The following is a 57,300-nucleotide window of genomic DNA, read 5'->3' on the forward strand; positions in this document are numbered from 1 at the left end:
AAGTCGCGGCTGAAGGTCCAGACATCGTGAGTCGCAACGGCATCGGTCATCGACCCCGCGATCACATTGCCGTCCTTGTCCCGCGTGATTGCGGCGATGTCCGCATCGAACCGCATCGTGATGTGCGCAATACGCCCGCTAAGCGACGCGTCCGTAATCACAGCCTTATCGATTCGGACAAGGCGGTTTTCCAGCGTCTCGCCAGCGGCTTCGCGCGCGGCAATCGCCTCTTCGAAAGAGGCAAGGACGTCAGCATCGCACAACCAAGCCAATTCCTCGCGATCTCCGCGCCAGAATGCCTCCAGCACCATACGGTAGGCGCTTTTCGCACCATCCACGAACTGCGGCACGTCAAAGCGACGGTCCGCTGCAATCAGGGCGCGGACACCATTTTCAGCGCCCGGTGTCAGCAGGCCTTCGGCTAACCGTGCAGGTTCCTGACTCTGTTCGCCCGTTTGCCGTGGCTGCAACACCGAAACTTTGGCGCGGTCGTCGGCCTGAAGCGGAGCGGGCTGCTGCTCATGACCCGTGCGCTTGCCCAGCACCGAATAAAGGCGAAGGGCCAGAAAGCCGGCAACGAGAGCGAGAATGACGATGGCGTACACTGTGCTGTTCAACCTGTTAAATATGGAGCGCCAGTTACAGGCATGGGTAACATAGGCATGTTCCGGCGCAGTTTCAAATAGGGATCGGCGGGTTCGAGCAACGGCCTAACGGGCGAGCGTGCGTTTATATCCTTGTCTGCCATCCTGCATCGGACAAAGCCCAGGCCATTGCCCTGCGTTCTGGCCCCTGCTAAGCGCGCCGCTTCACCGGTCACGCCGATGCACAGGGCTTTGGGGCGGGACCAGCAGGGACAATAAGGACGATACTATGGCGGATCAGGCCGACACTTACGACGCACTGTCCAATGGCGCGGATACCACGCCGCAGATCGGGCTCATCACGCAATATGTGAAGGACCTGTCGTTCGAGAATCCGAACGCACCGGCCGTATATCAGTGGCAGACCCAGCCCAATATCGACGTCCAGTTCAACATCGGTGCCGATCAGGTGGCGGATGACGTGCATGAAGTGGCGCTGAAGATCGAAGTGAAGGCGACGACCACTGATGGCACTGCCTTTGCCGTGGAACTGGTCTATGCTGGCCTGTTCGGGATGCGCAACGTGCCTGAAGATCAGATTCAGCCATTCATGCTGGCCGAAGCGCCGCGCCTTCTCTTCCCGTTTGCGCGCCGTATCTTGTCTGACGCGGTGCGTGATGGCGGCTTCCCGCCGCTGCTTCTCGATCCCATCGATTTCCAGGCGCTCTATGTGCAGCAGGCGCAGGCCGCGCAGCTCAATGAACAGCCTGCCGGGAATGCGTAACGCCGGTTTCCGGTACTAAAGCAGGGCCATGGGCCTTTTAAGAGCCACCGGCACGATCGGCGGGCTGACCTTGGTCAGCCGCATCCTCGGCATGATCCGGGACATGCTGGTGGCACGCTATCTGGGTGCGGGGCTGGCCTCCGACGCGTTTCTGATCGCGTGGCGGCTCCCCAACCTGTTCCGCGCGCTTTTTGCTGAGGGCGCGTTCGCCGCCGTCTTCGTGCCGATGTTCAATCGCACGATGGCGGAGGGCGACAAGCTTGAGCCGGGTTCGGGCAAGGCCGCCGCAGTAGCCTTTGCCGGGCAGATATTGTCCGTACTGTTCCCCATCGTGGTCGGCTTCACACTGCTGATGATGATCACCGCCGCGCCTGTCGTGTGGGCGATGACCGGCGGCTTCCCCGATGGTGGGCCGGAGAAATTCGACCTTGCCGTCAACTTGACGCGGATCACCTTTCCCTATCTGGCGCTGATAAGCCTTGTTTCGCTGCTCGGCGGCATCCTTAATTCGCTTGACCGCTTTTGGGTCAATGCCGCCGCGCCGGTGCTGCTGAACGTGTGCATGATCGGCGCGGTGCTGTTCTTTCGTGGCGCAACACCGATAGAGACGGCCTATACGCAGGCAGTTGCGGTCACCCTCTCGGGCCTGGCGCAGTTGCTGTGGCTGATGTGGTCGTGCAGGCGAGCAGGCGTAGTGCTGAAACTCAGTGCACCGAAGCTGTCGCCGCAAGTGAAACGGATGCTGAAGTTGATTGGCCCGGCGGCATTGGGCGCAGGGGCACTCCAGTTCAACTTGCTGATCTCGACTTCGCTCGCCGCGCGGTTCCTGCCGCAGGGTGCCGTCAGTTTCCTCTATTATGCCGACCGGCTGAACCAGTTGCCGCTGGGCTTGATCGGCATAGGGGTGGGCACGGCCATCCTCCCTGCCCTCTCGCGCCAGATCGGATTGGGGAACGAGGCAGCCGCATCGCACACCCAGAACCGGGCATTGGAGCTTTCGCTTTTCCTCGCCTTACCCGCAGCCGTCGCGCTGTGCGTTTCAGCCGTGCCGCTGATCCGGGGGCTGCTCCAACATGGCGCGTTTACCGCTGCCGACACGATCGGCACGGCAAGCGCCCTTGCCGCCTTCGCCGTCGGAGTGCCCGCCTATGTACTCATCAAGGTGCTGACGCCGGGCTTCTATGCGCGGCAGGACACCAAGACGCCGGTCCGGGTTGCCGTGTTCTCGATGCTGTTCAACCTTATCGGCAATCTCGTGCTGATCTGGCCGTTGGGCCATGTCGGGGTCGCGGTCTCAACGGCGATCGCGGCATGGGTGAACGTAATTGTGCTCTATTGGCTACTTCACCGCCGCGACCAGTTGCGGATGGATGCGCGCTTCAAGGACAAGGCCGTCCGCATATTCGCCGCCAGTACACTGATGGGGTTGGCGTTGTGGTTCCTGAACCCGTTCCTCGACGTCCATATGGCGCGCGGCGTGACGGAGCGAGTCATTGCCCTCATCCTGTTGTGCGGGATTGGGGGGCTGGTCTATGGGGTGGCGGCGCTGGTCCTCCGCACCTATGCGCTTTCCGAATTGCGAGCGCTTTTCAGGCGCGCGCCCAAGACGAATTGAGACACACGACATGCGCGTTCTTTCCGGCATCCAGCCCACCGGCAATTTGCACCTTGGCAATTATCTCGGCGCGATCCGTAACTGGGTGAAGATGCAGGACGAAATGGATGCGGACAGCCAGTGCTTCTTCTTCCTCGCCGACATGCATTCGATCACGGTCCATGAAGAGCGCACACAGCGGCTGAAGAACGTGCGTGAGATGGCCGCCGCGCTGATTGCCGCCGGGATCGACCCGGACCGGAGCGTGCTGTTCAATCAGGCCCGCGTGCCCGCCCATGCCGAGCTTGCCTGGTTGCTGAACGGCACTGCCCGCATCGGCTGGCTCAATCGCATGACGCAGTTCAAGGACAAGGCGGGCAAGAATCGCGAAGGCGCTTCGGTGGGCCTGTTCGTCTATCCGGTGCTGCAAGCGGCAGACGTGCTGCTCTATCAGGCGACGCATGTGCCGGTGGGTGAGGACCAGAAGCAGCATCTGGAGCTGACGCGCGATATAGCCGTCAAGTTCAACACCGACTTTGGCGTCGACCTGTTCACCCTGCCCGATCCGATCATCCCCAAGGAAACGGCGCGTATCATGTCGCTCCGCGACGGCACGTCCAAAATGTCGAAGTCCGATCCGTCCGACATGAGCCGGATCAACCTGACCGACGATGACGACACCATCGCCAGCAAAGTCCGCAAGGCGAAGACCGATCCCGATCCGTTGCCCGAAACCATGGCCGATCTGGTGGGCCGCCCGGAAGCCAGCAATCTGGTGGGTATATTCTCCGCGCTGACTGGGGAAAGCGGCGACTCGGTCTGTGCGCGATTTGCAGGACAGGGCTTTGGCGCGTTCAAGCCTGCGCTTGCGAACGTGCTCGTGGAAAGCTTGCGGCCCATTCGGCAGCGCTTCGAGGCACTGAAGAACGATAATACGGCGCTGGATGCCATTTTGTTGAAGGGGGCTGAAAAGGCCTCTGCTGCAGCGCGTCCCACTTTGCTTGGAGCTTATGAGGCCCTCGGCCTGATGCGCTGAAAATCGCATCGTCGTCCTGAACAAATGCTTCGATGACCCGTTTCTGATCTACGTTCAATCGCCGTTCAGTTGCGCTTTGCTATCGGAAAGCCAATATAGGCCGTATAGCGCCTTTAGCGGCCAGAATCAGGATGCATCCCATGTCCAAGTTACGCAAAGTCGGTCTACTAGCAGCCCCGGTACTGGCGCTGGTGGCGCTGTCAGGCTGTACCAATAATTTCAACGCCAATGTCGCGCGTTTCCAGCAATTGCCTGCGCCTCAGGGTCAGAGCTTTGCGGTCGTCGCGGACGATCCCCGTCTCGCTGGCGGGTTGGAGTTCTCGCAATATGCCGGCCTTGTTACCAGCCGCATGGCACAGCTTGGCTTCGTGCCTGCTGCCGATCCAGCGAACGCCAACCTTATCGTCCGGATGCGCTATGACGTGGATAACGGTCGGGAGAAGGTCCAGAGCACCGGGTTCGGCGGTGGCTGGGGCGGCGGTTGGGGTGGTGGCTGGGGCGGCTGGGGCCGTGGCGGTTACGCCGGCTTCTATGGCCCGCGTCGCTTCGGCTACGGCTTTTACGATCCGTTCCTGTTCGGCCCCGGCTATAATGATGTGAGCAGCTACACGGTTTACACCAGCCAGTTGGAACTCAAGATCGAGCAGGCCGGATCGGGCAAGCGCCTGTTTGAAGGCACCGCCTCCGCGCAATCGCTCAGTAACAAGCTGACTTATCTGGTGCCCAACCTCGTTGAAGCCATGTTCACCGATTTTCCGGGGCGCAATGGTGAAAATGTTAAGATCACTGTGGCACCTGAACCGAAGTAACGCGTTATACCCTTAGGTGTTGGCTCCCAAGCGCACCTTCATATGGCCCGGCGGTCCGAAAGGCACCGTCGGGCTTTCTTTTGACGATGCGGTGGTTAGGCAAGCTGCCTTGCTCAGCCTTCCAATTGCCGAAGCAATGCGCGCACATCCGCGTCAATGTCAGGATTTGATTCGCGCAAGGCCTCAATTGTGCGGACAGCGTGGATCACCGTCGAATGATCGCGCCCACCGAAGATGCGGCCGATTTCCGGCAGGGAGCGCGGCGTCATTTTCTTGGCGATATACATCGCGACCTGCCGAGGCCGCGCAATAGCCCGCGCGCGACGCTTGGACCGCATTTCCGACGGATCGATCCGGTAATGGGCGGCACAAGCTTTTTGAATCTCATCCACGGTGATGCGGCGCGCATTGGCGCGCACCGTGTCGGCGAGCATCGCCTGTACGAATTCCATGTCGATCGTACGGCCGGTGAGTTGGCCATAAGCGACCAGCTTGTTGAACGCGCCTTCCAGTTCGCGGATGTTGCTGCGTACCGATCGCGCCAGGAAATCGATCACGGCGTCGGGAACCGGCGGATCGCCCGCCACCAGCCGCTTGGCTTCCAAAATGGCCAGGCGCAGATCGATGTTGGCAGGCTGAATGTCCGCCACCAGCCCGCCCGCTAGACGCGAGAGGATGCGGGGATCGACGGCATCGAGTTGCTGGGGCGCGCGGTCGGCGCTGATGACGATACGAGCGCCATTCTCGACCAGTTCGTTGATGGTGTGGAGGAACTCCTCCTGCGTCGCGCCCTTGCCCGCGATGAACTGGATATCGTCGATCAGGAGCAGACGGGCGGCGCGCAGCCGTGCCTTGAAGGCCATCGTCTCGTTCGCGCGCATGGCGTTCACGAATTCCATCATGAACCGCTCGGCGGACATATAGACGACAGTACCACCCGGCGTGTGGGCCAGATATGCGCCCGCTATGGCATGGAGCAGATGTGTCTTGCCCTGCCCTGTTCCGCCATGGATAAACAACGGTGTAAAGCGCGGCTGTTCGAGCGCGGCCATTGCCTGCGCTGCGGAAAAGGCGAGCTGGTTGCTCTCGCCCGTCACGAAACTGTCGAAGTCATGGCGGGGCTGGAAGCCCGATGCTGTGGCCGGCGCAGGCTGGGTGGGCGTGGCGTCCGCGGGCACGGCAAGCACGCGCAAGGCACCGGCATCGGGTGCACGGACGATCCGGATATCGCGAACCCCGGCCGGGATGCTGCGCCATGCCAGACGCAGGCGATCACCAAATTGCGCGGACACGAAGTTGGCGGAGAACTCGGACGCGACGAGGATATCGAGAGTCTCGGTCATTGGGCAGTAAGCGCCGAGACGGGCAGGCTTGAGCCACTGGTCGAACATGCGGGCACCAATATCGCTCCGGAGGCCGGTACGTAACTGCGCCCAATAAGGCTCCAGATGCGCAGCATCGTTGGAGACGCCGGCACGGCCGGAGTCGTCGGCTGCTGCGTGACCTTTCACAAGGCCCGTTTCCCATTCCGCCTGTCTTGTCATCCCACCCCTTCGAGCCAAAGCCTGCAAGCGGCAATGCGCAAATATCCGTGCGGAAAAGTCGCCCCCGACCTGATCCGCTTACTCTTTTTGTCGCATTGCAATAATTACGGAACCGATTCGTTCCGGAACTCACGAGTAGGACTTAGACAGCGCTGAGAGAGTCGATCAAGTCCACCGCGGTTCAAAAAACTGAAATAAAGACGTTGACTCAGCAAAGCCGCGGCAATTGCCCAAATAAAAAATAAGCCACTGAATTATAGTGATTTTCTTCCGTGTTATCGTCGGCTGAGTTGCACGAATCGTGGTAAGTCCTTGGTTACAGCCAGATGACGATCTCGTGACACCTTTGAAGAATGTAATCTCCGCTGCCGCAAATCAGTCGCGCACAAACAAAAGCCCGCCGGGCGATGCCAGGCGGGCCTTCCACTGCGCGAGGCAGATGTTTTTAGCCGAGCGCGGAAACGCGCTTCGTCAGACGGCTGAACTTGCGCGAAGCTGTGTTCTTGTGCAGCACGCCACGGGCAACGCCACGTGCCAGCTCAGGCTGAACGGTCTGCAGCGCAGTCGCAGCGGCATCCTTGTCGCCAGCGGCCAGAGCGGCTTCGACCTTCTTCACCAGCGTACGGATGCGACCGACGCGGTTACCGTTGACCAATGCCCGAGCCGCGTTGCGGCGAATGCGCTTCTTTGCCTGTGGCGTATTTGCCATGCCTGTCCTCGAACCGAAAATTCATAAAGAAAAGGGCCATGCGGATTCGGCCCGCCGGCCCGTGAAGGAGCGCGCCTTACCGCGGAACGCCGAATGCGTCAACATGCTCGGACGCATTATCGCTGACATTTCGGGCAAAAGAAAGTAGAGCGCCCACCATCCACGCGCCGCGCAACGGTGCCCCCGCATAAGCAAGGCTCGCCTTCGCGCCCGTATACCCGCCATTGCTTGGAAAAATAGCCAAGTTCGCCACTGGGCCGGGCATAATCGCGCAGGGTGGAGCCGCCCGCCGCGATCGCCGAGATCAACACCGCGCGAATCGCCTCGACCAGTCTGCCGAGGCGGGGTGCACTGATCTGACCACTCAACGATCCCGGCGCGATTCGCGCGATGTTGAGCGCCTCGCACACATAGATATTGCCAAGGCCTGCCACGATCCGCTGGTCTAGCAGCGCCGCTTTGATCGGGCTGGTACGGCCCGCCAAGGCGCCGCGCAGATAAGCAACCGTGAATTCCGGCCCCAGCGGCTCCGGCCCCATCCGCGTGAACGGCTCATGCGCTTCCCACGCATCGGTGCGGACGAGATCGAGCGATCCGAATCGGCGCGGATCATTGAGCGCCAGCCTCCGCCCGTTTGCCGTTTCCAGAACCAAATGATCGTGCGTGCCGATGCTGTCGGGATCGACTCGCCAGCGACCGGACATGCCGAGGTGAAAGATCAACGTGTCGCCGCGATCCGTGCCGATCAGTCCATATTTTGCGCGCCGCCATAGCGCCGTGACCGTAGCGCCCGTAAGCCGTTGGCGCAGGTCCACGGGGATAGGCCATCGCAGGTCGGCGCGGCGCGGCTCCACCAGCGTCAGGCGCTCGCCATCCAGCACCTGGGCAAGGCCCGCGACCGTGGTTTCGACTTCTGGTAATTCGGGCATGAAACACCAATGTAGAGGGCAACGGCGCAGTTACCAGCTTCTGCTGGAACCCGCGCCAAACTCTGGTTAGAGCAGCGCCATGAACGACACAGTTTCCTTTGGCTATCGCGATGTCGATGCGACGCAGAAGACCGGCATGGTCAAGGGCGTCTTTTCCAATGTCGCGGGCAAATACGACCTGATGAACGACGCGATGTCCGCTGGCGCGCATCGCCTGTGGAAGGACCAGTTCGTCAAGCGCGTCAAACCGCAGCCTGGCGAAGCGATCCTCGACATGGCGGGCGGCACCGGCGACATCGCCTTTCGGATGCATGCTAAAGGCGCGCATGTCACCGTGTCCGACATCAACCCGGAAATGCTGGGCGTCGGCATGGAGCGCGCCGCGAAGAAAGGCCTGACCGGCCTCTCGTGGTCCGGACAAAATGCCGAGACGCTCGACTTTCCGGACCGGCAGTTCGACGCCTACACGATCGCTTTTGGCATCCGGAACGTCACGCATATCGACAAGGCCTTGGCCGAAGCGCATCGCGTGCTGAAGTTCGGCGGACGCTTTTTCTGTCTCGAATTCTCAACCACCCTTTGGCCGGGCTTTGCCGATGTGTACGACGCCTATTCGCATCATGTAGTGCCCAAGCTCGGCAAGCTGCTGGCCAATGATGAGGAAAGCTATCGCTACCTGATCGAGTCGATCCGCCGCTTTCCCGATATGGCCAGGTTCGAGGACATGATCCGCGCGGCAGGCTTTACCCAGACGAAGGTGGAGCCGATCCTGGGCGGACTCGTCGCCATCCACAGCGGCTGGAAGGCGTAATCGCCCGGTGACGTCGCACGTTACGCACCTCTGGCGTCTCCTCAAATGGGGGCGGACGCTTGCGCGCCATGGTGCCCTCCGCGGCATTGAGCGCGATCCGCTGACGCCTGCCGCCGTCCGCAGGCTGGCGCGCGTGGCGCGGCTTGGTGCCCGCGTGCCGAAACAGCCGCGCTATGCCGACGCATTCCAGGCCATCGGCCCCGCAGCGATCAAGCTGGGGCAAACGCTGGCGACGCGACCCGATCTTGTCGGAGAGGAAGCGGCGCGGGACTTGCTGCGCCTGCAGGACGCCCTGCCCCCCGTCCCCTTCGCGCAGATCCGCCGACAGATCGAGCAGAGCTTCGGCCGTCCGCTGGAGGCGCTTTACAGCCAGTTCGATGAAGCCCCTGTGGGCGCGGCCTCCATCGCACAGGTCCATCGCGCTACTACGATCGAGGGCCGTGACGTAGCGGTGAAGGTGCTGCGTCCCGGCGTCATCGATCAGCTCAATCGCGATATCCAGACCTATGAATGGGCCGCCGCGCATCTGGAGCAGATTGGCGGCGAAGTCGCGCGCCTGCGGCCTCGCCTGATCATCGCGAACTTCAAACGCTGGACCGCGCGCGAACTGGACTTGCGGCGTGAAGCAGCATCCTCGTCCGAACTGGCCGAGGCGATGCAGGCCGAGCCGGGTTACACCATTCCGCAGATCGACTGGGATCGCACGTCCGGGCGTGTCCTGACGATGGAATGGATCGACGGCATCAAGATCGCGCAACGCGACGCCATCGTCGCGGCGGGGCACGACCCGAAGATACTGGCGGCGCGACTGGTGAATGCCTTCCTGCGGCAGGCGATTGCCGAAGGCTTCTTCCACGCCGACATGCATCAGGGCAATTTGTTCGTGCGGAGAAATGGCGATATCGTCGCCATCGACTTCGGCATCATGGGCCGGATCGACCGCCGCGCACGGACGTGGCTGGCGGAAATTCTCTACGGCCTCATCACCGGCAATTACCGACGGGTCGCGGAAATTCATTTTGAGGCGCAATATGTGCCCGCGCATCACGACGTTGCCGAATTTGCGACGGCGCTAAGAGCGGTGGGCGAGCCGATGCGCGGCAAGCCTGCGCGGGAACTCTCGGTCGGCGGGATGCTCGACGGGCTGTTCGCGATCACCCGCGACTTCGACATGCAGACACAGCCGCATCTGCTGCTCCTGCAAAAGACGATGGTGATGGTGGAGGGCGTCGCGACCACTCTCGATCCCGATATCAATATGTGGGAGACAAGCGGCCCCTATGTGAAGGAATGGCTGCGGTCGGAACTTGGCCCTGAAGCCAAGGCCGCCGACACGCTGATCGAGAACTGGCGCACGTTGCAGCGCCTGCCCGATCTCGTCCGCCGGATCGAGGAACGCTACCCCCCGCGCGGGGCAGCGCCACCCCCGCCGCCGCTCCCGGTCGTCAAGCTGATCGGCGTCGGCTCGGGGTGGAAATATGCCCTAGTGGCAGTGGTTGCCGCGGTGGCTGGAGCGGCAGGCGCTGCCCTGCTAATGACGGTGGCATGAGCGGCAAGCGCATCCTCCTGATCGTCAGCGGCGGCATTGCCGCGTACAAGTCGCTGGAACTGGTGCGGCTGTTGCGGCGGGAAGACGTTGCGGTGCGCGCCGTGATGACGGAAAGCGCAAAGGAATTCGTGACGCCGTTGTCGCTCGGGGTTCTCACCGAGGATCATGTCTATGGCAATATGTTCGACCTTAAGGAAGAGAGCGAGATCGGGCATATTCAGTTGAGCCGTGAGGCGGACCTGATCGTGATCTGCCCCGCGACGGCGAACATGATGGCAAAGATGGCGGCGGGCATTGCCGGCGATCTGGCGACCACGATCCTGCTCGCCACCGACAAGCCCGTGCTGGCGGTCCCTGCGATGAATGTGCGGATGTGGCATCATGTCGCGACTCAGCGGAATATTGCGCAACTGCGCGCCGACGGCATCCATGTGATGGAGCCGGACAGTGGCGGCATGGCCTGCGGCGAATGGGGCAAGGGGCGATTGCCCGAACCGGAAATGGTCGCGGCGGAAATACGGCAGATGCTGGCATCACCGCTCGCGATCGACAGCTTGCCCACAGGCGGCGCGTTGCAGGGCAAGCACGTCCTCGTCACCGCCGGTCCGACGCATGAGCCGATCGACCCCGTCCGCTACATCGCCAATCGGTCATCGGGTAAGCAGGGCTTCGCCATTGCCCGCGCCGCCGCTGATGCCGGCGCGCGCGTGACGCTGGTGAGTGGCCCGGTATCCCTGCCGACCCCGCGCGGCGTGACGCGGGTCGATGTGGAGACCGCGCGCGAGATGGCGGCAGCGGTCGAGAGCGCTCTGCCTGCCGATATCGCGTTCATGGTCGCCGCCGTTGCCGACTGGAGAACAGCCGACGAAGCCGCGCAGAAGATCAAGAAGAATGGCGCGGCTCCTGCCTCGCTGTCGCTTATCGAAAATCCGGACATATTGGCGACTTTGGGCAAACATGCGCAGCGGCCGAAGTTGCTGATCGGCTTTGCGGCGGAAACCGAGAATGTCGGCGAACATGCAGCCACGAAACTGGCGCGCAAGGGGGCTGACTGGATCGTCGCCAACGACGTTTCGGGCGACGTGATGGGCGGCGACGCGAACAGTGTGCAGATCGTCACCGCGCAGGGCACCGAAAGCTGGGATCGCCTGCCCAAGGATGCCGTCGCCAACCGTCTGATCGAGAAAGCCGTCCATGTCCTTGCCGCCGATTGATATTGCCTTGAAGCGCCTGTCGCACGGCGCGGACTTGCCGCTGCCTGCCTATGCGACGGAGGGGGCTGCGGGCATGGACATTGTTGCGGCGGAGGAACTCGATCTTGCGCCTGGCGCGCGGCACGCGGTCGCAACCGGCTTCGCGATCGCAATTCCTGATGGTTATGAAGTGCAGGTCCGCCCGCGCTCCGGCTTGGCGCTCAAGCACGGCGTCACAGTGCCCAATACGCCCGGCACGATCGACAGCGACTATCGCGGCGAAGTGAAGGTCATCATGATTAATCATGGCGACACGCCGTTCCCGATCCGCAGGGGCGATCGTGTGGCGCAACTCGTCGTGGCGCCCGTCCAACAGGCGCGGTTCACAGAAGTCGTCGACCTAGACGAAACGGTGCGCGGCGCCGGAGGGTTCGGCTCGACGGGCGTGCTCAGCCGGTGAGCCTGCGGCCATGCTAGCCGACGCGCAGCTTGAGCGATATGCCCGGCATATCGTGCTGAAGGAAATCGGCGGCGCGGGTCAGGCACGGCTGCTCTCGGCGCATGTGGTGCTGGTCGGCGCAGGTGGCATCGGCAGTCCCGCGATCCAATATCTCGCAGCGGCCGGTGTCGGCACGCTTCGGGTGATCGACGACGACACGGTGGCGCTGTCCAACCTCCAGAGGCAAGTGCTGTACGGCACCGACGATATCGGCGCGTCGAAAGCGGAAACCGCCCGCACCGCTGTCGCCCGGCTTAATCCGGACATGCATGTCATCCCGATCCTTCAGCGTCTGGACACAAACAACGCCGGTATCCTGCTCCGTGACGCGGATGTCATCATCGACGGCAGCGACAGTTTCGAAACGCGCCTGGCCGTCGCCGACGCCGCACACCGCCTGCATATCCCGCTGGTCTCTGCCGCCGTGGGGCAATTCGAGGGCCAGCTTGCCGTCTATCGCGGCTGGGAAGCCGACAAGCCCTGCTATCAGTGCCTTGTGGGGGAAGACCCGGCGCGGCCCGACACCAATTGCGCCGAGCAAGGCGTGATAGGTGCGCTGACGGGCATGATGGGCAGTCTTGCCGCATTGGAAGCGATCCGCACGCTCGTGCCGTTTGGGGAGGATAGCGCAGGGAAACTTCTGATCGCCGATCTGCTCTCGCTTCGTTTTCGCACACTCGTGATGCCGAAAGACCCCGCCTGCCCGGCCTGCGCCAGAGCCGTATGCGAAGGCTGAAGATCGTTCTGCTGACTGCCGACCCTGAGCGCCTGCGCGGAGCGCTCGCTGCGGCGGCGGCGCATGTGGCGCTGGGCGGAGATGCCGATATCTTCCTTCAGATGGATGCTGCCGCACTTGTGTCCAGCACCCCTGCCCCGCGCGATGCCGCGCATACCGCAGCGGGAATGCCCACTCTCACGGCATTGATGACGGAAGCACTGGCGCTGGGTGTAAAGCTGACCGCATGCCAGAGCGGACTCACCCTCACCGCCATCGACGCCCGATCGCTCGATCCACGCATTGCCATCAGTGGCACCGTCGCTTTCCTGCAAAGCGTTGGCGACACGGACCGGCTGCTGTTCGTCTAGACAGTCGATGCAAAGCCTCTATAGCGAACCGCAAATGTGCAAGCGTAGCGGGGACTTCCGGGCATGACCGTCACCATCACCCAAGCCGATCTGATCGAAAGCGTCGCCGACGCGCTCCAGTTCATCAGCTACTATCACCCGATGGATTATATCCGGGCGCTGGGCGAAGCCTATGAGGCGGAACAATCCCCGGCGGCCAAGGACGCCATTGCCCAGATCCTGACCAACAGCCGCATGTGCGCCGAAGGCCATCGCCCGATCTGTCAGGACACCGGCATCATCAACATATTCGTCAAATGGGGCATGGACTGCCGCCTCGACGACACCAGCAAATCATTGCAGGAAATCGTCGATGAAGGCGTGCGCCGCGCCTATCTCCACCCGGAGAACAAGCTGCGCGCTTCCGTGCTTGCCGATCCCGCCTTCACGCGCCGCAATACCAAGGACAACACGCCCTCCGTCCTACATGTCGAGATGGTACCGGGATCGAAGGTCAGCATAGACGTCGCGGCAAAGGGCGGCGGCAGCGAGAACAAGTCCAAGTTCAAGATGATGAACCCCAGCGATTCCATCGTCGATTGGGTGCTGGAGATGATCCCGCAAATGGGCGCGGGCTGGTGCCCGCCCGGAATGCTCGGCATCGGCATCGGCGGCACGGCGGAGCATTGCGTGTTGCTCGCCAAGAAGGCGCTGATGGACCCCATCGACATGGGGCAATTGAAGAAGCGCGGGCCGCAGAACGATATCGAAGCCATGCGCATCGAGATCTTCGACAAGGTGAATGCGCTGGGCATCGGCGCGCAGGGACTGGGCGGCCTCTCCACCATCCTCGATGTCAAAATCATGGACGCGCCCTGCCATGCTGCGGGCAAGCCGGTTGCGATGATCCCCAATTGCGCGGCCACCCGCCACGCACACTTCACGCTGGACGGCAGCGGCCCTGCTTATCTCGAACAGCCAAAGCTCAGCGAATGGCCCGACGTCAACTGGACGCCGGACAAGGCCGCGATCCGCGTCGATCTCGACAATCTGACGCCGGAAGTCGTGCAAAGCTGGAAGCATGGCGACCGCCTACTGCTGAATGGCAAAATGCTGACCGGCCGCGACGCCGCACACAAGCGGATCAAGGACATGCTCGACGCGGGTGAACCGCTACCGGTCGAGTTCAAGGACCGCGTCATCTATTATGTCGGCCCCGTAGATCCGGTGGGCGAGGAAGTCGTCGGCCCCGCCGGTCCCACCACCGCTACCCGCATGGATAAGTTCACGCGCATGATGCTGGAACAGGGTCTGCTTTCCATGGTCGGCAAAGCCGAGCGCGGGCCGATGGCGATCGAAGCCATCCGCGATCATAAGAGCGCCTATCTCATGGCAGTTGGCGGCGCGGCTTATCTGGTGGCCAAGGCCATCAAGGGTTCAAAAGTCGTGGGCTTCGCCGATCTCGGCATGGAAGCGATCTACGAGTTCGAAGTGCAGGACATGCCCGTGACGGTCGCAGTGGATAGCCAAGGCCAATCCGTCCACCATCTCGCCCCGCTGGTATGGCGGGAGAAAATCGCGAAGGAAAAGCTGCTCGAAGGCGTATGACCGGCTAGGGCAAGAGCCCTCCGGTGCGTACGATGCGCTTGCCGCATGGTACGTTACATAAGCGATTTTTAACTGTATTAGCGTACGCAGTTCGACATGCAACATGCTGTACTCGCGAGCGACATTCACCAAACGATCAAGAAGGCTGCCAAACTTTCCGGTGACCTCGGAATCCGCACTCTCGACCTGCAGGCAGACATCGCGGAGCTTGCCGAACGAGTTACCGATCAAGCCCGCACTATTGAGTCGTTAGGGGCGGAAGCCGTCCAACTCGCACGGGGCGGAGCGGATGTCTCCAGCGCAGCCAATGATGCGCAGCGGCAGGCGAAGGCGGCTGGCACCGTGATCGATGATTCAAACAAGCAACTTGTCGATGCCACGGCGAACGTCGTTGACATGATCGAGCAGGTCAGCCGTATTCACGACAGTTTGGGCGGGTTCAACGAAGCGCTGTCCACCGTCGCCCATGTCACTGGCGTCATTAGCGGCATTGCGAGCCAGACTAACCTGCTGGCTCTTAACGCCACTATTGAAGCGGCCAGAGCGGGCGATGCGGGCCGCGGCTTTGCCGTCGTCGCCAGCGAGGTGAAGAAACTTGCGCAAGAAACCGCAGCGGCCACGCAAACAATCGAAGTTTCGATCCGTGCTCTGACGAGCGAAGCCGACGGTATGCTCAGCCGCATAGGCCAAGGTGTCGAAACCGCGAAGTCTGCGCACAAAGGCACGCGGGACATCGAAGCTTTGGTCACACGCCTGAGCGCCCTGATGCGGGGACTCTCCGAGAACAGCGTTTCGGTCGCAACGCGTATTGGGTCAATGGTGGATTCGGTACGGGAAATCCATACGGGACTGGATGCACTGGCCGCCACCTCGTCGGACAATGCAGACGGCCTCCAAAGGCTGTCGGCACGACTGAGCAGTGTCAGCGACGACACCAATATCCTGCTTCAGTATCTGGCGGAAAGCGGCGTAGATATTCCGGACGCGCCTTATATCCGGTTCGGACTGAATGCCGCTGAAACCATAGGCGCAGCGATCGAGCAGGACATTGCAGAGGGTCGCCTCTCCCTGTCAGACGCGTTTACCGAGCATTACACGTTAGTGGGACCGGGCGAGCCGCAGCTTTTCTCCCATCCCATTCAGCCATGGATCACCGCCGCCGCTCGACCTTTCCAGGAAAAAGCGCGCAGTCTTCCAGGCTTTTTCGGTATGACCTGCACCGATCGCAACGCCTGGGGCGGTGTGGCGATGCCGGAACGCTCTTTGCCGCAGCGGGCGAACGATGAAGTGTGGAATTCAGAGCATGCACGCGCGGGACAAAAATTTTTCCAGGCTGACACGCGCGAGCAAGTGCTTACGACCGCTCCATTCTGCATCAAAGCCTATCGGCGTCCAATCACCGGCGGCGGCGTCATGCTGTTGAAGCAAGTCATTGCGTCCATTTACATCGGCGGCCGACACTGGGGTATTTTACAGGTGGCTTACGAGGACCAGGGCTAAAACTCTCGACAGCCGGGTATAAAGAACATATAAAGAACGAATGGCATGGCTGGATACGCGACAAAAGTTGGAAATACTCGCTGACGCGGCCAAATATGATGCGTCTTGCGCGTCTTCAGGCACGTCCAAGCGCAACAGCATCAGTGGACCTAAAGGCGGAATAGGATCCACGGAAGGCATGGGGATTTGCCATGCCTACGCGCCCGATGGACGCTGTATTTCGCTGCTGAAGATCCTGCTGACGAATAGCTGCGTCTTTGACTGCCATTATTGCATCAACCGCAAGAGCAGCAACGTGCGCCGCGCGCGCTTTACGGTGGAGGAAGTGGTTGATCTTACCCTCTCCTTCTATCGGCGCAATTATATCGAAGGTCTGTTCCTGTCGTCCGGCATCATCAAATCGCCGGATTACACAATGGAGCGGGTCGTCGCGGTTGCGCGCAGCCTGCGGGAGGATCATCATTTCCGCGGCTATATCCATTTGAAGACGATACCGGATGCCGATCCTGAACTGATCCGGGAGGCCGGCCTTCATGCCGACCGGATATCCATCAATGTCGAGCTTCCGACTCGGGCGGGACTGACACGCCTTGCGCCGGAGAAAGACAGCGATCGGATTGAAGGTGCGATGGGTTCGATGCAGGCGGAGATGGCAGACAATAAGGATGCCCGAAAAAAGTATCGAAGCGCTCCCAAATTTGCGCCGGCAGGGCAATCGACGCAGATGATCGTTGGTGCGGATGATGCCAACGACCAAGCGATCATCACGCGCGCAAGCAATTTATACGGGCGTTTTGGTTTGAGACGCGTCTACTATAGTGCCTTCTCGCCCATTCCTTCGGCAAGCGCCGTGTTGCCGCTCCAGCGTCCTCCACTCATCCGCGAGCATCGGCTGTATCAGTCCGACTGGCTGATGCGTTTTTACGGTTACTCCGCACAGGAAGTGGCGAATGCCGCCGATGCAGAGACGGGCAACCTGCCGCTCGACATCGATCCGAAACTTGCATGGGCACTGAAGAACCGAGCGCAATTTCCGGTCGACGTGAACCGGGCGCCGCGCGAAATGCTGCTGCGGGTTCCGGGTTTAGGTGTAAAAGCCGTCAACGCGATTTTGAGAACGCGCCGCTTTCGAACGTTGCGGTTAGACGATGTTGCACGACTGACGGCATCGATCGTCAAAATTCGACCATTTTTGATTACCTCCGACTGGCGTCCGGTGGTATTGTCGGATCGCGCCGAGCTGCGCCGCTTGATAGCTCCCAAACCAAGGCAGCTTGATCTGTTTGCAGCGTGAGAGAGTAACAAATCAGCGCTCTGCTGCAATTTTTAATTGATTTGCAAGCGCGCGCATGAAACCTTGGGTGGAACGGTAACCGGCAAGGGGCTTTGCGGTGGCATCCATGTTTCCGACTAAATCTGTCGAAAACGATAGGATGGTGGATTACGCCAGGAAAATGAGCAGCCATGTCGCGGCGGCGCTGGTGTTATTCGCCGTTCTGCAAATTGCCGTGGTGGCTAAGACGGGCGGCTCGCTCCTGATGCATTTTGGGATCTTTCTGGCCATCGGCGGTTTCTCGATCGCGGCAAGGGGGCTGGAACGGCGTTGGTCATATCTTGGTAGGCAGAACATCGGAGCAGACCGATTGAAGGCTCAGTTTCAGGCTGATCTATTACCGCTCTGGAGCGCATCGCTGGTCGCACCCTTTTTGTGGATACCGGTCGCCGTAGCGGGTCGCCTCCTTTTCTCCTGAACCTTTTGCCATGATCGATGGTTCTTCCTGCACTTAATCAGGAGAACCCGACCATGGCCGGTGCCGATATCTTTGATGCGCTAAAGCAGGACCACGATCAGCATCGCCTGTTGCTAGACAAGCTTACCGATGCGAAGGGCGAGAACGAGCGCTGTGCCAAGCTGTTCGATCAATTCAGGATCGAAGTGACGGCGCATGCCGCCGCCGAAGAAGAAACGCTGTATGCAACTATGTTGTCGCGTCCCGATCTGCGCGAAGATGCGCAGCATAGCGTGTCGGAACACAAGGAAATCGACGATTATCTCGACGAATTGAACGAACTTGAAGCTGGTTCGGATCAGTGGGAAGCAACGTTTGAGAAGATGAAGAAGCGCTACCTCCACCACATTGATGAGGAAGAGGAAGAGATGTTCCCTGACGCAGCCGAGGAACTGTCCTCCAGCGAAGAAAAGGCGTTGGCCGACCGATTTGCCGAGCGGAAGCCCGCCGAACTGGAACGCGCGCAGGCGGCAGACGAATAGAAGAGCTGCGATGTATCGCGTCAGCCTGTCCGCCGACGATGATTTCGAAGGTTGGCGCGATGCCGCACGGGCGCTCGCAGTCTCACAGATTCCGGCATCGGATATCGTCTGGAGCGTTGGGTCCGGAGGAAGCGACCTGTTCGGGGATCAGCCCGTACCTGCCGCTAATCCGCTGGCGGGCTTCGGCGTACCCAAGCCGTTTATCGATCTTGCCCAATCTGCCATACTGCATAGCGACCCCGAGCGATTTTCGCTGCTTTATGCGGTGCTGCTTCGGGTACGATCGCAGCCCTCCGATATGCAGGATCGCGCCGATCCGCTGCTGCGACGAGTTGAAATGCTGGCCAAGGCGGTACGCCGGGATATCCACAAGATGCGGGCCTTTGTTCGCTTCCGCGAGGTGGAGGACACGGGAAAGACAGAAAAACGTTATGTCGCCTGGTTCGAGCCTGAACATCATATCGTCCGCCGCAACGCAGGCTTCTTCGTGCGGCGCTTCGCCAATATGCACTGGTCGATACTTACGCCTGAACTCAGCATCCATTGGGACGGTGAGCGCCTGCAGGAAAGTCCCGGCGCTGAGCGGGGCGACGCGCCCTCGGAAGACCCCGTAGAGGACATCTGGAAAGGCTATTACGCGGCGATCTTCAACCCCGCGCGGTTGAAGGTGGGGGCGATGCTCTCCGAAATGCCGAAGAAATACTGGCGTAACTTGCCGGAGGCTTCCATGATCCCAAATTTGATCGCTGGCGCGCAGGCTCGTGAAGCGAATATGATTGCGGCCAGTCCGAAGCCATCGGCACCTCCCCCGACGCGCGCCGCAACTCCAGGAGATAATGCCCAAGGCGCATGGGAAGCGCTTCGTGCGGACGCAATGGGCTGTACACGTTGCCACTTGCATCTGCTCGGAACGCAGACCGTGTTTGGTGAAGGGCCAATTGGCGCACGGTTGATGATTATAGGCGAGCAACCCGGCGATCAGGAGGATCTGGCAGGACGGCCATTCGTCGGCCCTGCGGGAAAGGTGTTCGACGCGGCGCTGGAGCAGGCCGGTATAGATCGGGCGCGGGTGTACCTCACCAACGCGGTCAAGCATTTCAAGCACGAGCTACGCGGCAAACGGCGCATCCATCAGACACCGCAAACCGCGGAGATACAAGCCTGCCGCTGGTGGCTTCAGCAGGAGACGGAGATCATCCGCCCCCGGATCACACTTGCTTTAGGCGCGACCGCCGCGCGCGCGATGATCGGCAAGACCGTGACGATCGGCAAGACGAGGGGCGCGCCGATCATATTGGAAAATGGCGGTGAAGGCTGGGTGACGGTGCATCCAAGCTACCTTCTGCGTATTCCCGATGCGGCAAAGGCAGCGGAAGAACGGGAGCGTTTTGTTGAAGACCTCCGCAATGTTCGCGAAAGGCTAGAGGCGGCCTAAACCAGCCCCAACCGGGCCAGTTCCCCCAGCAGCGCGGCCGGCATCGCCTCCGCGCCGGCAGTGCCATTCCCCAGGTCCAATGGCGCGTCCTTCTCCTCCAGATACCGCCAGCCCTGATGCGCGCGCTTCGGGCGCGCCTCCACAGCGATCAGCCGTGGCTCCAGCCTGATCCAATGGCGGCCCTCTGGCGTCGGTTCAAACCCCAGGATCGGGCTGCGGCCCACAATGATGTGACTATGAATCCAGTAGAGCGATCCCCCCGCCATTTCTCCGACGCGCTTGGGCAAGTAGCGCGTCGTCAGGCGTGCCTCGCCCCGCTCTTCGTGCGATTCCAGCCAAGCCCGCAATGTTTCAGGGCTCTCGCTCATGAAGGCGATCTTGGTCATGTGCAGGGGCATAGCGAGGAATGCTAGTGCAGGTTGAAAGCGGTAGCGAGTCCAAGGAACGCGAAGAAGCCAGTGCAATCTGTGGCCATGGTCACGAACACCGCAGACGAAACGGCAGGATCGACGTTGTTGCGCTCAAGCGTAATCGGGATCAACACGCCCGCCAGACCCGCGACAAGATTCGTCGTCAGGATCGCAAGGCCAAAGACGAAGGAAAGATCCGCACGTCCATAGAGCAGGTAAGATCCGATCCCGATTAACGTACCCAGCACAAGCCCATTGGTGGCAGCGATACGAAACTCGCGTGCGATCATGCGGAGCGTATTGGAGCTGGTAAGCTGATTGGTAGCCAACGCGCGCACCACGACTGCGAGTGTCTGCGTACCGGCATTGCCGCCCATGCCGGACACTATGCCCATCAAAGCGGCCAGCAGGGCAAACCGCGCAATCGTCCCCTCAAACAATCCTACCACGGATGCGGCAATCATCGCTGTTCCAAGGTTCACGACGAGCCACACCAACCGCGTCCTGACGGTCAGCAGCACCGGCTGGTTGATGTCGCCCTCACCCGCGCCCGACAGCCGCAGGATATCCTCGCCAGCCTCTTCCTGAACGATATGCAGGATGTCATCGACGGTAATCATGCCGACCAGCCGCCCGCCATGGTCCACGACGGCAGCGGAAATCAGCGCATATTTCTGGAAACGGAGAGCAACTTCTTCCTGATCCATATCGACGGGGATCAACGTCTGCTCGCGCTTCATGAGGTCGGCCATCGGAATATCGCGCGGGCAGGTCAGTATCCAGCTTAGCTGGCAAGTGCCGATCGGCTTGTGCGCTGGATCGACGACGAAGATTTCCCAGAAGTCGCTGGTAATGTCGCCATGATCGCGCAGGTAATCGATAACCTGACCGACTGTCATATGCTCGGGAACGGCCATCAGGTCGCGCTGCATCAGGCGGCCGGCGGACTCTTCGGGGTAGGACAGCGCGCTTTCTATCGCAGCGCGGTCTTCGGGGTCCATGGCCTCCAGCACCGCCTGCTGGTCCGCCTGCTCCATGTCCTCGATGATCGCAACGGCATCGTCGGTGTCGAGTTCGCGCGCGAATTCAGCGACCTGCTCAGGCCGCAAGACGTCGATTAGATCATCGCGGACATAGTCGTTGAGTTCGGAGAGAACCTCGGCCCCGACGAGATCACCCAGCGCAGCCGCCACATCGGCCCGGCGTTCGGACGGCGTGAGTTCCAGAAGGTCGGCAATGTCCGCAGGATGGAGCGGCGAAACCAGTTCGCGTGCTTTGTCGGTGTCTTCGTCTTCAACCGCATCAAGAACCGCCCTGACGAAGCTCGGCTTTAGCCGATCGCCTTCATCATGCAGCGATTCTGCGGCTTCCGGCAGTTCCGCTTCGAGGGGATCGATCGCGTCTTGCTCGCTCATCGCCGCCTCCTTCACTGTCGCCACCTTCGGTCATCGGCCGTCTTTCGCTGATGCACAATATAAATGCAAGGATCGTGGCGTCTGTCGTCACCGGACTTTCATCGGCGCGACAAACCCTTATATGAGCGGCAATTCAAACGGCACGAAAAGGATGCATGATGGCCGACGAAACCTTGACACTCACTCTCGACACCGGCGATGTCGTCATCAAGCTGCGCCCTGATCTCGCGCCTGGCCATGTTGAGCGGATCACGACGCTTGCCAAGGAAGGCTTCTATGATGGCGTGGTGTTCCACCGCGTCATTCCTGGCTTCATGGCGCAGGGCGGCGACCCTACGGGAACTGGAATGGGCGGATCGAAGCTTCCCGACATCAAGGCGGAGTTCAACCGCGAACCGCACGTCCGTGGCGTCTGCTCGATGGCGCGCTCGTCAAATCCGAACAGCGCCAACAGCCAGTTCTTCATTTGCTTCGACGATGCCGGCTTCCTTGACGGCCAATACACCGTATGGGGCGAAGTGACCGAAGGCATGGAGCATGTCGACGCCCTTCCCAAGGGCGAGCCGCCGCGCACGCCCGGCAAAATCGTCAAGGCGACGGTCGCCTGACGTTATTCGGCTGCGACGATACGTTGGAGCCAATTGATGCAGGGGCTTGGACCGGAATGGACCAAGCCCCTATTTCCTGTATGTGCCAGCGGCGCTGCTCGGCGGTCGATCCCGGCACATCATTCACGCGGCGCAGCACGACGGAACGTAATGCGTAGTACGGCTTACCCGTGGCCTTCACCCGCGCGTAAATTTGCACGGGCACCGTCACATATTCCGATCCAGCCGCGCCTTGTGGATCAAGGGGCGCACCGATATTCGCATGTATCTCGCTGAAGCCAGCGAAGTGCCTTGCAAAGGCCTTGGCATCCTCGTCGCCATGAGGCGTGCCATCACGCCATAGATCTTGCGCTTCATCAAAGCGCTTCGACTCCAGCAGTGCATAATAGCCCTGAACGATCTGGGCGGCGCCTTGTGCGCTGTCGGGATCGATCTTTCCTTCAGACTGCGGCTCGGTCGGCACCGGCAGCCCGCCCGGCGTACCTGGTGCGGGCGGGTTCAACGGCTCCATGACCGAAAGTGCCTGCGCCTTCACGGTCTGCTCCATGTTGGACGTGTTAGCACCCTCCGCGACATTCTCCAGCACGTTGCGCTGGTCAGGCGCACAGCCCGAAGCGGCTCCCAGCAACAATAACGCTGCCCAAGCTTCAGGCGATCTCATTATTGCGGACGCTGCCGACCGCGAAAACCGCCCCGCCCTCGATCCTGACGCGGCGTGAAGGTGGGACGCTCAGCACGAGTGACGCCGCGATCAACGCGATTATTGTCGCGAAAGGAAGGGCGCTCGGGGCGGGGGCGGACGGCAGCCTGGCCTTCGACTTGGGCCTGCCCATTTTGCCGCCACGCGCGACGACCCTCAAAACTGCGATCAGCTTGCCCATCGCGGCGGCCGTAGGTGCGGCCGTTGTCACCATCGCGCCTGCGCCAGTCATTCCGCCCCCGATCGAAATCAGGGCGGCGGGCCTGATCGCGTGCGCGATATTGCTGACGTCGCACTTCCCAATAAGACCGCTGGCGATCATCCCAACGATGGCGGCGACCACCACGATCGAACACATAATAGCCAGTGCCGGGATAGTAGTAGTCGTTATACCAGCCGCCGTAGTATCCGGGATTGTAATAGCCGCCGGGATAATAGTCGCCTGCATAGCCAGTGCCGACGGATACGCCGCCATAACCATAACCATCATCATAGGCACAGCCGCCAAGGCTGAGCGCGGACAGGAGACCAACGAAGATCAAACGGGGCGAGCGGGAAGCCATCGGCTTTCTCCTTTTCAGAACATGCTGAAAGGGTAACGCGCCACGGTTGAATTGGTTGTGAACGGAAACGGCTATCCGCTGTTGCGCAACGCCGTCGCAATGGCGTTGATCGACAGTTCGATGCCTTCCTTGATCCGCGCGTCATCCTCCCCAGCACGATGGCGCTTGAGCAATTCGATCTGCAGCAAATTCAACGGTTCGATATAGGGCAAGCGCAAGCGAATGGACGTCTCGAGCGCGGGATTGTACTCCAGCAGCCGCGATTGGCCCGTCAGCGCGAGCAATTCGTCATGCGTCTTGCCCCACCCGTCGGCAATCCGCCCGAAGATGACATCAGCCGCCGCCTGATCCTGCACAAGGGGCAGATAGCGCCGAGCAATACCAAGATCGGATTTCGCAAGCACCATCTCCAGATTGGCCATGGCCGACCGGAAGAACGGCCAGGCCTGCGCCATGTCGGCCAGCAGCGCCTTGTCCTCAAAGGCGTGCAGCGCGTGACCGACGCCGTACCAGCCGGGCAGCATCACCCGCGCCTGTGCCCAACTGAACACCCACGGAATCGCGCGCAAGTCCTCGATCCGCGTGCTCTTGGTACGGCTGGCGGGACGCGACCCGATCTTGAGGCCGGATATTTCCTGGATAGGCGTCAGTTCACGGAAGAATTCCTTGAACCCCTCCGTGCCGTACACAAGGTCGCGGTACGCCGTGAACGAGCCGTGTGAAAGCGTATCCATCGCCGCCGTGAAACGTGCCGCATCGCGTTCCGACAGCGCCTCCGGCTCAAGACTGGCAAGCAGCGTCGCGCTGGTCATCGCTTCCAGATTGACCGCCGCCACATCGCGCGTACCGAATTTGGCAGCAATGATCTCGCCCTGTTCCGTGACGCGGATACGCCCCTGAACGGTGCCGGGCGGCTGCGCTCGGATCGCCGCGAAGGCTGAGCCGCCGCCGCGCCCTACCGCCCCGCCGCGCCCATGGAACAACTGCATCGCCGCGCCTGCCTGCGCGAACACCGGCTGCAATGCCTTGGACGCCTCATGCAGGCTCCAGGTCGATGTCAGGTAGCCGCCATCCTTATTGCTGTCGGAATAGCCGATCATCACTTCCTGATGACCCCGCCGCGTCACGATGCCGCCGATTTCCGGCAAGCCGAAATAGGCGGTCATGATAGACGGCGCGGACTCAAGGTCGGCGATGGTTTCGAACAGCGGCACGGCCATGATCGTGGCCTGCGGAGGTGCGCCATCCACGCCCGCCTGCCAAAGCCCCGCTTCCTTGAGGACGATGTTGACCTCCAGCAAGTCAGACACACTTTCGGCCTTGCTGATGATATAGTGCGTGATGCACTGCGGGCCATAGGTCTTGAGCGCTTCGGCAGCGGCGTGGACGATGGCCAGTTCAGACGCTGTTTCCTCGCTGTAGGCCGCAAATCGCGAACCCAGCGGGCGATTGCTCGCCAACTCCCGCCGAAGCAGCGCAATCCGCGCAAACTCATCGAGCGCCGCATAGTCCGCCTCGACGCCCGCTTGCTTCAGCAGTTCGGCGACGACACGTTCATGCACGTCGCTATTCTGACGCATGTCGAGCGTTGCCAAATGGAAGCCGAACGTCTCCACTGCCCGGATCAGACGGCCGAGCGCGCCGCCCGTTGCAAGCACACCCTCGGCATCGCTGGCAAGTCCTTGCGCGATTACCACCAGATCGCGCCGCAATGCCGCCGGATCGTCATAAGGATCAGCCGACAAGGTCGAGGGACGAGAAGGCGCTTTGCCTGTTAATGCCTCATGCGTCGCGCAAAGCCGTGCATAGACGCCGGTGATCGCCCGTCTATAGGGTTCGTCACGACGGCTGGCCGAAGGATCGCCGCTCCGCTCCGCCAGTTCCAGCACGGCGTCGGGGACATGCGCCAGTTCGGTTGAGAGCGACAGTTCCGCGCCCAGTGAATGAAGCTCGTCAAGATAGTAGGAGAGCGCTGCTTCACAGGCGCGGGACAAGGCGAACCTTAGCTGATCCGCTTGCACATAAGGGTTGCCGTCACGATCGCCGCCGATCCAGCTTCCGACGCGCAGGAAACTCTGCGGACGCGCGCCCAGCACGCGCTCCCATCGCGCGTACAGCGCCGGCAAAACGGGCAGGAATGTGTCCCGAAAATAGGCGAGAACGTTCTCGATCTCGTCCTGCACGTACAGCCGCTCACGACGCAACGGACGTGTCTGCCACAGGAGCGCGATCTGCCGGGCGATCGCTTCCTCGATAACTTCGCCATTGTCCGTTTCGCTTTTGCCGCTGTCCATCAGCAGCATCAGATCCGCAATGCGGTTCTTGTGATCGATCATGCTCTTGCGGCGCACCTCCGTCGGATGTGCGGTAAGCACAGGAACGATCAACGCTTTGTCCAGGAGGGCCAATATGGCATCCTTCGATACGCCATGCCCCTCCAGTGCAGCTATGGCTGAGGCCATGTCGGCCCCCGGTTCGACTGCAATGCCCTGGCGGTCTTCGGCAAGATTGGCCAGCATCGAGAACAGCATGAACCCGCGTACGAACGCGAGCGTGTCGTCCAGATTCAGCGCATCCAGGCCCGTATCGACAAGATCAGCCCCGGCAACACCGCGTGCACGGTCTACGGATGCTGAACGTATGTATTCCGTCTGGCGATAGAGATTCTCTCCGCCATAGGCCCGAATGACGTCGCCAAGCAGGCGCCCCAGAAATCGGATGTCGGGATTTTGTGTGATTGGAGGAGCGCTGGCCATGGCGCATTGCTGCATTGCAACAGAGCTGTGGTCAAGCGGCTTCCGCGTCTAGTTTGCGCCGGTTGATGGATAGACTGAGTTACAGGCTTACGAACCCACTTGCCTGCGTAGCCTCCTATGCGCCATGGCAGCGGTGTGACGGCGGAAATCGAAATCGGCATGGACGGCGCGGGTCAACCGGTTCGCATGGACGTGGAGGAACTGCTCGCAACGCGGCTGCTCGTTCAGGGCAATTCGGGATCGGGGAAGTCGCATCTGCTGCGGCGGTTGCTGGAGGAGAGCGCGCGGCTGGTGCAGCAGGTCGTGATCGACCCGGAGGGCGATTTCGTCACGCTGGCCGACAGTTTCGATCATGTCGCGATCGATGCGGGTGCGTATAATGAGCGGGAAATTGCGGCTCTTGGCGCGCGCATCCGGGAGCATCGCGCGTCGGTGGTGCTGAACCTCGAATCGCTGGAAGTCGATGCGCAGATGAAATGTGCGGCGATCTTTCTGAACGCGTTGTTCGATGCGCCGCGCGATCATTGGTATCCGGCACTGGTCGTGGTGGACGAGGCCCAGATGTTTGCGCCAGCCGCGGCGGGTGACGTTTCGGAAGATGCGCGGCGTGTTTCGCTGGCGGCGATGACGAACCTGATGTGCCGTGGCCGCAAGCGCGGTCTGGCAGGCGTGATCGCGACGCAGCGGCTCGCCAAGCTTGCCAAGAACGTGGCGGCAGAGGCGAGCAACTTCCTTATGGGACGCACCTTCCTCGACATCGACATGGCGCGCGCAGCGGACCTGCTTGGTATGGAGCGGCGGCAGGCTGAACAGATTCGCGATCTGGAGCGCGGGCGTTTTCTGGCGTTGGGACCGGCGATATGTCGGCGGCCGATATCGGTGAAGATCGGCCCGGTGCAGACCAGCACGCGGATGGGCACGCACAGCCTCCTTCCGCTCCCCTCGGCGGCCAGCGGCGGCAATGTGCAGGCGATGCTCTTTGCCGAGATGGAGGCCGACGCGCCCCCTCCCCCGCCGCGCCCCGAACCCAAGCCGGTTGCGGCGGAGGATCTGATCAGAGTGATTTCGGGTCCGGATCTGTCCGTCCCCGCTGGCAGCCGGTCGGATGAGCCGGCGGTCGATAGCAATGTGGTCGATGCGGCGGTGATCGCTGTGCTGGAGGAAATGGTTGCTGATCCCGGCAGCGCGTTTCAATCGACGGCCGTGCTCTATCAGGATTTCACAGTCCGGTGCCGGATGCATCGCCTGACCAAGGTGCCGCTCGACCTTCCGGCCTTCCGCCGCCGCTTTGCGATGGCGCAGGCCGGGATGCTCGATGCGGGCGATCCGCGTTGGGAGCTGCCGCTGGCAGTGGCATCGCGATTGCCGGAGGATATGCTGGCACCGTTTCTGCTGATCGCGCATGCGGCGCTGAAGGGGCAGGCTTGCCCGGACGATGAAGCGCTGGCACGGGCCTATGGCACGAGTTCACAGGGGCGCGTGCGGCGGCTGATCGACTATATGGAAAAGCAGGGCGTGATCGTCGCCCGCACCGACTTTGGTGGCCGCCGGTCGATCGGCGTGCCGGAACTGGGTCTCAGCACCGCCGCTGCCGAGGGCTGATGCCCATAAGAAAAGGGCGGCGTCCGCGTTGGACACCGCCCTTTTCAACTCACCTAGATGTTGCGATCAGGCGCCCTGTGGTGCGGGATCGCCGAAGGGCCCCTTGCGGCGGCGCGTCTTGGGGATAGCCGTGCCGGCGGCTGGAATGCTGGACGGGCGGATCGTCGTGCCGTCGTCGCGGGTGATTTCCCCCTTGTCGAGCAGCGTCTTGATCTCGTCGCCCGAGAGCGTTTCATATTCCAGCATCGCATTGGCCAGCAAGTGAAGCTGATCCTCATGCTCGACCAGCAATTCCTTCGCCCGGTTATAGCCCTGTTCGACCAGTGCGCGAATTTCCTTGTCGATCAGCTTGGCGGTCTCGTCCGACATATGGACGCGCGCGCTCTGTGAATAGCCCAGGAAGGTTTCGCCCTGCTGCTCTTCATATTGCAGCGGGCCGAGCTTTTCCGACATGCCCCATTGCGTGACCATGTCGCGCGCCAGCTTCGTCGCATATTGGATGTCGCTGGATGCGCCGGACGACACCTTGTCATGGCCGAAGATCACTTCCTCGGCGACGCGGCCACCCATGGCGACGGCCATGTTGGCGTGCATCTTGTCGCGATGATAGCTGTAGCTGTCGCGCTCCGGCAGACGCATGACCATGCCCAGTGCGCGCCCGCGCGGGATGATCGTCGCCTTGTGGATCGGGTCGGACGCCGCTTCATGGACCGAGACGATAGCGTGGCCCGCTTCATGATAAGCGGTCATCTTCTTCTCATCGTCGGTCATCACCATGGAGCGGCGTTCCGCGCCCATCATGACCTTGTCCTTGGCCATCTCGAATTCGTCCATCGCGACGAGACGCTTGCCGCGCCGCGCCGCCATCAGCGCCGCTTCGTTGACGAGGTTCGCGAGGTCAGCGCCGGAGAACCCCGGCGTACCGCGTGCGATGGTGCGTGCATTGACGTCGGGCGCCAGCGGCACCTTCTTCATGTGCACGGCGAGAATTTTCTCGCGCCCTTCGATGTCGGGACGAGGCACCACGACCTGACGGTCGAAGCGGCCCGGACGCAGCAGTGCGGGGTCGAGCACGTCGGGACGGTTGGTCGCCGCGACAATGATGATGCCTTCATTGGCCTCGAAGCCGTCCATTTCGACCAGAAGCTGGTTCAGCGTCTGCTCGCGTTCGTCATTCCCGTTGCCGAGGCCTGCACCGCGATGACGGCCGACTGCGTCGATTTCGTCGATGAAGACGATGCACGGCGCGTTCTTCTTGGCCTGCTCGAACATGTCGCGCACGCGGCTTGCGCCGACGCCGACAAACATTTCCACGAAATCGGAGCCGGAAATCGTGAAGAACGGCACACCGGCTTCGCCTGCAATCGCACGCGCCAGCAGCGTCTTGCCCGTACCCGGCGAACCGACCAACAGCGCGCCCTTGGGAATCTTGCCGCCGAGGCGGGCGAATTTGGTCGGGTCTTTCAGAAACTCGACGATCTCTTCCAGCTCTTCGCGCGCTTCATCGATGCCCGCAACATCCTGAAACGTCACGCGGCCATGCTTCTCGGTCAGCAGCTTGGCCTTCGATTTGCCGAAGCCCATCGCACCGCCCGCGCCGCCGCCCTTCTGCATCTGCCGCAGAACGAAGAAGGCAATGCCGAGGATCAGCAGGAACGGCAGCGACTGGTAGATCAGGATCATCCAGAAGCTTGGCTGCTCCTCCTGCTGACCGCTGTATTTCACGCCATAATCGTCGAGAAGACCCGGTAGGCTCGGGTCCGCGACGGGTACGGTGGAGAAGCGCTGGTCATTGGTAAGCGTGCCGGTGATCCGGTCGGGCGCAACGGCCACTTCCTTGACCTGCCCGTCCTGCACCTTCTGTCGGAATTCGGAATAAGCGATGCCTGTGCCTGCCGACGAGGCCGTGCGGCTGTCGAACATCGACACGAACAGCAACAGGGCGACGATGACGCCGGCCCATATCATCGCGCTCTTGATCCAGGGGTTGCCCTGCGGTTCCTTGTCGTCGTTCATGCCATCTCGCTTTCTGGGACCAAGATAGGGCGCGCCGTCCAAATGGCAATATGAGTCGCGGCCGCCCTGACCGGCTCAGAACATTTAGATTAGAAGGTATTGCACTATGGTGAACATCGCGGAAACGAAATGGCTTTGCGCCAGCTTGCGATGCGGGGAGCGACGAACGGACGGCGTTGTCCTATATTGGCAGCTTCAAATTTCGAGGTCGGTGGTTTAGCGGAAACCTCAATCTGGAAAGGGCGTTGCGCATCCCGATGTTGATCCACGTACCCATTGCCATCGGCGTTCAATGCATCTGCTGGCTGATCGGCCATATTCTAGGCGCGCCGACCAGGGCATCTGTGTGGATGGGATGCTTTGCAGGTTCTGCAGTATGCGTGATGCGCGAGATCACCCAGCGCGAATATCAGTGGATCGAAGCGTTCGGCGGCGGCTTGCGGGCCAATATGCCGGGGTACATGGGAATGAAGTTCTGGGAATGGAACGCGCATTCGATCACGGAAACGCTGGTCGCCATCGGTGCGACGATCGCTTTGGCGGCGTTTTGCGCATGGTGGCGGCCTCAGTGACGGCGCGCAGGCGCTCGCGACAACGTCCAGCTCTTGCCGCCTGTGAACAGCCAGTTCCCCAACATCGCTTTTCCACCCGAGTTGAGGTGCACCAATGCAGCGTCGAGCGCATCTCCGCGTGGAGGAGGCGCTTCCGGTTCCGCCTGTTCGAGCATCCTAATGATGAGGCGGCGTTGAATCTCTCTGGGGAACCCGGTCACCTTCAAAATCCATCTGTCGCCATCATGCACAAGATGCTCGGCGCATAGTTCAGCCATCATCCATTGCAGGGCTTCCTCCGCGTCAGCCAGCGCGGCCGCGCTCCGCGTCGCAGCCAGCGGGTCCAGCCAATCGGCATCAGCCAGACGTTTACGCAGGGAAGCACGGTCGAAGCGCTCGTCCACATTGCTGGGATCATGCACGAACGGCATACCCTTGGTTTCCACCAAAGCTTGCAATTCCGCCTTTCGCCAGCCGAGCAAAGGCCGCAGGATAGCGCCGCTCCGCGTCCTTACGCCTGCCAATCCCGACACGCCCGATCCCCGATTGAGGCGCATCAACATCGTTTCAAGCTGATCGTCAGCATGATGCGCAGTCATCAGCCAGTCCAGGCCGCGCTCCGCCCGCCAGTCCTCTAGCAACGCGTATCGTTTCAGGCGCGCGGCCGACTGGATGTTACCGGTGATCGGCTCTGATGGATGCAAGGTTCGATGCGGAACGCCTATGTCCGCACAATAAGCTGCTACCATCGCCGCTTCATCCGCAGATGCGGAACGCAGGCCGTGATCCACGGTTGCCGCCTCGACCTGTCCCGAAAATGCCTGATGCGCCAACCATAGCAGCGCCATGCTGTCGGGTCCGCCCGACACGGCAATTCCATAACGCGACGATGAAGCTGAGCCAGTCAGGCGGTCGGCGGATTGCCGGAAACGAAACGCCTGATCGTCAGCCACCACACATCACGCGGCGCATTTTGCGCGGTCGCGGCCCTTAGTCATCATGCCCCGCAATGTCGCGCTCATCGTCGCTCCGTACATCTGCTCCAACTCGCTATAGACCTTGCATGCGTCTGCGGGCTTCTTGAGCTGGATCAGCGCTTCGCCCAGCCACGCAAGGCTGTCGGCGGCGCGATCGCCCTTGGGCCGCTTCTGATAATTCTCGTAGAACGCCACAGATGCGAGCGCGGGCTTGCCATCGTCGAGATAGGCGCGACCCAGCAGGTTCGCGGTACGGCTGGCGGCCGGCGCAGAGCCATATTTGTCGAGTGCGGATTTCAACTGCGCCTGCGCCTCGGGAAAGAACTTCGCTTCCCAAAGCCGATAGCCATAGGTGTAGGCGTCAAGCGCCTGATCGCCTGTGTCGGGCAACTGCACCTGCGCCACTGCTGCCTTGCGCGCTTCGGATGCTGCGGGCGTCGCCTTGGCGGGCGGAGGCGCTGAAGCTGAGGGCGAAGTTGATGCATTATTCGGCGATCCACCCGCAGTCGGCGTGGTCGCAGGCGGCGCGGCATCGGCCGGCGAGAGCTTCGCGTCCGTCTCCGCCTTGTACTTGGCGAAGGCGTCTTCCAACTGCTTGATTTTGTAGCTGTTTTCCTCGGTCTGCCCCGTCAACGTCGCAAGCTGGCCTTCCAGCGCGTCCACGCGGGCGATGAGATCAGCTACAGGAGTGGATGCGGGCGCGCCGGGAGCTTCTACCGGCACCGGAGCCCTGGTAATGTCCGGCTCGATCGGTGTGCCGCCTGGAAAGATCTTGCGCTGAACGGCTTTCATTTCCTTTTCCAGCTTTTCCACACGCTGCTGGACGGGCGCGCCGGACTGCGCGGCTATCGGCGGCGCGAGCATAAGGATAGCTGCCAGAGCGGAAGCAGAAGCAAGCAAACGACGCATGAATGATCCTCGGGGAATGAACATGCCGCAGAGCATAAGGGGTTTACGGCACGGGTAAAGCTTCCGTTATCGGGGAGCGGCAGGCCCGGTAGCGGGAGTTGGCGCAGCCGTGCCCGAAATTGGGGGAGTTGCCGCTCCAGGTGCCGCACTACCCGGCGCGGGAGCGCGCGCGAGCAACGCCGCTGCGCTGATCGGCACATCGGATATCGTGCGTTCCGGCGGTCCCAGAGGCGGCACCGCCCGCCCGCCGACCGTCACAGCGACCGCGTTTGGCCGTCCCGTCAGGATCATCGGGTTGTTGGCATTGGCAGGAACGGTGAATGTCTCTCCCTTTGCCATCTGCTTCTCGAACAGCCGCTCGCCAGTGCCATCATAGATACGCAGCCATACCTGATCGGTGGCCGTCAGCACGACTGGCCCCTGTGTTGGAGGCGGCGCGGGACGCGCGGCTGGCACACCCTGCCCTGCCGTGGGTTTAGACGTTTGCGGATCGACCTGCGCCGCGATCTGTTCGTCGGTCGGCGGCGTGAACATCTGCGAGCGCCAGACGCCCCAACCCACCGCGATAAGAAGCGCAATGATCGCTGCTGTCCATGCCAGATACCGCGGCGGCACGCGCGCCGGATCGGCAGGCTCGAACATCTCGTACCGAGGCGCATTGGCAACATCGGCGCTGGCCAGTTCCCGGCGCACGCCTGCCGCGATCTGCGTCTCATCCGCGCCGACAGCCCGCGCATAGGCCCGCGAAAATCCTACGGCATAGGGAATACCCGGCAGTGCCGCATAGTCATGGGCTTCGACCAGCGAAAGCTGACGGACAGGCACGCGCGTGCGAGTAGCGACATCCTGAAGCGAAAGCCCCTGCGCCTCCCTCGCGCGGCGCAGGACATCGCCGGGCCGGTCCATGTCGAGCGCGCCTTGTTCGATCTCTTCCATATCTTCCGTTTCGCCCCTCTCGCGGGGGCCGCAAAAGCGACCGTGCAGGTCCGTTCTCTCATTGGCGTGCGGCTTGTGTCAACGCCGGACCTGAAGGAAATGCGCCAAGATTCAAATGGTCATCAATTGAGTTCGACGCCATGCTCCCTGGCCCAAGCATTGAGCGCATCGCGGACATTCGCGGTGCCATTCGTCAGCAGCTTCGCCATCTCCTCACGCAGCGGCGCCAGGTCCAGCGTGCGGATCATCGCCTTCACTGGGCCAATCGAGGCGGGGGTGATCGACAGCCGCCGGATACCGAGGCCCAGCAGCGCCATCGCCTCCAACGTGCGGCCGCCCATTTCGCCGCAGACACCGAGCGGCACCTGATGTTCTTCGCACGCCTTCACGATGCGTGAGAGGAAGCGCAGAATCGCGATGCTCAGCCAGTCGTAGCGCTCGGCAAGCTTGGGATGCGCGCGATCGGCGGCAAACAGGAATTGCGTCAGGTCATTAGTCCCGATCGACAGGAAATCGAGGCGCGGCAGCAGAAGGTCCAGCACCTCCGCCAGTGCAGGCACTTCCAGCATCGCGCCGTAGTGAACGACATTCGGCACGGCCTTGCGCTGGTTCACCAGCCAATCGCGCTGCTTCTCGATCAGCGCGCGGGCCAGGTCGAATTCCCATGGTTCCGAAATCAGCGGGAACATGACGTACAGAGTCTTGCCCGCCGCCGCCTCCAGCAAAGCGCGCGCCTGCGCCTTCATCAGGCCATCGCGATCCAGCGCCAGACGCAGCGCGCGCCAGCCCATTGCAGGGTTCTCCTCGGTCTCGCTATCCTGCCGCATGTAGGGCAGCGCCTTGTCGCCGCCAATGTCGACAGTGCGGAAGATCACCGGACGGTCGCCCGCGGCATCCAGAACATCCTTGTAGAGGCGCTGCTGCCGTTCGCGCTGCGGCATGGTGGCCGAGACGAGGAACTGGAATTCGGTGCGGAACAGACCGATGCCGTCCGCCCCGGTGACTTCCAGCGCGGACGCGTCGTCACGAAGGCCCGCGTTGACCATCAGTTCGATCCGCGTCTCATCCTTCGTCACCGAAGGCAAGTCACGTGCGGCGGCGAACGCGGCACGGCGCTTTTGCGTGAGGTTGAGCTTGTTTTCGAACGCTTCGTCCATGTCCGGACTGGGCCGCACGAACACACGGTTCTCGATGACATCCATCAGGATCAGGTCGCCCTCGTTCACCTGATGACGGATGTCCCGGACACGCCCCAGAACGGGAACTCCCATTGCGCGCGCGACGATGATGACGTGCGCGGTCAGCGATCCTTCCTCCAGGATCACCCCCTTCAACCGGCGGCGGTCATATTCCAGCAACTCGGCTGGCCCAAGATTGCGGGCGATCAATATCGCGTCCTGCCGCAAGCCCATCTGCGCCGCGGTGCCAAGCTGCCCTGACACGATCCGCAGCAGACGGTTCGCCAGATCCTCCAGATCGTGCATCCGGTCCTGCAACAGCGGGTCCTGGATTTGTCGCATCCGCATCCGGGTGCGTTGCTGCACGCGCTCGATGGCGGCTTCGGCGGTCAGCCCGCTGTCGATCGCTTCGTTGATGCGCCGCGCCCAGCCTTCGTCATAGGCGAACATCTTGTAGGTTTCGAGCACCTCCTGATGCTCGCCATCGACGCCGAACTCCGACGCGCCGGTCATCCGCTCAATCTGCTCGCGCATTTTGGCGAATGCTGAATAGACTCGCTGCCGCTCCGCCTCGACATCGTCCGCGACCGTATGTTCGATCGTGATGCGTGGCTGGTGGAACACCGCGTGTCCCCGCGCCATGCCCATGACAAGTTGAAGGCCCGACAGCATGTTCGACCCCGTGCCCGCAACACGATCATCGGTCCGCGTGTCGTCCACCAGTTCGGCATTAGCGATCAATTCGGAGAGCACCATAGCCACCGTCTGCAAAGCCTCGATCTCGACTTCTTCATAGCGGCGCGGATCGACATGCTGCACGCACAATACGCCGACCGCCCTTTCCCGTCGGACGATCGGAACGCCTGCGAAGCTATGGAACAATTCCTCACCGGTTTCGGGCAAGTACGTGTAATCCGGGTGCGCGGCGGCTTCATCGAGGTTCAGCGTCTCGACCTTGCCGGCTATTGTGCCGACAAGCCCCTGCCCCATGGCCAGTTTCGCTACGTGTACAGCTTCCTGATTGAGGCCGCGCGTCGCGTAGAGTTCAAGCAACCCTTCGCGCAACAGATAGATCGAGCAGACTTCACTCGACAATTCCTCGCCAATAATTTCCACGACCTTGTTCAGCTTCTGCTGCGCGGCAGAACGGGACGCCATAAGCTCGTGCAGGCGGCTTAATATCTTTCGAGCGGCAGTGGCGGGCGAGGAGACCATATTCAGTGGCTAACAGAAACGATCGACCGCTTCCAACAACGATATTATCCAAAAGAGCATTGTTGCTGATTTTTATGAACCCGATGGCGGATCGCGCCACACTCTTCGTTGTGGTAGGGCATTACAGGTCAATTCCTTTCAAGGAGACGGCGGCAGATGCATAGTTTGACAATCGAAGCGGCAGAGAAACGGGATCTTCTGGACCGCGGCTATTCACGCAGGCAGATCGGGCAAGTGGCGGCGCTTCTTGGTGCTGCCGCCTCCGTGACGTCCTTCCGCCCCGCCTTTGCGCAGAGTCAGGCAGCGCGCGCCGTTGCGGGTGCGGTCCAGATCGGTGCAAACGAATGCTGGACGGGGCCGTTTCCCGTCGCTGCCGAGGCCGCCGCGAAGATCGTGGCGCAGGGCAATCGCTACGATCCGGGCGATCTGCGTGGCGAGTTCATCAAGACAGTGGCGCAAGTAGAGGGCGTTCCTGCGGAGCATGTCCTGCCCTGGCCCGGTTCGGGCGATCCGCTCGTCCGCTCTGTCATCGCATTCTGTTCGCCCGAAAAAGGGCTGGTTACGCCCAATCCCACATTCGAAGCGGCATGGCGCGCCGCGGCATGGCTAAAGGCGCCTCTCGCCAGAGTGCCGATGGCACCGGGTAAGGGCGCCGATGTCAAAGCGATGCTGGCCGCCAATCCCAATGCTGGCCTGTACTACATCGTGTCGCCGAACAACCCAACCGGCGTTGTCACGCCGCTTGCCGACCTGGAGTGGCTGGCCAAGAACAAGCCTGCGGATTCAGTGCTGCTGATCGACGAAGCTTATCTGCACTTCTCCGAAGCGCCGAGCGCTCTTGCCTTTGCCAAGACGCGCAACGACGTGATCGTGATGCGCACCTTCTCAAAGCTGTTCGGCATGGCAGGCATCCGGCTGGGCCTGACGTTTGCCGATCCGGAGCTTCATAAGCGGATGATGCGCTACGACGGTTATCAGGTGACGGGCACCCTCCCCGTGACGGCGCTCGCCTGCGGTACGGCCGCCTACACTGCAACAGACGCCATCAAGGCGCGCCGCGCCGAGATGATCGCGGTTCGCGAGGACACCTTTGCGCATCTGAAGAAGCGCAACATCGCTTATCATGCGGGCAGCGAAGCCAATATGTTCATGCTCGACTGGAAGACGAAGCCCGCCAAGGAGATGCAGGCCGCTCTGCTCGCGCAGAACGTGCAGATCGGCCGCTCCTGGGAAATCTGGCCTACGGTATCGCGCGTGACGGTCGGTTCTGCTGAGGAGATGTCGAAGTTCAAGGTGGCGCTGGACAAGGTGCTTATGGCCTGATCTCAACCCTGCCGCTGGTGGGGAGGTAGAAGAAGGGGTGCGCCGCTTGCGAGGAGCGGCGCACCCCTTTGTCATATGCGAAGGTTTCGGCGATCGGCTTCAGCCGACAGAGGATTAGCCCCTTGCGTCCAGCGCCGCTCCCGCTTGCGCCACGAGCGCCGCGATAATGTCCACAACCGGCTCTTCCTGCGTGACCATGCCGACCGACTGGCCCGCCATCAGGCTGCCACCCTCAACATCTCCATCGATCACGGCACGGCGTAGTGCGCCTGCCCAGTAATGCTCGATCTGGAGTTGCGCTTCCATCATATCGACGGAGCCACCATCCAGTAGGTTGGCGATTTCGCGCTGCTTGACCGTGAAGTTCTCGGTGCCGGGATTCTTGAGTGCGCGGACGGGGATCACCGGCAGGCGCGGGTCGATCTGCACGCTGGCCACGGCGTCGCGGGCCGAGGCGCGCAGGAATGCCTTCTTGAACGCAGGATGCGCAATGCTCTCATGGGCGCAAACGAAGCGCGTGCCGAGTTGCACGCCCGCCGCGCCCATTTCCAAATAGGCGGCGATCGCCTCGCCCCGGCCTATGCCGCCCGCCACGAACACCGGAAGCTGAGACGCCATTTCGGGCAGTATCTCCTGCGCCAGCACACTGGTCGAGACCGGGCCGATATGGCCGCCCGCCTCCATACCTTCCACCACCAGCGCATCCACGCCGGAGCGCGCCAGTTTCTTCGCCAGCGCCAGTGCGGGCGCGAAGCAGATCAGCTTGGCGCCTTTTGCCTTGATCGCTTCGATGCTGCCCTTGGGCGGCAATCCGCCGGCCAGCACGACATGCGTCACATCATGTTTCGCGCACACTTCGATCAAGTCGAACAACTGCGGGTGCATGGTGATGAGGTTCACACCGAACGGCTTGGAGGTCAGCGCCCTGGTCGCGGCGATTTCCGTGTCGAGCAATTCGGGCGTCATCGCGCCGCACGCGATCACGCCGAAGCCACCCGCATTGGAAATGGCGGACACGAGATTGCGCTCGCTCACCCAACTCATCGCGCCACACAAGATAGCGACCTCGCAGCCCAGAAATTCGGTGCCGCGCGCCATCAGGGCGGCGAGTTTGGGGTGATTAGACGCCATTATCTTTTATCCGTTCGTGTCGAGTAGGGATCGAGCCTGTCGAGAGCCCGTATCGAGACATTCGCGCGGGTCAACCTCTCGATACGCCGTCTGGACAAGCTCGACAGCTATTCCAGCCGAACGGAGAAGAGATTGTGTTGGCGCAGATGCTTCAGGCAGCAGGCGCGTCCGCATCCAGGCCATAGGCCGTGTGCAGCACGCGCACCGCCAATTCGGTCTCGTCCTCGTCGATCAGCACACTGACCTTGATCTCGCTCGTCGAAATTGCCTCGATATTGATGCCGCGATCGGCGAGCGTTCGGAACATCGTTGCCGCGACACCGGCGTGGCTGCGCATACCGACTCCGACGACGCTGATCTTCGCCACTTCGACATCGGTGATGATGCGGCGGAACCCGATCTTTTCCTTCAAGGATTCCAGAAGGTCCACGCTGCGCACTAAGTCGGCGCGCGGCACCGTGAAGGTCACGTCGGTTTCGTCCGTGTCCTTGCTGTCATTCTGGATAATCATGTCGACATTGATGCTCGCCTCTGCAAGCGGGCCGAAGATGTTCGCCACCGCGCCGGGCTTGTCGGGCACGCGCGTCACGATGATCTTCGCTTCGTTCTTGTCGTGCGCGATGCCGGTGATGAGCTGACGTTCCATATCCGATTCCTCTATTTCTTCTTCGCTGACGATCAGCGTACCGGGCAAATCGTCCTGTGTCGGGTCGTCGAAGGAGGAAAGCACCTGAACGCGCACATTTTCCTTCATCGCAAGGCCGACCGAGCGGGTCTGCAACACTTTCGCGCCGACCGAGGCGAGTTCGAGCATTTCCTCGTACGTTACCATGTTGAGCTTGCGGGCGCGGGCGACGATACGCGGGTCGGTGGTGTAGACGCCGTCTACGTCAGTGTAGATATCGCAGCGATCGGCCTTGATCGCCGCCGCGACCGCGACCGCCGAAGTGTCCGATCCGCCACGGCCCAAAGTAGAGACGCGGCCATCGGCCATCTGACCCTGGAAGCCGGGAATCACGGCAACCTGCCCCGCAGCCATCCCGGCGAGCAGCGGGCCGGTTTCCATGCTTTCCACGCGCGCCTTCGCATGCGCCTCGATCGTGCGGATCGGCAATTGCCAGCCGAGCCAGCTGCGTGCGTCGACGCCCATGGCCTTGAGCGTCATCGCCAACAGGCCGCTCGTCACTTGCTCACCCGCGGCGACCACGACATCATATTCGGCCGGATCGTAAAGCGCGCTGGCTTCGCGGCAAAAACCGACGAGCCGGTCCGTCTCGCCCGCCATCGCCGAGACGACGACCGCAACTTCATTGCCCTGTTCGACGACATGCTTCACGCGCGCCGCCACGTTGCGAATTCGCTCCATCCCCGCCATCGAGGTGCCGCCGAATTTCATCACGATGCGCGCCATAAATACTGTCAGCCTTGCCGGTGAGTAAGATTATGTCGGAACAGGTCCGATAGAGGGTGCAAAAGCGTGGCTCCCTTAGTAAGTTGGAACGATAATGGCAAGCAACCCAGCACCACCCGTCACCACCATCGATCCCGCAGAGGCCGCCCGCTTCGGCGCAATGGCCGCCGACTGGTGGAACCCCAAGGGCAGCAGCGCGATGCTGCACAAGCTGAATCCGGCGCGGTTGGCGTATATCCGCCGCGCCGTGGACGCGCATTGGCAGGGCGACGCGCGATTGATGCGGCCGCTAACGGGCAAGCGCGCGCTTGACGTCGGCTGCGGCGCGGGATTGCTGTGCGAGCCGCTGGCGCGCCTTGGCGCTAACGTCACCGGCATCGACGCCGCGCCGGAGAACATCGCCGCCGCGCAGGCCCACGCCGCCGCGCAAGGGCTAGCGATCGACTATCGCACCGTAGGTGTGGAGGCACTGGACGAGCGTGGCTTCGATCTCGTCACCAGCATGGAAGTGATCGAGCATGTCACCGACCCTGCCCGCTTCCTGCGCGGCTTGGCCGATGCGATGGCGCCCGATGGCCTGCTGGTGCTGTCCACACCTAATCGCACGGCGTTGTCGCGGCTGGCGATGATAACGCTGGGTGAGGGGTTGGGGCAGATCCCGCGCGGCACGCATGACTGGAACAAATTCCTGACGCCGGAAGAGATCGAGCCGTTGTTGAACGCGGCGGGTCTGCGCGTCACGGGCTGGAGCGGGTTAACGCTGAACCCGACGCGGGGTTTTGTGTTGTCGGAAAAGACAACGCTCAACTATTTGCTGACGGCGGAGAAAATCGCCTCAGCATGAGCTAAGGTCGTTGCTGACTTATATTCGGAAGGTCACGAAAGTCACGCCACGTCACTCCTATGTGGCTCGCCCACGAGGCGGCGCGGGTCGCGATTATCCACGACCGGGGAGGCGTATGTAAGGACATCCGGCACTTATAGCGGGTGGCTATGGGTGTAGGACAGCATCGGGCATGCACCCGATATCATGGCCGCTGGGGTGATCCTTCAGCCCATTTTTAAGACGTTAGTATGAAGGTCTGGGTTAACTTTTCACTGTTACGGAACCGTAATGGTCAAGAGTATTCCTCCCTGGCTGCGGGTCATTCCGCTTTGCATCGTCTTGCTTTACACAGGAATCGTCCTGTCGGTGTGCGATGTCGACCTTGCCAGTTTGGCCACTTTGCTCGCCACCTATGGCCGGAGCATGATCTCGGTCTGGCTGGCAACGGGGTTGATTGCGTTGCTTGGAACTATGGTGTGGCGGCATAGCAACGCGTTGCCTGGGTCATCGTGGAGCATAGGCCATCAGTTCCTGCACACGCGTTGGCGTGACGACCGGCTGATGTCGGTGTGCCTGCCGTTCCTGTGCTTCGTGCCCCTGATTACAGCCTATAACGTCTTCAAGATGCTGCATCTTCCTTCAGTGGGCTTCTGGGCGGGGCCGCACATCGGAGAATTGGAACGTGCGATGCTCGGCGGATATGATGGCTGGCAACTCACCTATGCGGTGCTGCCTAGTCCCTGGGCGACGCAGATTATCGATCTCCTTTATCACGGCTGGTTCGCGCCGATGGTTGCAGGCGTGGCGATCTGCTCCTTTGCGCATCAGCATTCGCGCCTTGCGTGGCGCTATCTGACCAGTTTCGTGCTGTTGTGGAGCGTTCAGGGCACGCTGGTGGCCTATATGCTGCCCGCAGCGGGACCAGCGTTGCGCAGCATCATTCTACCGACAGCTTCCCGGTTCGATGCGCTTACCAGCCTGATGGATCATCAGGACCATTTCCTTAAAGCGCATGGTGCTCCCGGTCTTTACGCAGTGCATTACCAGCATGCTTTAGCGGCTTTGTTCGGGCAGCAGAACATCGTGATCGGTGGCGGCATTTCCGCGATGCCCTCCATGCACAATGCCATGGCGGTCCTGTTTGCCTGCGCAGCGTGGAAACTGGGGCGGCGAGCGGGCATCGCCACCACGATCTATGCGCTCATTATCTGGATCGGCTCGGTGCATCTGGGCTGGCATTACGCACTGGATGGCGGCGTAGCGTGCATAATGACGCTGGCTACTTGGATGATCGTGGGGCGGATTCCGAGCTTCTTTGAGCGGCGCGCTACCATGGCTCGCGCCAAAAGCATCCAGGCCGGACCGGTGGCTCTTAACCCGGCCTGAGGGGCCACTACTGCTCGGTCCCCTCGCTCCGCTTCTTCTCCAGCGGTGCAACAGTCAGGCCGGCTTTCAGTCCCAGCCAGTCATGGAACGGCAAGCCGTATACACGATCGAAAAATTCGGGTTGCAGGCGCCAGGGGACACTGGATTCGCTGTTCCAGAGCATGACGATGCCGGTTCCGGTCGCGGGATCGAACATCATCGTGGAGCGATAGCCGGACACTGCGCCGCTATGGCCGATCAGCTTGTGCCCCTTATAGGTGAAGCTGCGCATGCCGAGGCCATAGCCGGGGTTCTTCAGCTCGCGGCCGAAGGGCGTGTTGCCATAGGGGCGCTGCGTGCCGACGCGGGGGGTCTGCACACCAAGCAGCACCTTGGCCGGGAGGACGTCGCGCTCCAGCCCCATCTGCCCTTCCATCCAGAGCGCGAGATCGACAATCGTAGAGTTGACGCCCGCCGCAGCGGGCACGCGGTAGTAGTTTTCGAGCACCGGGATCGTATGGCTACCGCGATGCGGGCGCGCCCAGTTCTTCGCCTCGACCAGTCCGTTCATGCCGACGCTTGCGCCGGTCATGCCGAGGGGCAGGAACAGCCGCGTGCGCGCGACTTCACCATAGGGCTTGCCCATCGCAGCGCCGATGACTTCGCTGATCGTGTCGTAGGCGACGTTCTGATAGCTGTGGCAGGTGCCAGGCGGGCAGACATTTCCGACCGTCGCGAAGCTCTGCCGGATCAGCTTGGGATCCTGACCCGCCTCTAGCCGGTCGTCATAGGCGTTTTTGGGCAAGCCGCTGCGCTGCGCAAGCAATTGCTCCAGCGTCAGCCGGGTTTCCGCGCCATTGGGCAAGCGCAGGCTGGTGTGGAACTTCGCCACCGGATCGGAGAGCGAGAAGACGCGATCCGCCGCCAGCCGTGCGCTCAACGTGCCCGCGACACTCTTTGAAAGCGAGGCCCAGCGGAAGGTCGTGCGTTCGTTGACGGTCTCGCCCGTCTCGCTCGATGCAAGGCCATAGCCCTGCACGAAGGACAGCCGCCCATCCTCGACCACGGCGGCGGCGAGGCCGACCATCGACTTGTCGGCCATCATCGCGCGGATACGCGCGTCGAGCGCGAGATAATCGACCTTGCCGTGCCAATCGCGAGGCGCAATGGGCAATTTCATCGGCGCGGCCCTGGCGGCGATGGGCCACTTGATGTGCGGAGCCAATGGCCCTTTCCAGGGCACCGAGGCCAGCCCGACGACGCCACCAGCGGCCAACACGGCCGCCATCACTTTCACACGCCAGCTAAAATAGAGACGCCGCTTGGGGCGCTTACGCTTTATCTTATACGATGTAATTGGCCGTCGTCCTTGCCTTGACGTCGTCCGCCGTAACCCCCGGCGCGGTCTCGATCAGCTTGAAAGGGCTATCATGGTCCGCCCGCTGGAACACGGCGATGTCCGTGATGACCATATCGACGACATTCTTGCCGGTCAGCGGCAGCGTGCAGGACGGGATGAACTTCGGGCCGCCATCCTTGGAATTATGGTCCATCACGACAATGATCTTCTTGACGCCCGCGACGAGGTCCATCGCGCCGCCCATGCCCTTGATCATCTTGCCGGGGATCATCCAGTTGGCGATGTCGCCATTTTCCGCGACTTCCATCGCGCCAAGGACGGTGAGGTCGATATGCCCGCCGCGGATCATCGCGAAGCTCTGCTCACTGCCGAAATAGGCGGATTGCGGCAATTCGCTGATCGTCTGCTTGCCTGCATTGATGAGGTCGGGATCTTCCTCCCCTTCGAACGGGAACGGGCCGATGCCCAGCATCCCGTTCTCCGATTGCAGCGTCACTTCGACGCCCGCAGGGATGTGGTTTGCGACCAGCGTCGGGATGCCGATGCCCAGATTGACATAGAAGCCATCCTGCAATTCGCGGGCGGCGCGGGCGGCCATTTCGTCGCGGGTCCAGCTCATGCTGCGGCCTCCTTCTGGCGGACGGTTCGGAATTCGATTCTCTTGTCATACGGCGCGCCGACGAACAGGCGCTTCACGTAGACGCCCGGCAGATGGATCGCATCCGGGTCGAGGCTGCCGACCGGAACGATCTCCTCGACTTCCGCGACGCAGACCTTTGCGGCGGTGGCCATCGGCTGATTGAAATTGCGGGCCGTCTTGCGGAAGATGAGGTTGCCGCTCTCGTCCGCCTTCCATCCCTTGATGATGGCGAGATCGGCGAAGATGCCGCGTTCCAGGATATAGTCCTGCCCGTCGAAATTCTTCACTTCCTTGCCCTCGGCGACCTGCGTGCCGACGCCGGTCTTGGTGTAGAAGCCGGGAATGCCCGCGCCGCCCGCGCGGCAGCGTTCGGCCAAAGTGCCCTGGGGGCAGAATTCGACTTCCAGTTCGCCTGCCAGATATTGCCGTTCAAACTCCTTGTTCTCGCCGACGTAGCTGGAGATCATCTTCTTCACCTGCCGCGTGCGCAACAGCTTGCCGAGACCTTCGCCGTCAATGCCGGCATTGTTGGAGGCGATGGTCAAATCCTTGACGCCATTGTCGCGGATCGCATCGATCAGCCGCTCCGGAATACCGCACAGCCCAAAGCCGCCCGCGCAAATATGCATGCCATCGAACAGCAAGCCTTCCAGAGCAGATGCAGCGTCGGGATACAGCTTTTTCATTCGATAGGCTCCTTGATCAAAGCACGCGAAGATAGAAGATGTGCACGCCCATAGGCAGGCAAAGCGCCTTGGTCAATTTGGAGATGCCCTGCGCTCCCCTCGTGCCGAAACCGCACCGCATGAAAAAAGCCGCGTCGTTGCCGACACGGCTTTTTCTGCGCCTCGAAAGGCGGCTAGGTCATCGGGCTATCAGACCTTGTCGCCCAATGCGCCCTTGACCGAACCCTTCAGGTTCTGGCCTTCGCCCTTGGTTTCTTGGGCCTTGCCCTCGGCAACCTGTGCAGGATCGTTGCGTGCGTTGCCCACGGCCTGCTTGATGTTGCCGGCGGCTTCGTTGGCGATGCCCTTGGCCTTGTCCTTGAGTTCACCCATGAGAATTCTCCTTCTGCGTGTGCAGGGTTGCTGACCCGCTGCAAATAGAATGCCGGAGAGTCGTCTCGGTTCCGAAACGCACAGGGAAACGCGCCGAACGGAGGCAGGGCTCAGCCCGCCGCCTTTACCTTTGCGCGATAGGCGTGGAGCAGCGGCTCGGTATAGCCATTGGGTTGCGCCAGACCTTCGAACACCAGAGCGCGCGCCGCCTGATAGGCCAGGCTGGTGTCCACGTTGCCCGCCATCGGGCGATAGAGCGGATCGCCTGCATTTTGCGCGTCGACCTTGGCCGCCATCCGTTCCAGCGCGGCATCGGCCTGCTCTTTCGTACAAACGCCATGGAGCAGCCAGTTCGCCATATGCTGCGAGGAGATGCGCAGCGTGGCGCGATCCTCCATCAGGCCGATGTCGTGAATGTCGGGCACCTTGGAACAGCCGACGCCCTGATCGATCCAGCGCACAACGTATCCCAGGATGCCCTGCGCATTGTTATCGAGTTCGTCGCGCACATCCTGCTCCGACCAGTTCTGGCCCGCTGCGACGGGAATCCTCAGCAACGCGTCGAGGCTGGCGATCGGCTCGGCCTTGCGCTCGTCCTGCCGCGCGAACACGTCGACGTCATGATAATGGGTGGCGTGGAGCGTCGCGGCAGTGGGGGAAGGCACCCATGCCGTGTTCGCACCGGTCTTGGGGTGGCCGATCTTCTGATCCAGCATGTCAGCCATCCGATCCGGTGCGGCCCACATGCCCTTGCCGATCTGCGCGCGGCCCGAAAGGCCACAGGCGAGGCCGATCTGCACGTTGCGGTCCTCATAGGACTTGATCCAGCTCGACGTCTTCATGTCGCCTTTACGGATCATCGGCCCGGCCTGCATCGAGGTGTGCATTTCATCGCCCGTGCGATCGAGGAAGCCGGTGTTGATGAAGACGATCCGGTCCTTCACCGCGTGGATGCACGCGGCAAGATTAGCAGACGTCCGCCGCTCTTCGTCCATGACTCCAACCTTGATAGTGTAGCGATCGAGGCCCAACATATCCTCGATCGCGTCAAACAGGTCGTTGGTGAAGGCGGCTTCCTCCGGCCCGTGCATCTTGGGCTTAACGATATATATGCTGCCCGCGCGGCTGTTCACGAATGCGCCGCCGCGCTTGAGGTCATGCATTGCAATCAGGCTGGTCATGATGCCGTCGAGAATGCCTTCCGGCGCTTCGCCGCCATCGGCGAGGCGGACGGCTGGCGTCGTCATCAGATGGCCGACATTGCGCACGAACAGCAGGCTGCGGCCCGGCAGGGTCAGGGTCGAGCCATCAGGCGCAGTGTAGCTGCGGTCCGCATTGAGGCGGCGCGTCATCATCGCCCCGCCCTTCTCGAACGTATCCTCCAGATCGCCCTTCATCAGGCCGAGCCAATTGGCATAGGCGGCGACCTTGTCCTGCGCATCCACCGCCGCGATCGAGTCCTCAAGATCGCAGATCGTCGAAAGGGCCGATTCCAGGATGACGTCGGCCAGCCCCGCCGGGTCGGTCTTGCCGATCGGATGGGCACGGTCGATCACCAGTTCGATGTGAAGGCCATGGTTTCGCAGCAGGATATTGTCGCCCGCGTGGCCGACCAGTTGCGCCGGATCGCGCAAGGTGGGTTCGCCGCCCTGCCAATCGGTCCAGCTTCCGCTCGCGAGCGGCACCGCCTTGTCGAGGAACGCCTTGGCGAAGGCGATGACCTGCGCACCGCGCGCCGCGTCATAGCCCTTGCCCTGCGCCTTGCCGGGCAGTGCGTCGGTACCATACAGCGCATCATACAGGCTGCCCCAGCGCGCATTAGCGGCGTTCAGCAGGAAGCGGGCGTTGAGGATCGGGACGACGAGTTGCGGTCCGGCGAGGGTCGCGAGTTCATCATCCACGTTGGTGGAGGTGATCGCGAATGGCGCAGGTTCGGGCACCAGATAGCCGATATCCCGCAGGAACGCCTGATATTCGGCCTGATCCAGCGGCTTGCCCGCGCGCTCCTTATGCCAGGCATCGATCCGGGCTTGCAGATCATCGCGCTTGGCAAGAAGCGCCGCATTTTTTGGCGCGAACCGGGCGAAGATCTCCGACACGCCCTGCCAGAATGCCTCCGGCGCGATGCCGGTGCCAGGCAGCGCATGTGTTTCGGCAAACTGCGCCAGTTCTTCCGCGACGCCGATGCTGGCCTTCTGAACGATGCCCATGATACACTCCTATAGCTGTGTTGTGGCGGCTATAGACCGGCGCGATTATGCGGGGTAGACGCTAAAGATCAGTAACAGCTTTTCCTGTGATGCAATAATCATGATGGACCCGGACTACGACCTCTTCATGGAAATCGTGTCGGCAGGAAGCCTGTCGGGCGCGGGTCGAAGCCTCAATACGTCGCCCGCCATGGTCTCCAAGCGGCTCGTGCGGCTGGAGGAGCGGCTGGGCGCACGCCTGATCCATCGCTCCACGCGGAAGATGGCGCTAACCGGGTCGGGCGAACGACTGCACCATGATCTGCTGGCGATCAACGCCGCGTTGCAGGAGGCGGAGAGCCGCGTTCAGGGCGAGAAGGAAGTGCCGAGCGGGTTGCTCCGCGTGTCTGCGCCCACATCCTTCGGCCGCCTGCATCTGGCTCCGCATATCGGCGCGTTCATGGAGGCGAACCCGCGCGTGGAACTGGCGCTCGATCTGTCGGACAGTTTCGTCGACCTGTTCTCCGGCAGTCTCGACGTGGCGATCCGTATCGCCGCCGACATCCCGCGCAGCCTCGTCGCGCACCGGCTGGCGCAGAGCGAACGCGTGCTGTGTGCCGCGTCGGGGTATATTGCTGCGAACGGAGAGCCGGCCTCGGTCGCCGACCTTGCTGACCACCGCCTCCTCGCCGCCGAAGGCCAGTTACCGTGGCGGCTGACCGGCCCGGATGGTCCGGTGAGTTGGGACGGCATCGCCCACGTCCGCACCAATTCAAGCGAAGTCGTCCGCGAACTGGCGATCAGCGGTGTCGGCATCGCACTGCGCTCGCTGTGGGACGTGAACCACGAACTGGCATCAGGCGCACTGCGCCGCGTACTCCCCGCCGTCACCGGCTCGACGGATATTGCGATCTACGCCGTTCATCCGCCGATGCCGAGAGTGCCTATGGCGATGGCAGCGTTCATTGAGTTCTTGCAGCGGCTTTATGGGCCGGCGCCGCCATGGGAATTGGGTGGCGGATAAGATGCACTGACTGCTCACGAGCATTGGCAGAGTTTCGTCATGCACGCTTGATCGACGGAAAGAGTTTACCTCATGTCGGATCGATATCGCGGCACGCTCTACGTCGGCGTGACGTCACATCTTGCCGCGCGCGTTCATCAGCATTGTTCAGGCGAAGGGTCCGACTTCTGCAAGCGTCATGGATTGAATCATTTTGTCGGGACCGGGCGTGCAGGCGATCTCGCAACCGGCATCGAACATCAATCGCCGCCACCCTCGACCTTGCCTCTCCCCCCAACTCGCGGCAAAGACACGCGGACGATAGGGGATGAGGTTTTGAACGCACTGGCGACTCGCCGATGGCTATGGGAGTGGGCGTTCACCTTCGCGATGCTGCTGGGGGCGGCGTTGCTGGTGCATGTGACCTTCGCCAAGGTGCGCAATATCCCGGAGATCTTCTTCGTCGATCAGGACTTTCCGGCGTTGCTGGGGGCTTTGGCAGCGCTGGCACTGCTTGCGCCTCTGGTCAGCGGCACCCGCATTATCACAATGGCCAAGCCGGATTGGAAGCGCATCGGTCTTCTCATCCTCTTAGTAGTGCTCGTCGCATGGGCGGGGCGATATCTGGTGTTCGAGAATTACAGCCTCTCGCGTGACGAGGAGATGGCCGAGTTCGCCGCTGCCTATATGCGCGACGGGCGGCTGGCGTGGCCGATCCCCTATGAATGGATCGATTATCGGCGGGCGATCGTGCCGGAGTTCTTCTCTCCCTTCGGCGCAACGCGGTTCTGGGCGGCCAATTACCTGCCCGTGAACAGCGCAATCCGGGCGGCGTTCGCCTGGATCGGTGACGCGAACCTTGCGCACCCTGTCCTGCTGGCCGTGGGCCTCGCCGCGCTGTGGCACAATGCGCGCAAGCTGTTCCCCGGCCGGCCCGACGCTGTGTGGGTAGCGATGCTGATGGCGCTGACTTCGGCGCAGCTTACCGTGACCGCGATGACGCCTTACGCGATGACCGGGCATTTCGCGCTGAATATGCTGTGGCTGGCCTTCATCCTGCGCGGCGACTGGAAGGGCTACCTCGGCGCTGCGGTGATATTGCTCATCACGGGTGGCATGCATCAATGGCATTTCGCACTCATCTTCAGCATCGGGTTTCTGATCTGGTTCGCGCTCCGGAGGAATTGGCTGGCGCTCGCCTTTCATTGCCTCGCCTTCGTCCTGCTCATCGTCATCTGGGCGAAGCTGTGGCCGGCATTCCTGCATGACCTCTACGGTCCGCCAAGCGATATACGCCCCTCCGCCGGCGTTGCCGACAAGGTCTCCAGCCTGGTGGGTCGGGTCCTGCGAAACTGGTATCCGTTTGCCTATAGCGTCCGGTTCATCGTGTGGAACAACCTGCTGCTGGTGCCATTGGCGATTGCGGGCGTGCTTGCGCTTGGGTGGCGCGGATTGCTGAAGAGCGAGACACCCGTCCTGCCGCTCGCCATTGGCTGCGTTGCGGGGGCGGCGTTGATGACGGCGCAGGTCTATGGCTGGGGCTTCCGCTATATGCACGGCTATATCGGGAGCTTCTGTCTGCTCGCCGGCTATGGATGGATCGCGCTGAACAAGGATCGCGCGGCCTCGTTGCGCCCGGTGTTGGTGGCTTGCCTTATTGCGGTCTGCACCACCGGCTTCCTTGCGTGGCGTGCGCATGAGTGGGTCGCGCCCTATGCGCGGAGCGATCGCGCTATTCGTGGTGCCGATGCCGATGTGGTGCTGGTCGATGGGAGAGGCGGCATCTATGCCTCCGACCTCGTACGTAGTGACCATGGCAGAATGACGCGCCCGGTCGTGCTGGCGCTGGCCGCACTCGACATCGAGAAACTGGATCACCTCTGCTCGCGATACAGCGTCGCGATTTTCGACCGGTCCGCCTTTGGAGAGATAGGCATCGGTCGAGCGAAATGGGAGAAGGGCAGTGGCGACGCGCTTCGTGCCTATCTCCGGCAGCGGCGGTGCGGACGCGTAATTCGCCCGACCTATGACTAACCTAACGCAACCAAAACAAACTTATGTTGCGGTTGCGAAATAGCAAGTCGCGGAGATGATGATCTTGCCCTACCTGTGGGGCAGGTCATACTGGCATGTCATGCGAATGCAGGGCAGGCCATGGCCGATGTGACTGCAACAACTACGGAACCTGTATGAAACGCATTCGCAAGGCTGTTTTTCCCGTCGCTGGTCTCGGCACGCGCTTCCTGCCTGCCACCAAATCCGTTCCCAAGGAACTGCTCGCGGTCGTCGACCGCCCTCTCATCCAATATGCCGTCGATGAGGCGATAGAGGCCGGCATCGAGCAGATGATCTTCGTCACCGGCCGCGGCAAGAACGCGATCGAGGACCATTTCGACATGGCGTTCGAACTGGAATCGACGCAGCGTGAGCGCGGCAAAGATATGTCCGCGCTTGACGGGACGCGGCTGGCCCCCGGCAACGCGGTGTTCATTCGCCAGCAGGAGCCGCTCGGCCTTGGCCATGCGATCTGGTGCGCGCGCGATATCGTCGGTGACGAGCCGTTCGCGATCCTGCTTCCCGACGAATTCATGCACGGCAAACCCGGCTGCCTCAAGCAGATGGTCGATGCCTATGAACAAGTCGGCGGCAACCTTATCTGCGGCCTTGAAGTGCCGATGGAGCAGACGCCGAGCTATGGCGTGCTCGATCCTTCGGGCATGAACGGCGACCTGACGGTGGTGAAGGGACTGGTCGAGAAGCCTGCCGCCGGGACTGCGCCGTCGAACCTCATCATCGCCGGCCGTTACATATTGCAGCCCGAAGTCATGAAGATCCTGGAGACGCAGGGCAAGGGCGCGGGCGGCGAGATCCAGTTGACCGATGCGATGGCGACGCTGATCGACAGCCAGCCTTTCCACGGCGTCACCTTCAAGGGCAGCCGCTTCGATTGCGGATCGAAGGCCGGGTTCATCGAGGCGAATTTCGCGCTGGCGCTGGAGCGCGAGGACATCGGCGCGCACATCCGCGCCTTCGCGACGGACTTGCTCAGCCGCTGATTCGCGCCGTCTGACGAACAGGACCAGCCCGGAGCCACTTGCCGCTCCGGGCTGGTCGTGCTTTGGGCGCAAGGGTGATCCCCGTTTACATCATCGTCGCCATCGCGTGCTTCGGGCTGTTCCTGCATCCCTATGTCACGTTTCCGCTGTCATTGCGGTTGATGCGCGCGCGGCCTGTCCGAAAGGATGCCACCGCGCGGACGCCCAGCGCGACCATGCTGTTCTCCGCCTATAACGAAGAGCGCACGCTTCCGGCCAAGCTCCACAATATCGAGGAGATCAGGGCGTTGCATTCCGATATCGCGGTGCTTGCCTATTCCGATATGAGCACGGACGGGACGCGGGAGATGCTTCTGTCCCGCCCCGACCTGCTGACGCTGGTGCCATCTACCGAACGAACGGGCAAGGCGACGGGAATGCGGCGGATGGTGGCGCAGGCAGATAGCGATATCTGTATCTTCACCGACGCAAACGTTATCCTCGATCCCGCATCCGTCGCGCGCCTGCTCGAGTATTTCCGCGATCCCGCGATCGGCGGAGTGTCCGGCACCTTGCGCTACATCAATGAAGCGGACGGCGTGACGGCCAGCGTCGGCGGGCTGTACTGGCGGCTGGAGGAGAAGATCAAGGCGCTCGAATCGCGTTGCGGATCGATGATGGGCGCGGACGGGTCGATCTTCGCGACTCGCCGAGCGCTATATCCGGACGTGCCGCCGCACCTGCTCGATGACATGACCGCCTCGATAAGCGTGCTGTTTCATGGGCAACGCCTCATCAGCGCGCCGGACGTTCTCGCTTTCGAGAAGACGACGACCGATGCACGCGACGAGTTCCGGCGCAAACGCCGCATCGCCTGCCGCGCATTCAATACCCACCGCCATCTCTGGCCGCAGATCGTGCGGCATTTCCCGGCGATCGACATCTACAAATATGTCTCGCACAAGCTGCTGCGCTGGTTCGGCGCGCCAGTCCTGCTGATCGCGCTTATCAGCACGACGCTGGCATTCCTCGCTGCCGGTCTGCCGTGGATTGCCGGAGCATTGTGGATCGCGGGCGTGCTGGCGCTGCTCATCGGACGAGTGGCCCGCGTGCCTCTCCTCTCGCCGGTCACGGAAATCCTTCTCTCCATCGGCGCGACGTTCCTCGGCGTGATCGACGCGATGCGGGGCAGGACTTATCAGACATGGGCACCGGCGAAGTCCCGCGACTGAGGTCCATGAAAATACTCGAGTCTGTCGGCGTTCGCGGCTAGAGGCGCGGCACCTGTTCGGAGAATGACGTGATTACCTTTCGACGCGCGTCCAAGGCTGCCATCAAATGGGCTTCGCTCGCCACGCTGAAACTGCGCGCGGCGATGGGCGCAAAGGCGCGCTACAACTGCACGGCTTGTGGACAGAACGTCGTCGGCTTCTTCCGCTATGGCGACAATGCGCGGTGGGGATGCCCGGCATGCGGTGCTTCGCCGCGTCAGCGCCTTGTGGCGTATCTGCTCGACAGCGGCGTGCTGAAAGTTCCCGCAGGCGGTCGCGTTCTTCATATCGCCCCGAATGAAGCCGGTCTGGTGAAGCGCTTCTCCGCGCAAACGACGGACTATGTACCCGCCGATCTTTATCCTGAAGTATATGCACTAAAAGGTGTCGTCAGGCTCGACCTGATGCAGTTCGACGCTCCGGAGAATTACGACATAATTTACGCCAGTCACGTCATGGAGCATGTCGACGACGACGCGCAGGTGCTTGCCAACATGTTCGCCGCGCTGAAACCGGGTGGCGAGGCTTGGCTGATCGTCCCGCTGTGGGACCGGCCTACCGAAGATGGACATGGCGGCATGTCGCAGCGCGAGCGCGAGCGGCGCTTTGGCCAATGGGATCATATTCGGCAATATGGTCCCGACTTCGCAGACCGGATCAGGAACGCCGGGTTCGCCCTCGACCTGATTGCGGCCAGCGGCATAGATGCCAGTTTAAGGGAGCGGCACGCGCTGGACGATGTGGTTTTCCGTGCACGCAAGCTGTGATTCAGATTCGCAGACCCTGCCGCGGCACCTGTAATTTACCCCCTGGTGATTCGCCCTTAATTGCCGACTTGACCTCTACTCCTGCGCCGTTGGCACATGGCGGAATCTGGTCCATTTTGGCACCGATCTACACCAGCGACTTTGCCGCACTGCAACATGGGGTTGTTCAGGCCGCATAAATTTAGTAATTCTCATGTAGAAGTCGCGCCCGGCCGATTGGCCATAGTGAAAGTCTGAGGTCGAGCGATGAATGCCCCATATCGGATGGAGCAGTCCGGATCCATCATAGCGGTGAAACCTGCGGAGAAGCGCCTGCGCAGGATCAGCCTCTATGCGGAACTGATCGCGCTGGACAGCATCGCGATCGCGGTGGCCTTCTTCCTGGTCGGCCTGATCCGCCTTGATGCCGGCGCATTGTCCGGCCTGCGTCTCTCTAACATGCTGATTCCGGTCTACATCGGCTATGCGATACAGGGCGAGACCTATAGCAGCACGGCGCTGCTGACGCCGCGAGTGAATGCGTCCAAGGCGCTGACCGCCCTGCTATATGCCGTCATCACGGTCATCTTCTTCCTGTTCGCTATCCGTGCCGCCGAAACCGTTTCGCGCCTCACCTTTGGCGCAGGCGCGGCCCTCTCCGCGATCTTCCTCGTCAGCCTCCGCTTCGCCTTTTGCCGCTATGCCGCCACGCGGCTGGATGGCGCGCCGATCAATGAATTGCTGATCGTCGATGACGTGGAGATTGAGTGCCCCAAAGTGCGCCATGTGGTCTCGACCCGCGCCATCGGATTTGAACCCGATCTCGGCAATCCCGAGATGCTTCAACGGCTCGGTCTGCTTGTCGATGGCTTCGAGCGCGTGGTCGTGGCCTGCACCGCAGAACGACGGACACGCTGGACGATGCTGCTCCGCGGCGCGAACATCAACGGCGAGATCGTCGCGCCGGAATTCGATTCTACGGGTGTGGTAGGCATCGGCCTCTTCGACGGACACGATACGCATATTGTGTCGCGCGGCCCGTTGAGCACTTCGAATCGCGCCAAGAAGCGTGCGCTTGATCTGTTACTGACGGTCCCGGCGATCATCGCATTAACGCCGCTCCTGCTGGTCGTCGCGATCGCGATTCGTTTGGACAGTCCCGGTCCGATCCTGTTCAAGCAGAACCGCATCGGGCGCGGAAATCGCATGTTCAAGATCATGAAGTTCCGCAGCATGCGCGTAGAAACGTCGGATGGCGCAGGCAATCGGTCGGCATCCCGCGACGATGATCGCGTGACGCGCATCGGCAAGTTCATCCGCTCCACCAGCATCGACGAGCTTCCGCAGCTTTTCAACGTCCTGATCGGCGACATGAGCCTGGTCGGGCCGCGCCCCCACGCGCTTGGTTCAATGGCGGGCAATCAACTGTTCTGGGAAGTCGATCACAAATACTGGATGCGTCATTCGCTGAAGCCCGGCATCACCGGCCTGGCGCAGGTACGGGGCTATCGCGGCGCGACCGAAGTGCCTGACGATCTCATTAACCGGCTTGGCGCGGACCTGGAATATATCGAAAGCTGGACGCTGGGGCGGGAGTTGGTCATTCTTGCCCGCACGCTGGGGGTTGTGGTTCATCGTAACGCCTTTTGAGGATCGCGCAGCGAATCAAGGCGACAATCCGTATGTGAAACGGGTTTGTGATCGAGGTTGAGTTATGAGGCTGCATCGCTATGTTGCGGCGCAGCGAGGAACAGGGGCGCGGGGGCTACCGAAATGGACCGTATCAGGATTGCACCTGCCGCAGGGTGCCTGAACCTCTGCACAGCGATCACCTCGATTCGCTACTCTCCTGCCCTTCCATTTCCGGGACGATACACATGACCTCGCCCATCCTCGTCACCGGCACCGCCGGGTTCATCGGCCACGCTACCGCGCATCGGTTGCTGGAGCGTGGCGAGACGGTGATCGGCATCGACAATGTGAATGACTATTATGAGACCTCGCTGAAAGAAGCGCGGCTCTCGACCTTCAATGGGCGGCGTGAATTCAGCTTTCACCGGATGGACGTGTCCGACGCGGAAGGCGTTGCGGCGCTGATCCGCGACAACAAGGTGACGCGGGTCGTCCACCTCGCCGCGCAGGCCGGGGTCCGCTACAGCATCGACAACCCGTTCGCCTATCAGAAGTCGAACCTGGCGGGGCATCTGGCTATCATGGAAGCCTGCCGCCACGCGGAAGGCTTCGAACATCTGGTCTATGCCTCCTCAAGCTCCGTTTATGGCGACAAGCCGATGGGCGGCGCGGGCTTCACCGAAGACGAGCCAGCCACCAGCCCCGTGTCGCTCTACGCCGCGACGAAACGCTCCTGCGAACTGATGAGCCAATCCTATGCGGCGCTGTACGGTTTTCCGCAGACTGGCCTGCGGTTCTTTACCGTCTATGGCCCATGGGGCCGTCCCGACATGGCCTATTTCGGTTTCACGAAGAAGATCCTGAACGGCGAACCCATCGAAGTCTATGGCGAAGGCAAGATGGCGCGCGACTTCACCTATATCGACGACATCGTCGATGGGATCGTCGGCGCTCTCGACAATGTGCCTGACGCCGGAGAGCATCGCGTGCTGAACATCGGCGACAGCCATCCGGTCGGGCTGATGGAGATGATCGAGACGCTCGAAACGGCCATCGGGCATAAGGCCGAGAAGATCATGCGCCCGATGCAACCTGGAGACGTGACGGCGACCTATGCTGACGTGTCGAAGCTTCACGCGCTGACGGGCTACAAACCCAAGGTGATGCTGGCCGAAGGTCTCGATCGTTTCGCGCGGTGGTATAAGGATTACTACCGGACCGGATGAATAGCGCTGTTGCCCGGCAGTCTCTTTTTAAGACGAATTCAGGGTAAATACTTAGTAGCGGCCTTGCACTTAAGCGATTTTTATCGCACTCAAAGTTTCGCGATATCCTGCGTAACGGCGAAATCTTAATCCACTTTGGTTCCAGATAAACCGCCAGGAAGTTTCGCGATGAATCGCTTACTGGGCCGTCGAACAGTTTCGACACCTTGGAGGACGTTGGTGCCGGGCAGGTCTGTTGTGTTTTTTGCGTCGCACGCACATGGCGGCGTTCGCGAAATCTGGACAAACCTCGCCGAGGGGTTCCACGAACTGGGCTTCAAGGCGCAGCTTGTGGGACTGTATCCGCTGCCCTCGATCATAGAGCCGCCGACGAACATTCTCGGCTGGTCCTATGTCATCCCAGGAACGCCTGCGGGAATCAGCGGGAAATTCCGGCTGGTGCGTGACCTTGCCTTGTGGATGATGCGCGAAAAGCCCGAAGTCATCATCTCCTCGATGCCCGCGGCCAATGTGCTGGTGCCCTTTTTCGCGCGGATCTTCAGCCCGCGCACGCGCGTCATCATTTCTCATCATTCTCCCGCGAACGTCTACAAGCCGGGGCTGAACGTGCTCGATCGGTTTACCGGCAGCGCAAGGAACGTTGCGGCCGTCGTCAGCGTGTCCAACTCTGTGAACGCGACACTGGATGACAAGCCTGCCGCCTATAGGGCAAAGCGCGCGACGATTCACAATGCCATTCCCCCGCGGATCGAGGATCTGCTGGAACGGCTGAGGCTTGAGGCGCTGGACCGCCCGCAGACGCGCAAGATCGTCGTTAGCGGACGACTGGAATGGCCCAAGAACCATCAAATGCTCATCCGCGCCATGGCGCTTACGCAGGATGTGGAAGCCGACGTCCTTGGCTGTGGAGCGGATGAAGACGAATTGCGCGCCATGATCGTCGATCTTGGCCTGACGGACCGGATGCACCTGCTCGGCAATCGTGATCGAGAGGACGCGCTGAAGCTGCTCTCGATGGGCGATGTATTCGTGCAGGTCAGCCTGTTCGAAGGGCACAGCCTGGCGCTGATTGAGGCCGCAAAGCTGGGTCTGCCGCTGGTCGTCTCCAACGTGCCAAGCCAGGTCGAGGCGATTACGGCGAAGGATGGGACGCGGTGCGGCATTGCCGTCGATCTGGACGACGATGCCGGGCTGGCGCGTGCGATAGTGTCGATTCTCGACGATCCTGAGCAGCGCAAGCTTTGGAGCGAGCGGGCGTTGAAACTGGCTCGCGAGGCTACCTTCGATCAGCTTATCAAGCAATATGTCGCCCTCACCACGCCCCTCA

51 protein-coding genes (2 of these 51 only partly in view) are annotated in these 57,300 nt (G+C 61.6%); 30 read left to right on the forward strand and 21 right to left on the reverse strand.

Going from position 1 to position 57,300, the window contains the following annotated elements:
* On the reverse strand, positions 1 to 605 hold the 5' portion of the coding sequence (locus tag C1T17_RS18675) for a Tim44/TimA family putative adaptor protein (RefSeq protein WP_104954726.1). It extends 52 nt beyond the left edge of the window; 605 of the gene's 657 nt are visible here — the first part of the coding sequence; it begins with the start codon at positions 603 to 605; the stop codon falls past the left edge of the window.
* A gap of 268 nt (positions 606 to 873) precedes the next feature.
* Here C1T17_RS18675 and secB point away from each other — a divergent pair, with 268 nt between their 5' ends.
* From secB to C1T17_RS18695, 4 genes are all read left to right on the forward strand, one after another.
* Positions 874 to 1,368, forward strand: coding sequence for a protein-export chaperone SecB (gene secB, locus C1T17_RS18680; protein WP_104954727.1), 495 nt, complete (start codon positions 874 to 876; stop codon positions 1,366 to 1,368).
* Between the two features lie 28 nt (positions 1,369 to 1,396).
* Positions 1,397 to 2,983, forward strand: coding sequence for a murein biosynthesis integral membrane protein MurJ (gene murJ / locus C1T17_RS18685; protein WP_104954728.1), 1,587 nt, complete (start codon positions 1,397 to 1,399; stop codon positions 2,981 to 2,983).
* A gap of 10 nt (positions 2,984 to 2,993) precedes the next feature.
* Positions 2,994 to 3,998 carry a tryptophan--tRNA ligase gene (gene trpS / locus C1T17_RS18690; RefSeq protein WP_104954729.1) on the forward strand — a complete coding sequence of 335 codons (1,005 nt, stop codon included), beginning with the start codon at positions 2,994 to 2,996 and terminating at the stop codon, positions 3,996 to 3,998.
* A gap of 140 nt (positions 3,999 to 4,138) precedes the next feature.
* The gene (locus C1T17_RS18695) at positions 4,139 to 4,807 is read left to right on the forward strand and encodes a DUF4136 domain-containing protein (RefSeq protein ID WP_104955355.1); all 669 of its coding nucleotides are present in this window, start codon (positions 4,139 to 4,141) and stop codon (positions 4,805 to 4,807) included.
* 113 nt (positions 4,808 to 4,920) lie between these two features.
* Here C1T17_RS18695 and dnaA read toward each other — a convergent pair whose 3' ends face one another.
* The 3 genes from dnaA to mutM all read right to left on the reverse strand — a co-directional run bounded on the left by dnaA (position 4,921) and on the right by mutM (position 7,989).
* On the reverse strand, positions 4,921 to 6,351 hold the full coding sequence (gene dnaA / locus C1T17_RS18700) for a chromosomal replication initiator protein DnaA (RefSeq protein WP_104954730.1): 1,431 nt from the start codon (positions 6,349 to 6,351) through the stop codon (positions 4,921 to 4,923).
* A gap of 445 nt (positions 6,352 to 6,796) precedes the next feature.
* Entirely contained in the window at positions 6,797 to 7,060 is a 264-nt protein-coding gene (gene rpsT / locus C1T17_RS18705; protein ID WP_104954731.1) for a 30S ribosomal protein S20, read from the reverse strand.
* A gap of 116 nt (positions 7,061 to 7,176) precedes the next feature.
* The gene (gene mutM, locus C1T17_RS18710) at positions 7,177 to 7,989 is read right to left on the reverse strand and encodes a bifunctional DNA-formamidopyrimidine glycosylase/DNA-(apurinic or apyrimidinic site) lyase (protein WP_104954732.1); all 813 of its coding nucleotides are present in this window, start codon (positions 7,987 to 7,989) and stop codon (positions 7,177 to 7,179) included.
* Between the two features lie 79 nt (positions 7,990 to 8,068).
* Between mutM and C1T17_RS18715 the strand changes: the two genes are divergently transcribed.
* The 12 genes from C1T17_RS18715 to C1T17_RS18770 all read left to right on the forward strand — a co-directional run bounded on the left by C1T17_RS18715 (position 8,069) and on the right by C1T17_RS18770 (position 19,921).
* A complete protein-coding gene (locus tag C1T17_RS18715; RefSeq protein WP_104954733.1) occupies positions 8,069 to 8,800 on the forward strand; it encodes a class I SAM-dependent methyltransferase in 732 nt (243 codons plus the stop codon).
* A 7-nt stretch (positions 8,801 to 8,807) separates the two neighbouring features.
* The gene (ubiB, locus tag C1T17_RS18720; RefSeq protein WP_104954734.1) at positions 8,808 to 10,349 is read left to right on the forward strand and encodes a 2-polyprenylphenol 6-hydroxylase; all 1,542 of its coding nucleotides are present in this window, start codon (positions 8,808 to 8,810) and stop codon (positions 10,347 to 10,349) included.
* Positions 10,346 to 11,563, forward strand: coding sequence for a bifunctional phosphopantothenoylcysteine decarboxylase/phosphopantothenate--cysteine ligase CoaBC (coaBC, locus tag C1T17_RS18725; protein WP_104954735.1), 1,218 nt, complete (start codon positions 10,346 to 10,348; stop codon positions 11,561 to 11,563). Before ubiB ends, coaBC begins: the two co-directional genes overlap by 4 nt.
* Entirely contained in the window at positions 11,544 to 12,002 is a 459-nt protein-coding gene (gene dut / locus C1T17_RS18730) for a dUTP diphosphatase (RefSeq protein WP_104954736.1), read from the forward strand. The genes coaBC and dut overlap by 20 nt, the downstream gene beginning before the upstream one ends.
* A 10-nt stretch (positions 12,003 to 12,012) precedes the next feature.
* Complete coding sequence (locus C1T17_RS18735; protein WP_104954737.1) at positions 12,013 to 12,777, forward strand: HesA/MoeB/ThiF family protein; 765 nt, start codon at positions 12,013 to 12,015, stop codon at positions 12,775 to 12,777.
* A complete protein-coding gene (locus C1T17_RS18740; RefSeq protein ID WP_104954738.1) occupies positions 12,765 to 13,127 on the forward strand; it encodes a DsrE family protein in 363 nt (120 codons plus the stop codon). Before C1T17_RS18735 ends, C1T17_RS18740 begins: the two co-directional genes overlap by 13 nt.
* Positions 13,128 to 13,190: 63 nt before the next feature.
* Entirely contained in the window at positions 13,191 to 14,714 is a 1,524-nt protein-coding gene (locus C1T17_RS18745) for a fumarate hydratase (protein ID WP_104954739.1), read from the forward strand.
* 96 nt (positions 14,715 to 14,810) lie between these two features.
* Positions 14,811 to 16,214 carry a methyl-accepting chemotaxis protein gene (locus tag C1T17_RS18750; protein WP_104954740.1) on the forward strand — a complete coding sequence of 468 codons (1,404 nt, stop codon included), beginning with the start codon at positions 14,811 to 14,813 and terminating at the stop codon, positions 16,212 to 16,214.
* A 40-nt stretch (positions 16,215 to 16,254) separates the two neighbouring features.
* Positions 16,255 to 17,508 (forward strand): putative DNA modification/repair radical SAM protein, encoded by a 1,254-nt coding sequence (locus C1T17_RS18755; RefSeq protein WP_104954741.1) that lies wholly within the window; start codon positions 16,255 to 16,257, stop codon positions 17,506 to 17,508.
* Between the two features lie 106 nt (positions 17,509 to 17,614).
* Positions 17,615 to 17,965 (forward strand): hypothetical protein, encoded by a 351-nt coding sequence (locus tag C1T17_RS18760; protein ID WP_104954742.1) that lies wholly within the window; start codon positions 17,615 to 17,617, stop codon positions 17,963 to 17,965.
* Positions 17,966 to 18,018: 53 nt separating this feature from the next.
* On the forward strand, positions 18,019 to 18,486 hold the full coding sequence (locus C1T17_RS18765; RefSeq protein ID WP_104954743.1) for a hemerythrin domain-containing protein: 468 nt from the start codon (positions 18,019 to 18,021) through the stop codon (positions 18,484 to 18,486).
* A 10-nt stretch (positions 18,487 to 18,496) separates the two neighbouring features.
* Positions 18,497 to 19,921 (forward strand): UdgX family uracil-DNA binding protein, encoded by a 1,425-nt coding sequence (locus C1T17_RS18770; protein WP_104954744.1) that lies wholly within the window; start codon positions 18,497 to 18,499, stop codon positions 19,919 to 19,921.
* Here C1T17_RS18770 and C1T17_RS18775 read toward each other — a convergent pair.
* Both C1T17_RS18775 and mgtE read right to left on the reverse strand, forming a co-directional pair.
* The gene (locus C1T17_RS18775) at positions 19,918 to 20,319 is read right to left on the reverse strand and encodes a DUF1489 family protein (RefSeq protein WP_104954745.1); all 402 of its coding nucleotides are present in this window, start codon (positions 20,317 to 20,319) and stop codon (positions 19,918 to 19,920) included. The genes C1T17_RS18770 and C1T17_RS18775 overlap by 4 nt on opposite strands.
* 11 nt (positions 20,320 to 20,330) lie before the next feature.
* Positions 20,331 to 21,746: a magnesium transporter gene (mgtE, locus tag C1T17_RS18780; RefSeq protein WP_104955356.1), complete on the reverse strand. Its 1,416-nt coding sequence runs from the start codon at positions 21,744 to 21,746 to the stop codon at positions 20,331 to 20,333.
* Between the two features lie 158 nt (positions 21,747 to 21,904).
* On the opposite strand from mgtE, the gene C1T17_RS18785 reads away from it, so the two are divergent.
* Positions 21,905 to 22,354 (forward strand): peptidylprolyl isomerase, encoded by a 450-nt coding sequence (locus C1T17_RS18785; protein WP_104955357.1) that lies wholly within the window; start codon positions 21,905 to 21,907, stop codon positions 22,352 to 22,354.
* Here C1T17_RS18785 and C1T17_RS18790 read toward each other — a convergent pair.
* From C1T17_RS18790 to ppc, 3 genes are all read right to left on the reverse strand, one after another.
* A complete protein-coding gene (locus C1T17_RS18790) occupies positions 22,335 to 23,015 on the reverse strand; it encodes a nuclear transport factor 2 family protein (protein ID WP_104954746.1) in 681 nt (226 codons plus the stop codon). The two genes, C1T17_RS18785 and C1T17_RS18790, sit on opposite strands and share 20 nt — an antisense overlap.
* Positions 23,015 to 23,617 carry a hypothetical protein gene (locus tag C1T17_RS21830; RefSeq protein WP_223262699.1) on the reverse strand — a complete coding sequence of 201 codons (603 nt, stop codon included), beginning with the start codon at positions 23,615 to 23,617 and terminating at the stop codon, positions 23,015 to 23,017. The genes C1T17_RS18790 and C1T17_RS21830 overlap by 1 nt, the downstream gene beginning before the upstream one ends.
* Before the next feature lie 71 nt (positions 23,618 to 23,688).
* On the reverse strand, positions 23,689 to 26,373 hold the full coding sequence (gene ppc / locus C1T17_RS18800) for a phosphoenolpyruvate carboxylase (RefSeq protein WP_223262700.1): 2,685 nt from the start codon (positions 26,371 to 26,373) through the stop codon (positions 23,689 to 23,691).
* 117 nt (positions 26,374 to 26,490) lie between these two features.
* Here ppc and C1T17_RS18805 point away from each other — a divergent pair, with 117 nt between their 5' ends.
* On the forward strand, positions 26,491 to 27,975 hold the full coding sequence (locus C1T17_RS18805) for an ATP-binding protein (RefSeq protein WP_189338427.1): 1,485 nt from the start codon (positions 26,491 to 26,493) through the stop codon (positions 27,973 to 27,975).
* Between the two features lie 66 nt (positions 27,976 to 28,041).
* On the opposite strand, the gene ftsH is transcribed toward C1T17_RS18805, so the two are convergent.
* Entirely contained in the window at positions 28,042 to 29,991 is a 1,950-nt protein-coding gene (gene ftsH / locus C1T17_RS18810) for an ATP-dependent zinc metalloprotease FtsH (protein ID WP_104954748.1), read from the reverse strand.
* A 245-nt stretch (positions 29,992 to 30,236) separates the two neighbouring features.
* On the opposite strand from ftsH, the gene C1T17_RS18815 reads away from it, so the two are divergent.
* Positions 30,237 to 30,563: a hypothetical protein gene (locus tag C1T17_RS18815; RefSeq protein ID WP_223262701.1), complete on the forward strand. Its 327-nt coding sequence runs from the start codon at positions 30,237 to 30,239 to the stop codon at positions 30,561 to 30,563.
* On the opposite strand, the gene tilS is transcribed toward C1T17_RS18815, so the two are convergent.
* From tilS to ptsP, 4 genes are all read right to left on the reverse strand, one after another.
* Positions 30,557 to 31,498 (reverse strand): tRNA lysidine(34) synthetase TilS, encoded by a 942-nt coding sequence (gene tilS, locus C1T17_RS18820; RefSeq protein WP_411269199.1) that lies wholly within the window; start codon positions 31,496 to 31,498, stop codon positions 30,557 to 30,559. The genes C1T17_RS18815 and tilS overlap by 7 nt on opposite strands.
* Positions 31,499 to 31,501: 3 nt before the next feature.
* Positions 31,502 to 32,428 (reverse strand): hypothetical protein, encoded by a 927-nt coding sequence (locus tag C1T17_RS18825; RefSeq protein WP_104955360.1) that lies wholly within the window; start codon positions 32,426 to 32,428, stop codon positions 31,502 to 31,504.
* A 66-nt stretch (positions 32,429 to 32,494) separates the two neighbouring features.
* Positions 32,495 to 33,364 (reverse strand): helix-turn-helix domain-containing protein, encoded by an 870-nt coding sequence (locus C1T17_RS18830; protein WP_104954750.1) that lies wholly within the window; start codon positions 33,362 to 33,364, stop codon positions 32,495 to 32,497.
* A 122-nt stretch (positions 33,365 to 33,486) separates the two neighbouring features.
* On the reverse strand, positions 33,487 to 35,757 hold the full coding sequence (gene ptsP / locus C1T17_RS18835; RefSeq protein ID WP_104954751.1) for a phosphoenolpyruvate--protein phosphotransferase: 2,271 nt from the start codon (positions 35,755 to 35,757) through the stop codon (positions 33,487 to 33,489).
* A gap of 156 nt (positions 35,758 to 35,913) precedes the next feature.
* Here ptsP and C1T17_RS18840 point away from each other — a divergent pair, with 156 nt between their 5' ends.
* Complete coding sequence (locus tag C1T17_RS18840) at positions 35,914 to 37,080, forward strand: pyridoxal phosphate-dependent aminotransferase (protein WP_104954752.1); 1,167 nt, start codon at positions 35,914 to 35,916, stop codon at positions 37,078 to 37,080.
* 114 nt (positions 37,081 to 37,194) lie between these two features.
* On the opposite strand, the gene C1T17_RS18845 is transcribed toward C1T17_RS18840, so the two are convergent.
* The gene (locus C1T17_RS18845) at positions 37,195 to 38,211 is read right to left on the reverse strand and encodes an NAD(P)H-dependent flavin oxidoreductase (protein WP_104954753.1); all 1,017 of its coding nucleotides are present in this window, start codon (positions 38,209 to 38,211) and stop codon (positions 37,195 to 37,197) included.
* Between the two features lie 151 nt (positions 38,212 to 38,362).
* On the reverse strand, positions 38,363 to 39,622 hold the full coding sequence (locus C1T17_RS18850) for an aspartate kinase (protein WP_104954754.1): 1,260 nt from the start codon (positions 39,620 to 39,622) through the stop codon (positions 38,363 to 38,365).
* Between the two features lie 94 nt (positions 39,623 to 39,716).
* Here C1T17_RS18850 and ubiG point away from each other — a divergent pair, with 94 nt between their 5' ends.
* Positions 39,717 to 40,466 (forward strand): bifunctional 2-polyprenyl-6-hydroxyphenol methylase/3-demethylubiquinol 3-O-methyltransferase UbiG, encoded by a 750-nt coding sequence (gene ubiG, locus C1T17_RS18855; RefSeq protein ID WP_104954755.1) that lies wholly within the window; start codon positions 39,717 to 39,719, stop codon positions 40,464 to 40,466.
* A gap of 321 nt (positions 40,467 to 40,787) precedes the next feature.
* Positions 40,788 to 41,834 (forward strand): phosphatase PAP2 family protein, encoded by a 1,047-nt coding sequence (locus C1T17_RS18860; RefSeq protein WP_189338428.1) that lies wholly within the window; start codon positions 40,788 to 40,790, stop codon positions 41,832 to 41,834.
* A 7-nt stretch (positions 41,835 to 41,841) separates the two neighbouring features.
* On the opposite strand, the gene C1T17_RS18865 is transcribed toward C1T17_RS18860, so the two are convergent.
* The 5 genes from C1T17_RS18865 to C1T17_RS18885 form a co-directional block, all read right to left on the reverse strand.
* Complete coding sequence (locus tag C1T17_RS18865) at positions 41,842 to 43,101, reverse strand: serine hydrolase domain-containing protein (RefSeq protein ID WP_104954757.1); 1,260 nt, start codon at positions 43,099 to 43,101, stop codon at positions 41,842 to 41,844.
* A 55-nt stretch (positions 43,102 to 43,156) separates the two neighbouring features.
* Positions 43,157 to 43,792: a CoA transferase subunit B gene (locus C1T17_RS18870; RefSeq protein WP_104954758.1), complete on the reverse strand. Its 636-nt coding sequence runs from the start codon at positions 43,790 to 43,792 to the stop codon at positions 43,157 to 43,159.
* A complete protein-coding gene (locus C1T17_RS18875) occupies positions 43,789 to 44,499 on the reverse strand; it encodes a CoA transferase subunit A (RefSeq protein WP_104954759.1) in 711 nt (236 codons plus the stop codon). Before C1T17_RS18875 ends, C1T17_RS18870 begins: the two co-directional genes overlap by 4 nt.
* Before the next feature lie 189 nt (positions 44,500 to 44,688).
* Entirely contained in the window at positions 44,689 to 44,871 is a 183-nt protein-coding gene (locus C1T17_RS18880; protein WP_104954760.1) for a CsbD family protein, read from the reverse strand.
* Positions 44,872 to 44,981: 110 nt separating this feature from the next.
* Positions 44,982 to 47,081: a malate synthase G gene (locus tag C1T17_RS18885; protein ID WP_104954761.1), complete on the reverse strand. Its 2,100-nt coding sequence runs from the start codon at positions 47,079 to 47,081 to the stop codon at positions 44,982 to 44,984.
* A gap of 100 nt (positions 47,082 to 47,181) precedes the next feature.
* Here C1T17_RS18885 and C1T17_RS18890 point away from each other — a divergent pair, with 100 nt between their 5' ends.
* From C1T17_RS18890 to C1T17_RS18930, 8 genes are all read left to right on the forward strand, one after another.
* Positions 47,182 to 48,084 carry a LysR family transcriptional regulator gene (locus C1T17_RS18890; protein WP_104954762.1) on the forward strand — a complete coding sequence of 301 codons (903 nt, stop codon included), beginning with the start codon at positions 47,182 to 47,184 and terminating at the stop codon, positions 48,082 to 48,084.
* Between the two features lie 72 nt (positions 48,085 to 48,156).
* Positions 48,157 to 50,097 (forward strand): MFS transporter, encoded by a 1,941-nt coding sequence (locus tag C1T17_RS18900; RefSeq protein WP_411269200.1) that lies wholly within the window; start codon positions 48,157 to 48,159, stop codon positions 50,095 to 50,097.
* 155 nt (positions 50,098 to 50,252) lie between these two features.
* Positions 50,253 to 51,119, forward strand: a complete 867-nt coding sequence (gene galU / locus C1T17_RS18905) for a UTP--glucose-1-phosphate uridylyltransferase GalU (RefSeq protein WP_104954763.1) — start codon at positions 50,253 to 50,255, stop codon at positions 51,117 to 51,119.
* Positions 51,120 to 51,193: 74 nt separating this feature from the next.
* On the forward strand, positions 51,194 to 52,330 hold the full coding sequence (locus C1T17_RS18910; protein ID WP_104954764.1) for a glycosyltransferase: 1,137 nt from the start codon (positions 51,194 to 51,196) through the stop codon (positions 52,328 to 52,330).
* Positions 52,331 to 52,398: 68 nt separating this feature from the next.
* Positions 52,399 to 53,136 carry a class I SAM-dependent methyltransferase gene (locus C1T17_RS18915; RefSeq protein WP_104954765.1) on the forward strand — a complete coding sequence of 246 codons (738 nt, stop codon included), beginning with the start codon at positions 52,399 to 52,401 and terminating at the stop codon, positions 53,134 to 53,136.
* A gap of 246 nt (positions 53,137 to 53,382) precedes the next feature.
* Positions 53,383 to 54,765, forward strand: coding sequence for a sugar transferase (locus C1T17_RS18920; RefSeq protein WP_223262703.1), 1,383 nt, complete (start codon positions 53,383 to 53,385; stop codon positions 54,763 to 54,765).
* Between the two features lie 227 nt (positions 54,766 to 54,992).
* Positions 54,993 to 55,973: an SDR family NAD(P)-dependent oxidoreductase gene (locus C1T17_RS18925; protein WP_104954767.1), complete on the forward strand. Its 981-nt coding sequence runs from the start codon at positions 54,993 to 54,995 to the stop codon at positions 55,971 to 55,973.
* Between the two features lie 219 nt (positions 55,974 to 56,192).
* Positions 56,193 to 57,300: the 5' portion of a glycosyltransferase family 4 protein gene (locus C1T17_RS18930; protein ID WP_189338429.1), read on the forward strand. It continues 50 nt past the right edge of the window; only the first 1,108 of its 1,158 coding nucleotides appear in the window; the start codon lies at positions 56,193 to 56,195; its stop codon lies beyond the right edge, outside the window.

The organism is Sphingobium sp. SCG-1 (assembly GCF_002953135.1).
GTDB lineage: Bacteria > Pseudomonadota > Alphaproteobacteria > Sphingomonadales > Sphingomonadaceae > Sphingobium.

What these genes read in the sequence shown, in the direction of transcription:
- C1T17_RS18785 (WP_104955357.1), top strand. Translation starts at nt 21,905, where the DNA reads ATGGCCGACGAAACCTTGACACTCACTCTCGACACCGGCGATGTCGTC.
- ftsH (WP_104954748.1), bottom strand. Translation starts at nt 29,991, where the DNA reads ATGAACGACGACAAGGAACCGCAGGGCAACCCCTGGATCAAGAGCGCG.
- C1T17_RS18765 (WP_104954743.1), top strand. Translation starts at nt 18,019, where the DNA reads ATGGCCGGTGCCGATATCTTTGATGCGCTAAAGCAGGACCACGATCAG.
- trpS (WP_104954729.1), top strand. Translation starts at nt 2,994, where the DNA reads ATGCGCGTTCTTTCCGGCATCCAGCCCACCGGCAATTTGCACCTTGGC.
- C1T17_RS18825 (WP_104955360.1), bottom strand. Translation starts at nt 32,428, where the DNA reads ATGCGTCGTTTGCTTGCTTCTGCTTCCGCTCTGGCAGCTATCCTTATG.
- C1T17_RS18745 (WP_104954739.1), top strand. Translation starts at nt 13,191, where the DNA reads ATGACCGTCACCATCACCCAAGCCGATCTGATCGAAAGCGTCGCCGAC.
- C1T17_RS18875 (WP_104954759.1), bottom strand. Translation starts at nt 44,499, where the DNA reads ATGAAAAAGCTGTATCCCGACGCTGCATCTGCTCTGGAAGGCTTGCTG.
- C1T17_RS18790 (WP_104954746.1), bottom strand. Translation starts at nt 23,015, where the DNA reads ATGAGATCGCCTGAAGCTTGGGCAGCGTTATTGTTGCTGGGAGCCGCT.
- rpsT (WP_104954731.1), bottom strand. Translation starts at nt 7,060, where the DNA reads ATGGCAAATACGCCACAGGCAAAGAAGCGCATTCGCCGCAACGCGGCT.
- C1T17_RS18770 (WP_104954744.1), top strand. Translation starts at nt 18,497, where the DNA reads ATGTATCGCGTCAGCCTGTCCGCCGACGATGATTTCGAAGGTTGGCGC.
- C1T17_RS18900 (WP_411269200.1), top strand. Translation starts at nt 48,157, where the DNA reads ATGTCGGATCGATATCGCGGCACGCTCTACGTCGGCGTGACGTCACAT.
- C1T17_RS18695 (WP_104955355.1), top strand. Translation starts at nt 4,139, where the DNA reads ATGTCCAAGTTACGCAAAGTCGGTCTACTAGCAGCCCCGGTACTGGCG.
- C1T17_RS18715 (WP_104954733.1), top strand. Translation starts at nt 8,069, where the DNA reads ATGAACGACACAGTTTCCTTTGGCTATCGCGATGTCGATGCGACGCAG.
- galU (WP_104954763.1), top strand. Translation starts at nt 50,253, where the DNA reads ATGAAACGCATTCGCAAGGCTGTTTTTCCCGTCGCTGGTCTCGGCACG.
- mgtE (WP_104955356.1), bottom strand. Translation starts at nt 21,746, where the DNA reads ATGAGCGAGCAAGACGCGATCGATCCCCTCGAAGCGGAACTGCCGGAA.
- ptsP (WP_104954751.1), bottom strand. Translation starts at nt 35,757, where the DNA reads ATGGTCTCCTCGCCCGCCACTGCCGCTCGAAAGATATTAAGCCGCCTG.
- C1T17_RS18740 (WP_104954738.1), top strand. Translation starts at nt 12,765, where the DNA reads ATGCGAAGGCTGAAGATCGTTCTGCTGACTGCCGACCCTGAGCGCCTG.
- secB (WP_104954727.1), top strand. Translation starts at nt 874, where the DNA reads ATGGCGGATCAGGCCGACACTTACGACGCACTGTCCAATGGCGCGGAT.
- C1T17_RS18845 (WP_104954753.1), bottom strand. Translation starts at nt 38,211, where the DNA reads ATGGCGTCTAATCACCCCAAACTCGCCGCCCTGATGGCGCGCGGCACC.
- C1T17_RS18840 (WP_104954752.1), top strand. Translation starts at nt 35,914, where the DNA reads ATGCATAGTTTGACAATCGAAGCGGCAGAGAAACGGGATCTTCTGGAC.
- C1T17_RS18735 (WP_104954737.1), top strand. Translation starts at nt 12,013, where the DNA reads ATGCTAGCCGACGCGCAGCTTGAGCGATATGCCCGGCATATCGTGCTG.
- C1T17_RS18850 (WP_104954754.1), bottom strand. Translation starts at nt 39,622, where the DNA reads ATGGCGCGCATCGTGATGAAATTCGGCGGCACCTCGATGGCGGGGATG.
- C1T17_RS18925 (WP_104954767.1), top strand. Translation starts at nt 54,993, where the DNA reads ATGACCTCGCCCATCCTCGTCACCGGCACCGCCGGGTTCATCGGCCAC.
- dut (WP_104954736.1), top strand. Translation starts at nt 11,544, where the DNA reads ATGTCCTTGCCGCCGATTGATATTGCCTTGAAGCGCCTGTCGCACGGC.
- C1T17_RS21830 (WP_223262699.1), bottom strand. Translation starts at nt 23,617, where the DNA reads ATGGCTTCCCGCTCGCCCCGTTTGATCTTCGTTGGTCTCCTGTCCGCG.
- C1T17_RS18920 (WP_223262703.1), top strand. Translation starts at nt 53,383, where the DNA reads ATGAATGCCCCATATCGGATGGAGCAGTCCGGATCCATCATAGCGGTG.
- C1T17_RS18830 (WP_104954750.1), bottom strand. Translation starts at nt 33,364, where the DNA reads ATGGAAGAGATCGAACAAGGCGCGCTCGACATGGACCGGCCCGGCGAT.
- C1T17_RS18755 (WP_104954741.1), top strand. Translation starts at nt 16,255, where the DNA reads ATGGCATGGCTGGATACGCGACAAAAGTTGGAAATACTCGCTGACGCG.
- C1T17_RS18805 (WP_189338427.1), top strand. Translation starts at nt 26,491, where the DNA reads ATGCGCCATGGCAGCGGTGTGACGGCGGAAATCGAAATCGGCATGGAC.
- mutM (WP_104954732.1), bottom strand. Translation starts at nt 7,989, where the DNA reads ATGCCCGAATTACCAGAAGTCGAAACCACGGTCGCGGGCCTTGCCCAG.
- C1T17_RS18865 (WP_104954757.1), bottom strand. Translation starts at nt 43,101, where the DNA reads ATGGCGGCCGTGTTGGCCGCTGGTGGCGTCGTCGGGCTGGCCTCGGTG.
- C1T17_RS18870 (WP_104954758.1), bottom strand. Translation starts at nt 43,792, where the DNA reads ATGAGCTGGACCCGCGACGAAATGGCCGCCCGCGCCGCCCGCGAATTG.
- dnaA (WP_104954730.1), bottom strand. Translation starts at nt 6,351, where the DNA reads ATGACAAGACAGGCGGAATGGGAAACGGGCCTTGTGAAAGGTCACGCA.
- C1T17_RS18760 (WP_104954742.1), top strand. Translation starts at nt 17,615, where the DNA reads ATGTTTCCGACTAAATCTGTCGAAAACGATAGGATGGTGGATTACGCC.
- ppc (WP_223262700.1), bottom strand. Translation starts at nt 26,373, where the DNA reads ATGGCCAGCGCTCCTCCAATCACACAAAATCCCGACATCCGATTTCTG.
- C1T17_RS18890 (WP_104954762.1), top strand. Translation starts at nt 47,182, where the DNA reads ATGATGGACCCGGACTACGACCTCTTCATGGAAATCGTGTCGGCAGGA.
- C1T17_RS18750 (WP_104954740.1), top strand. Translation starts at nt 14,811, where the DNA reads ATGCAACATGCTGTACTCGCGAGCGACATTCACCAAACGATCAAGAAG.
- murJ (WP_104954728.1), top strand. Translation starts at nt 1,397, where the DNA reads ATGGGCCTTTTAAGAGCCACCGGCACGATCGGCGGGCTGACCTTGGTC.
- C1T17_RS18775 (WP_104954745.1), bottom strand. Translation starts at nt 20,319, where the DNA reads ATGCCCCTGCACATGACCAAGATCGCCTTCATGAGCGAGAGCCCTGAA.
- C1T17_RS18880 (WP_104954760.1), bottom strand. Translation starts at nt 44,871, where the DNA reads ATGGGTGAACTCAAGGACAAGGCCAAGGGCATCGCCAACGAAGCCGCC.
- ubiG (WP_104954755.1), top strand. Translation starts at nt 39,717, where the DNA reads ATGGCAAGCAACCCAGCACCACCCGTCACCACCATCGATCCCGCAGAG.
- coaBC (WP_104954735.1), top strand. Translation starts at nt 10,346, where the DNA reads ATGAGCGGCAAGCGCATCCTCCTGATCGTCAGCGGCGGCATTGCCGCG.
- C1T17_RS18885 (WP_104954761.1), bottom strand. Translation starts at nt 47,081, where the DNA reads ATGGGCATCGTTCAGAAGGCCAGCATCGGCGTCGCGGAAGAACTGGCG.